The following is a 57,671-nucleotide window of genomic DNA, read 5'->3' as shown; positions in this document are numbered from 1 at the left end:
GGTGAGCAAATAGTTTTGCTCGGGTTCTGCAATAAAATCATTACACTGATCGATAATCTGTGCGGCAACTTCATCAGACATAAAAAGCCCTATGTCGGATTTTCTCTTTTCGAAACTAAGGATAGAGCTGTAATAGTCGTCCATTTTGGTGAGAAGGGTTAGGTAGTCAATGACGTCTTGCTCGGAGTGAAAGCTGTATTCCGCTAAAAGAATCGGAAGCTGCGCCTGCGTGCCTGTGGTGGGACTCAGAACTTCAGAATAGTAGGTTAAGTCCCAATTTTCTAAGGTGCTGGAGTAATAGTCATACAATAGATCATAGGTGAGCTGCTGATTCTTGCTCAGCTCATTGTAGGGAAAGGTTTGCAGCTCTTTTATGTACTCCTCTAGGGACGCCTCATTTTCCAAAAGGCTCTGCTCTGAAAAATCTCCGAAGGTAATCGGGTATTCTTCAATGGCATAATTTTCGGGATTTTGGAGGGTATAATGGAGAGACAAGGTATTTTCCGTCACTTCGGTCTGAAACAGCCTTGTCGTAAATTCCTGAAAAGAGGCTTGTGTGGACTCCATACTGGCGGTTTGATGAATTACATTTTGCAGAGAGGCAAAATAAAGAGCGACGGCGACGCCAAAGAGCGCGCAGCAGAAAAGCCCAAGATATTTTTTACATTTATGTAGCATGATGACTCCGGTTATTATCGTTATTATAATATATAAAGGAATGGGATGAGATATGCCTAACAGTTAGGCCATGCAGAAATATTTAAATAGTTGCATTTGATGGTGAGCCGCACAGGTAATCGGAAGAGGAAGATATCCTTGAAAACCATGCTAAAATAGAGTATTATATAATGGTTAGTTATGGCTAACTGTTATGTTGACTAGGAGGTGTAAAGTCATGGATATACAGAAACTGTCTAATTTTTATAATCATTCTGCTGTTGTTGTCAACAACGTGTATCGAGTGCAGCATGAGCCTGGTTTTCGTTATGCCGGTCCTACAATTGAAGAAGACTATGGTTTGGTATTTACTTTATCCGGTGAAGGAAAAATGCAATTTAACGATGCCAAAGGAATAGCATCAAATAATACAGTATTTCATGGAGGACCTGACTGCTGGCATGATTATGCTACTGTGGGTGAAAATAAATGGGATATTATCATTATAGCTTACGATATTATTGGCTCACACAGTAATGATATGCCGGGTGGATATTACTTAAATACTTATCAAACGCCGGCGATAAAGAAATTACTTGTCCAATTGTACAGGACACAAGAAATAGATAAAAATATACGTCGGTTACGGGCAAATAGTACATTTTATAATATACTCTCTGAAATGCTTTCTAATTCAATGGATGATCAGAATATTGAAGCGTGCGACTTGTATAGCCGGGTTTCTGCATATATCGAGGACCACTGCACACAGGATTTAGATATTCTTTCTATTGCAAGGCAGTTTGGTATTAAGGAGAACAGACTTTATTATGTGTTTCGTAAGTTCTCTGATGTGGGACCGGCAGGTCATTTGAATAATTGCAGGATGAAGCAGGCAGCAGAACTTTTAAAGACCGGCGGATTAACCGTAGAAGATGTTGCACTGACGGTGGGATACTCCGATGGATTTAGTTTCAGTAAACAGTTTAAGAAAAAATACGGTATTGCGCCAAGCTTTTTTCAAAAAATGTGCGATTCACGTAATGGATATGTAGTTTAATGATTTGAACATTCAAATATGCATATAGTTTTGCTAAACTAACACACGGTTAGACAAAACAAACTACATGGAGGTTTTTATTATGAAAAAAGCGATTGCTTTATTGTTTTCACTTATAATGATTACCGGCATACTCGCCGGTTGTTCCACTTCTGATTCTCAATCAGAAAATACAGAAGCCGCGGCTACAAAAGAGTATACCGATTTGGCGGGCAGAACGGTAGAAATTCCGGTTCAGCCTCAACGGATTGTTGCTGTTAATATGGCGGGTGAGTTGATTGCGTTGGGAATCAAACCGCTGGGAGTGGCGGATGGCTGGCTTCAATATTTGGACGATGAGCAGAAAGAGGGAATCGAATCCATAGGTGCGGTAGGCAGCCTTAATCTAGAAAAGATTATCGAACTCAATCCGGACTTGATTATTACACCTCAAAAGGTGACCGATGATGAGACGCTGGCAGCTCTGGAAAAAATCGCACCGACAGTTGTAGGTCCTTTTTTTGGCGACGCATTGGAAAACATACAGACAATAGGAGAGATTACAGGCAGGACGGACGAAGCGCAGGCATGGCTTGAAGAGTTTGACAACAAGCTGGCTGGGATTAAGGAATCTCTTAGCAATGTGGTGAAAGAAGGGGAGACAGCCATGGTGATTCAGTTCTCTCAAAAAAACATGTATACTTATCCTTCCAGCACCTTTCCTACAGTATATCAATATCTTGGATTAAGCGTTCCTTCTGAGGATATCTCTAATTTAACAAGTGCTATGCAGTTATCCCTTGAAATTCTGCCGGAATATGACCCGGATTACATATTTGTTATCAAACAAACCGAAGAGGATGATGCATTTGTGCAGGAAACCTTTGAGAACTCAGTGTGGAAGCAATTATCAGCCGTAAAAAATGAAAATGTTTACGTGCTCGGTTCTCGTTTATCATCGGGTGATGTTTTGTCCATAGAATGGTCTTTGGATGAGATTCAAAGTCTTATGGGAGCAGTATCTAAATGAACGAATATTCGGTTCAAATAAAGGAAAAAAGCCGCATTTGGGCAGCGTGGCTGATTATAGCCGGAGGGTCCGGTCTTCTTGTTCTGTTGATGGCATTTTCTATTACCAAGGGTGCAGCGGAAATACCGCTGCCCGTGGTATGGAATGCCTTATTCCATTTTAATGCAGACAACACACAGCATCTCATTGTGGTAGATTTAAGACTGCCCCGTGTGCTTGCCAGCGCCCTTGTGGGTGCGGCATTTGCTGTGTCAGGAGCTATTATGCAGGGGATGACCCGCAATCCAATGGCGGATTCGGGTTTGATGGGCCTCAATGCCGGAGCGGGATTTATGCTGTCAATCTGTTTTGCATTTTTTCCCGGCATGAGTTATATGCAGATTATCCTATTTTCTTTTTTAGGTGCGGCATTGGGTGCAGGATTAGTCAATAGTATTGCTTCTTTCCGACGTGACGGTGCTGCACCTATGCGGCTGGTTCTGGCGGGTGCTGCGGTCAGCGCATTTTTAATGGCACTCAGCCAGGGCATCGCCCTGTACTTTAATGTGGCACAGGATATCATGTTTTGGACAGCCGGCGGTGTGGCAGGATCTAACTGGCAGCAGGTCAAAATTATGACGCCGTGGATTGCGGGAGCACTTTTGGGGTCGATCTTTCTTTCACGCTCCATCTCCCTCTTAAGTCTGGGTGAAGAGGTGGCAAAAGGTTTGGGATTGAATACGGCGTTAATCAATGTGTTATGCTCTGTCATCGTACTGGTTCTGGCAGGAGCATCCGTATCCGTTGTGGGCGCAGTAGGCTTTGTGGGTCTGGTTGTTCCGCACCTTGCGCGTTTTCTTGTAGGAGTGGACTATCGTTGGATTATCCCGGTCTCCGCCGTACTGGGAGCGCTTCTGGTGGTGGTGGCGGATATGGGAGCAAGAACACTGAACCCGCCTTTTGAAACTCCAATCGGCGCTTTGATTGCTCTTGTGGGTATTCCTTTTTTCCTTTATTTAGCACGCAAGCAAAGGAGGGCACTGTGATGACAATCCAACAGCAGAAAAATGAAGAATATAAACAAAAAATTGTACTGCGCAACACGGCTGTAATAATCAGTTGCGCCGTGCTGCTTCTCATTTCGTTTATCATCAGCATGAATACCGGCTATACAAAGCTTTCTCCCCAAGATACGCTGCGCACGCTTTTTGGCGGCGGAAGTGTAAAAGAAAATCTAATTTTATTTGAACTCAGGCTTCCCCGTATTGTAGTTTCCCTTCTTGTGGGAGCAGGACTTTCCCTTTCCGGATGCATCATTCAGGGTGTATCCCAAAATGCTCTGGCAGACCCGGGATTGCTTGGTATCAACGCAGGCGCGGGAATGATGGTCATATTATATGTGTTATTCTTTGGAACACAGTCCTTTCTTTCTATTTTTACCCTGCCGTTTTTGGCTCTTTCCGGCGCAGGAGTGACAGCAGTTATTATCTATGCAATTTCCCACAAAAAAAGTGAGGGTATTGCACCCATGCGCCTAATTCTCACAGGCATTGCGATACAGGCGGGGATTTCCGCGCTGACCACTGTGCTGGTCGTAAAGCTGGACGAAACACAGTACAACTTTGTCGCTTCGTGGCAGGCAGGGAGTATTTGGGGGAGTAACTGGAACTTTGTGCTTGCGTTGCTGCCATGGTTGCTAATATTGATTCCTTATGTGCTGGCAAAATCCCGTGTGCTGGATGTGCTGAACCTTGGGGATGATGTGGCGTGCAGCCTAGGTGCCTCGGTGGAGCGTGAACGGCGCAGCTTGCTGGCTGTGGCTGTTGCACTGGCTGCCTGTTGCGTGGCAGTAAGCGGCAGTATCAGCTTTGTCGGGCTAATTGCACCCCATATGGCAAGGAAGTTAGTGGGACCGAAACATACTATTTTAGTCCCTGTCTGTGGGCTGACAGGCGCTGTATTGGTTTTGGCTGCTGATACCATTGCCCGGGTGATAGTACAGCCTTTGGAAATCCCCACCGGCATCATGGTGAGTATTATAGGGGCTCCGTACTTCTTCTTCCTGCTGGCAAAGAGCAGGAGGTAACGAAAGGATGATAAAGATGAACAGCATTACAACAGAAAACTTATCCATTGCCTACGAGAATTATCTTGTGGTCGATGATTTAGATATGCAAATTCCTCAAGGCAAAATAACGACCATCATTGGCCCCAACGGCTGTGGAAAATCTACGGTACTCAAGGCAATTGGGCGTATATTGAAACCGAAAAATGGAATGGTGTACTTAAACGGAGATGATATTTATAATTTACCTACCAAGGAGGTGGCGCGAAGGATGGCGGTATTGCCTCAGTCTCCGCAGGCTCCCTCCGGGCTGACGGTGAATGAGTTGGTAGCCTATGGGAGATTTCCCCACCAGCACGGCTTTGGAAAGCTGAAAAATGAGGATAAAAAAATCATAAGTTGGGCATTGGAGGTCACAAAACTTACAGAGCTTGAAACCAAGGCGATTGATAATCTGTCCGGCGGTCAGCGCCAGCGGGTGTGGATTGCCATGGCATTGGCTCAGCAGACAGACTTGATTCTCTTGGACGAGCCGACCACTTATCTCGATTTATCCTATCAGTTGGAAGTACTGGAGTTATTATACCGTTTGAACAGAGAGCAGGGGCACACTATTGTGATGGTACTCCACGATCTGAATCTTGCCACACGTTTTGCCGATTATATGATTGCCGTCCGCGCTGGGAAAATCGTTAAGCACGGCACGCCTGAGGAGGTTATGACCCCTCAGGTACTCCGCCAAACCTTCCACATTGATGCAGAGATTGTGAGAGAGCCCCGCACAGGCCGTCCGGTCTGTATTTCCTATGATCTTATATAAGTGCGGACCTGAGTAAATAAAATGAAGATTAATACATAGTTCAAACGAGTGGAATTCAACTCGCTCGGGAGCAAAGTGTGAGCAACGCTCACACTTTTTTTAAATTCCTTGTAATTGTAGTATAATAGGAATATCATGGTTGAAAATACCCATTGACAAACGAGAAAAGTAAGGGTATGATAGTCAAAAAAGTAATTCATATATGAATAGTATGAAAATAAAGGCGGTGTAAAAATGAGCGAGAAAATAAACGATTATCAAGTAAATATAGAAAGGCTGACAGAACAATTTAAAAAGCTGGTAAGTATTGATTCGGTATCCTTTCAGGAACGGGAAATGGCAGATTATTTAAGGGAGCAGTTTGAGCAGTTGGGCTTTGAGGTCATGGAGGATGAGGCAGGAAAGCATTACCAATCCGACACAGGTAATCTTTTTGCTTTTAAAAAGGGAAATATAGAGGGAGCACCTATTTTATTTTCCTCACATATGGACACGGTCATGCCGGGCTTCCATAAAAAGGCAATCATACAGGAGGACGGTACCATCACCAGCGATGGAACAACAGTGCTCGGAGCGGATGATGTATCGGGAATTGCCGCGATTTTGGAGGCGGTCCGCATACTTGAGGAAAACAATGCACGACACCGCGATATCGAAGTATTTCTTCCGATTGCCGAGGAGGTATACTTGAAGGGAAGCGAGGTATTTGACCCAAGTATCATTAAGGCAAAAGAAGCTTATGTGCTTGATTTGTGCGGTCCGATCGGAACGGCGGCATTGCAGGCGCCAACCTTGATTGCGTTTACCCTTGAAGTAATCGGAAAGGCTTCTCACGCGGGCTTTGCACCGGAAGAGGGAATTAATGCGATTCGGGCAGCAGCTCAGGTGATTGGCCAGGTAAATCAAGGGCAGGTGGATTCTGAGACAACAGTAAATCTTGGAACCATTGAAGGAGGAACCGCTACCAATATTGTTTCCGATTATTGCAAAATAAGAGGAGAAATCAGAAGCTACCGCCATGAGAAGGCTAAGGAGCAGCTAAACGAAATAGAGCAGATTGCAGCTAAGGTGACGAAAGAGATGGGAGCTTCCTATCGCTTAGAAAAAAGAATAGAATGCTATGCCTATGAGACGGATAAGGAGAGTCTTGTCGTGAGAAGATATCAGAAGGCTTGTGAAGAGCTTGAGATTCCGGTAACTTTGACAAAAACTTTTGGTGGAAGTGACAACAATAATCTGGTAAAATACGGAATGAACGGAATTGTGATTGCCTGCGGTATGGAGCAGGTACATTCCTGCAAGGAATATACAACGGTTGATGCCTTGGTAAAGAGCACCAACGTTATACGAAAGCTGATGGAAAGCGAGGAATAGGAAATGAAAAATCCTCTTAGTTATCAATCAACAGAATATGATTGCGGGCCGACCACAATCTTAAACGGCATAAATTATTTATTTCCTAGGGAGGAAATATACCCGGATGTGGTAAAGACAATTATGCAATATTGCTTAGACAGCTACAATGACAAGGGAGAGGCCTACAAAAACGGCACGACCGGTATGGCGATGATGTTTCTGTCAAGTTGGTTGAACCATTTTGGGGAGGTAAAGAGCTGGCCGATTCTCTGTGAGATGGTGACAGGAAGGGAGGTTTACCTCGGACAAAACAGCCGCATTGCAGAGTGTTTGCAGCAGGGAGGCGTTGTAGTTGTAAGAGTGATGCTTGGCTGCTGGCACTACATGCTTTTGACCGGTATGGATGACAAGTATGTATATGCCTTTGATCCTTATTATCGGAAAAATCCCTTTAAGGAAAAGGGAATTAAGATGGTGACGGATTCCCCTAAGAAAATGAATCGTAAAATTTTGCATTCGATTTTAAACGGTGAAGGTGATGGAAATTATGAGCTTGGTAAGCTGCATCAAAGAGAATGTGTATTAATGTATAAGACACAGACCAGAAAGACGGTTGATGATATTGAGTATGTGATTTAAGTGCGTAAAGGAAAGCCATGAAAAGTTTGCAAATTAAACTTTCCATGGCTTTCATAATTAATAGTTGTTTCATTTCGACAAAAACATTAAACCCCTTGACATCTTAATTTTACTGTGATAACTTAAAAGATACAAAGAAAACACTGTGACGAAGAGAGTAAATTTGTAATTCATTTTACAGAGAAATCCCAATACGCTGAGAGGGATACTTGAATGCATTTTGAAGATGGCTTCTGAGTGGCGTACCGAGCGGCTTTGCCGTTAGGCTGCGACAGGGATTCGCCTGTTATAGCGAAAGAGTATAAGGGATTCCCTAGTACTTAATGAGGTCTGTTTTGCGAGAAACAGATAAAGAGAAGTGGTAACGCGATGAATAGTCGTCTTCTGTGTAAATACATGAAGACGGCTTTTTTTATTTCATAGGAAAGTTCTTCGAACTTCCTATAAGATAAAAAATTATTTATGTGCTGTGCACATTCTCTATCAAAGAAAGCGAGGAAATAAAATGGATAAGAAAAAATATTACATGACAACGGCGATTGCCTACACATCGGGTAAGCCTCATATCGGCAACACATACGAAATCGTATTGGCGGACAGCATTGCGCGCTTCAAACGCTTCGAGGGTTATGATGTGTTTTTCCAGACCGGTACCGATGAGCATGGACAGAAAATTGAAGCAAAGGCACAGGAGGCAGGCGTTACCCCACAGGAATTCGTGGATGGCGTGGCTGATCAGATTAAGGGAATCTGGGATTTGATGAATACTTCCTATGATAAATTTGTGAGAACAACCGACGAATATCATGAAAAACAAGTGCAGAAAATGTTCAAAAAATTATACGAGCAGGGCGATATTTACAAGGGACATTATGAAGGAATGTACTGTACACCTTGTGAATCATTCTTTACAGCGTCCCAGCTTACAGACGGAAAATGTCCGGACTGCGGCAGCGAGTGCAAGCCTGCCAAGGAGGAGGCATACTTCCTGAAATTGAGCAATTATACCGACCGTTTGATTGAGCATATCAACACCCATCCTGAATTTATTCAGCCGGAATCACGAAAAAATGAGATGATGAACAATTTCCTAATTCCGGGACTTCAGGACTTATGTGTATCCAGAACATCCTTTAAGTGGGGAATACCGGTGGATTTTGATGATAAGCATGTGGTATATGTATGGCTTGATGCGTTAAGCAACTATGTTACCGGAATCGGCTATGATGCGGATGGAAACCATGACGAGCGTTTCGTAAAAAATTGGCCTGCCGAGCTGCATCTGATTGGAAAAGATATTCTTCGTTTCCACACAATTTACTGGCCGATTATGCTGATGGCACTCGATTTGCCGCTTCCGAAGCAGATATTCGGTCACCCTTGGCTGTTGCAGGGAGAAGGTAAAATGAGTAAATCCAAAGGAAATGTTATCTATGCTGACAATCTGGTTAAAATATTCGGTGTGGATGCCGTGAGATATTTTGTACTCCATGAAATGCCGTTTGAAAACGACGGAATTATGTCATGGGAGCTGCTTGTGGAGAGAATCAATTCTGATCTTGCAAACACTCTTGGAAACTTAGTAAACAGAACCATTTCTATGTCAAATAAATACTTTGACGGAACGGTAAACAACTCAGGTGTGACAGAACCAGTTGACGAAGAATTAAAGGCACTTGCGCTGGAGACATCGAAGAAGGTTCAGGCAAAAATGGAGAAGCTTAGAGTGGCGGATGCCATTTCTGAGATATTTACACTGTTTAAACGATGTAACAAATATATTGATGAGACAATTCCTTGGGCGCTGGCAAAGGATGAAGAGAAAAAGGCTCGTCTGGAAACCGTACTTTACAACCTGATTGAAGGCATCACAATCGGAGCTTCCCTTCTGGCATCCTTTATGCCGGAAACAGCGGAAAAGATTTTGGCGCAGTTAAATACGAAGGCAAGAACGATTGAGGAGCTTGAAAGCTATGGCTTATATCCGTCAGGAAACAAGGTGACAGATAAACCGGAAATCCTGTTTGCAAGACTTGATTTGGAGGAAGTTCTGGCAAAGGCAGAGGAACAAAGGCAAGCTGAGGCAACACCGGAAGAGGCAGACAGCGAAGGCATTGATATCGAGGCAAAGCCGGAGATTACTTATGATGATTTTGCAAAGCTGCAATTTCAGGTTGGTGAGATTATTGCCTGTGAAGAGGTAAAGAAATCCAAGAAATTACTTTGCTCCCAGGTAAAGGTAGGAAGCCAAGTAAGACAGATTGTATCAGGAATTAAGGCAAATTATACACCGGAGCAGATGGTAGGAAAGAAGGTTATGGTGGTAACAAACCTAAAGCCTGCAAAGCTTGCGGGAATTCTTTCAGAAGGAATGCTCTTGTGTGCTGAGGATGCAGAAGGAAACTTAAGCCTCATGGTACCGGAAAAGGATATGCCGGCAGGAGCAGAAATCTGCTAATGGAGGAAGTTATGATATTTGAGAGTCATGCTCATTATGATGATGATGCATTTGATCAAGATAGGGAGGAGCTTATACGCTCCTTACAGGAAAATGAAATAGAATATGTGGTAAATGTGGGGGCGAGTCTTGCCTCCACAAAATCCACACTTGAGCTTACGAAAAAATATCCCTTTTTTTACGGTGCGGTGGGTGTCCATCCAAGCGAGACAGAGGAATTGAACGAGGAAAACTTCAAGTGGCTGAAACAATGCTGTAAGGAGGACAAGGTTGTCGCAGTAGGAGAGATTGGGCTCGATTATTACTGGCCGGAACCGGGAAAAGAGATTCAGATAAAATGGTTTCAAAGGCAGCTCGCACTGGCGAAGGAAGAGAAGCTTCCCATTATCATTCACAGCAGAGACGCTGCGAAGGATACACTGGATGTGATGAAAGCGGAAAAGGCAGAGGAGTTAGAAGGTGTAATTCACTGCTTTTCTTATTCCAAGGAGACAGCCAGGGAATTTTTGAATATGGGCTATTATCTTGGCATCGGAGGTGTACTGACCTTTAAAAATGCCAAGAAACTAAAAGAGGTAGTGGAATATGCCCCGATTGATCGTATTTTACTGGAGACGGATGCGCCTTATCTTGCACCTGAGCCAAACAGGGGAAAGCGGAATTCTTCACTGAATCTGCCCTATGTTGCAAAAGAGATTGCGGCAATCAAAAATATAAGTTATGATGATGTAGTAAGAGCTACCCGTGACAATGCACGGAAATTATTTCGAATAGAAAGCAGGTAAGAATGGCGACATTAGGACATCCAAAAGAAACAATTGAAATACTAAATAAATATAAGTTTGTGTTTCAGAAGAAGTTTGGGCAAAACTTTCTCATAGATACGCACGTTCTCGATAAAATTATCCGCTCTGCCGATATTACGAAGGAAGATTTCGTTCTGGAAATCGGACCGGGTATCGGAACAATGACACAGTATCTTGCGGAGAATGCAAGAAAAGTGGTTGCGGTGGAAATTGACAAAATGCTGATTCCGATTTTGGAGGATACCCTGAGAGAGTATGACAATGTGGCCGTTATCAATCAGGATGTTTTGAAGCTTAATTTAAATGAACTTGTTGAGAAAGAGAATGAAGGAAAGCCGATCAAGGTTGTCGCGAACCTGCCTTATTATATTACAACGCCGATTATCATGGGATTATTTGAAAACCATGTGCCGATAGAGAGTATTACGATTATGGTGCAAAAAGAGGTCGCAGAGAGAATGCAGGCACTGCCCGGAAGTAAAAATTACGGGGCACTTTCCCTTGCGGTTCAGTACTATTGCGAACCGTATATTGTGGCAAATGTGCCGCCTAACTGTTTTATGCCAAGGCCAAACGTTGGCTCTGCCGTTATCCGGCTTACGAGTCATAAGGAGGCGCCGGTTCAGGTGAAGGATGAAAATCTAATGTTTGGGTTAATCAGAGCTTCCTTCAATCAGAGGCGTAAAACGTTGGTAAACGGGCTTAACAACGCACCGAATATCAATTATAGTAAAGAGGAGATTACTTCCTGTTTGGAGGGAATGGGATTATCTTCGAACATTCGCGGGGAGGCACTCACGCTTTCACAGTTTGCTGAATTGGCAGATAGTCTTAAAAATCTGTAAAAAGTATAAACTAAATGGTAAAAAGTTGAAAAATGCAATATTTTATACTATACTAAGTTATAATACGAAATAAGAGTTATAAGCCAATTACGAAGTGATTTTTTATGTCATAGAAAATGTCTTCGAGTTTCCTATGAGATAAAAACAATTAAGCGCACTTCGCGGAGAGGAAGTAGTTGATTTGCAACCCGCTCGGGCGCGAAGTGTGAGAAGAGCTTACGCTTTCTTATGTTAACCAGCGAGGGGTAGGGCGAATGATGAAAATAATAAAAGTAAGAGATTTGAAGCCAAATATGATAGTGGCAAAAGATGTTTACACACCGTTTGATGAACTCATTGTTTCAGCAAATACGGTACTCACGGCTCGTGGTATCAGACTGCTGGAATCTTACCATATCAGAGAGATATATATCAAAACGGCGGCGAAAGCGACAGAGGAAGTGCCGGAAGAAATTGAGGAAGGTTCTGCTCCTACGGCATCAGAAAAGATGAAGCAATCGGAAAGCTTCAAGGAATTTTACAAGGCATTCAATGATTCACTTAAAGTAACAGAAAAAATGATGGACGACATTGCATTTCGGGCGGAAGAAATCAACAGTGCTCTGGTTGACTCTATGATAGACCGGGTTGCAAAGGTAAGTAATAACGGAATCTTTATTTTTGATATGCTCCACTGTATGAGAGAGTTGGACGATTTGACCTATGCTCATTCTATGAGTGTCGCTCTTATTTGCAAGGTGTTTGGCGAATGGCTTAAAATGCCGCAAAGTGATGTGGATGCACTTAAAATGGCAGGCTTTTTCCACGATATCGGAAAAGTGAAGATACCGAAGGAAATCATATGTAAAAAAGGAAAACTTACCCCGGATGAGTATGAGATAGTGAAGAAGCATGCGGAGTTTGGTTATGAAATCCTAAAAGGAAAAAATTTAGACCAAAGAGCTATTATGGCGGCATTGATGCACCATGAAAAATGTGATGGTTCCGGCTATCCGAACAAGCTTAAGGGTGATCAGATAGAAGAGTTTGCTAAAATTGTTTCAATTGCGGATGCGTATGAGGCAATGACAGCAAGCCGCTGTTATCGGGAAGCAATCTGCCCGTTCACAGTAATCGGAGAATTTGAAAACAATGCCTTGCAGCATTATGAGCCAAAGTATATTCTTCCTCTCATGGAGATGATAGCGCAATCTTACATAGGTAATAATGTTCTTTTGAACAATGGTGTGGTTGGAAGTGTTATTATGTTAAATAAAAACTCTTTATCAAGGCCGTTTGTAAAAACAGAAAACGATTTTATCGATTTATCGAAAGATAAATCACTGAGCATTGTGAAGGTAATATAAAATAAAATACAGACTTTAAAAATGAAGTGCTCCTTGACGTAAACAAGGAGCACTTTCAATATTTTCTACGCCCTGAATTCATGAAACAATAGTCGGTTTTTCGTTTCATTCATTTTTGACAAGCACTTAGAATATAATACCTATATAATGAAATTAGGAGGGCAAGTCCGTGGCGGAATACCAACGATTTGTATCATACATATATTTATATGATAGGGGTGTCAAAGTAAAAAACTCAGGATTTGCAAAAATAGAGTGCAGAAATAATGTTCTCAGGATAAAAATGAATTTAAAAGGAATATTTAATACTTATTATGAGAAGTGGACAGTTTATCTGCTTGTAGAGGAAGGAAAAGAGCTGCTTGGTCTGTACGCAGGGGAGCTGAAAGGAAAGGGTACAAATGCAGATTTTCAAATGACAGGACATTCGGAGAATATCAATCATACATCAAAGTGCTTTACAGATGTAAAGGGCCTAGCCGTTATATCCTCGGGTAATAAAAAATATGCAACGTTTTGGAAGGATACGACTGCTACAATTGAGAGTTTTCAGGAATATCAGGAGGAAAAGGCTCATAAGCCTAGCAATGTCATAAACTTCTTTGCCGACAGAAGGAATCAGGAAGAACAGCTGGAAGCAATGTCTATGGAGGAAAAGGAAGAGCCGTCTCTGGTTAAACAGGAGGCACAGAGAAAACAACTGGTTGTCGAGCCGAAAGTAGAAAAAGGTGCTTCGTTTCTTCCAGTAGAGGAGAAGCCTTACAAAAAGGATTGGGAAAAAGAGAATCCAGAAGCAAACCCAGAAACAAAACCGGAGCCGGAATCAGAACCAATGGAAGAGCCGGAAAGTAATCTAAGTGAAAACTGGAACAGGTTAGTATCGGAATATAAAAATATCAGCCCGTTCCCGGAGCGGGATATACAGTGCATTAGAATTGAATTAAAGGATTTGAGAATTCTTCCAAAGCAACAGTGGATATTGAGCAGCAACAGTTTTGTGCTTCATGGATTTTACAATTACCAGTATCTGATATTGGGAAAAGTAAAAGATCGCTTTATCATTGGTGTGCCCGGAATTTTCTGCAACAAAGAAAAGTTGGTTGCCGGACTGTTTGGATTTAATGATTTCAAACCGGCACAGGTATCCGAATATAAAACAGGAAGATTTGGTTATTGGTATAAATATATAACGGATTAGTACTTATAAATCCTCATGTAAGAGGGAATATTGCTCGTGATCCTCCCAGCTGTTTTGTATGTAGATGTTTTTTCGGGCAATTCCCTCAAAGGAAAAGCCGGCGCGCTCAATCAGTGCCTTGGAGGCAAGATTGCTAGGTAATATATAAGCATTGATGCGATGAAGTTCACATTCCTCAAAAATAATTTTAATCAATTTTTGCAAGGCTTCAAGCGCAAATCCCTGATGGTGATATTCCTTATCAAACTTATAGCCGATGTTGCAGCTTGAATAAATATAGGACTGAATATTAGAAAAAGATACGGTTCCGATAATTTTATCGGGATCTTCTTTTTTGAAAACCCAGAACCGCACGCTCTGCATTTTTGCCATAGAACTGTATTCTGCAGACAAAAGTGCTTTTTGATAAGCTTTTGTATAAAAATGTTCAGGTCTGATAGGCTCGTAAGGCTCAAAGATTTCCATATTTTTTGCATAGAAATCTAAAACCTGCTGGGCGTAACCAGTGTTTAGTATTCTTAAAATAAGTCTGTCTGTTTCATGATAAGTTAACATAAGATTTCCCCTTTAATCTATACCTCTGATTTGAACCTGCTTTATATAGCGAGATAAATATTCTTGGAAGACAAGCAATTCGTCCTTGGAAAAGCCCGAGTAAATCGGATTGATTACATGCTCATTTTCCCTGTAATTTTGAAGATAAAGCTGGTCGCAGCCTTTAAGCCACTGTCCGATTGCTTCGATATCCTTCAGAGAGTGAAGCTCTTTTACCAAGGTCGTTCGAAACTCATAAGAAATGGCTGTATTCCTAATAATATGTATGGACTCCTCAATTTTATTCATGTCAATTGTCTCTAATCCTGCAAGAAGTGCATAGTGCTGAGGTGAGGATTTGATATCCATTGCAATATAGTCTAGCAGCCCTTCGTCTGTAAGCTTTCGAAGAACATTAGGGCGGTAGCCATTGGTATCCAATTTAACAAGAAGACCGATTTCCTTTATCTGACGGATAAAATATTCCAAATCAGAAGATAATGTTGGTTCTCCGCCGGTAATGCAGACGCCCTCCAAAATATTTTTCCGTTTTGCAAGATAGCTTAAAACATACTCGGTAGGAATAAGAGGTTCGTTGTCGGGCGCTAAAACAAGCCCCTTATTATGGCAAAACGGGCAGCGAAAATTACAGTTTCCTAAAAAGATTGTACAGGCAAGATGCCCCGGATAATCTAATAAAGTTGTTTTATTAAAACCATGTATTTGCACAATGTCTCCTTCGTATGTTAGAATTGTATCATGATACCAAGGTCAAAAGGTCATGTTTTTCATGCTAGCATGAAAAAACATGACTTTGGGACCTGCAAAACATGAGAAAGTAGCCCGAACAGGGCGGATTTCTCATGTTTTTAGGATTGTGGGAGCACAAAGTGCGTAACAATCCGTAAGTATCAGGAGTCAAAATACTATTTGACTCCAACATCATAATTATAACGCAAATAAAATAAGAAAAGAATAGTAAACACAAAATTTTGTGAAGGCGAACGGTATTTGGAGGAAGCAATGACGGATAGTGAAAAATATATGAAGGAAGCTTTAAAACAGGCGAAGAAAGCCTATGCGATAGATGAGGTACCGATTGGCTGTGTGATAACTTATCAGGATAAAATTATAGCGAGAGGGTACAATAAAAGAAATACAAACAAAAATACTCTTGCCCACGCAGAGCTGACGGCGATTCATAAGGCAAGCAAAAAGCTTGGGGACTGGCGGCTTGAGGGCTGTACACTCTATGTAACACTGGAGCCGTGTCAAATGTGTGCGGGAGCGATTGTACAGTCTAGAATTGACAAGGTAGTAATCGGGAGCATGAATGCCAAAGCGGGTTGTGCCGGTTCTATTCTTAATTTGCTGCAAATGCAGGAATTCAACCATCAGGTGGAAATTGAGTATGATGTGCTTCAGGAGGAATGCAGTCAGATTCTGAAGGAGTTTTTTGGTAAACTCAGGAGGAAGAAAAAGGAGAAAGCACTGCAGCCTGATGATACGGCACATTGCAGTCCGGATTGCAACGAGGAAGCTTCTGTGTCTAAGCAATGAAACTTCGCCAAAAACATTGACAATCACTGAAAAGAACGATATAATTAAACCCTTGGAACCAATTAAATATGTTATAAAGTTTCCACGCAGCTGGGGAGTTAGCGGTGCCCTGTACCTGCAATCCGCTATAGCAGGAGTGATGTTTTGCCTAGGGTATTCTACTGCAGAGCTGCCCTATATAAGTGATGTTGACGTTTGGGTCTTGCGCAACAGGAATCTATGAAATGTGTCAGGTCAGGAATGGAGCAGCACTAAGTAGAACCTTCTGTGTGCCGCAAGGTCGCCTGAGCCGAGTTAACTGTATAGGTAACGTTTGTGGTAGGTATTCGAAGCAAGACGCGTGGATTAAAATAAATTTGAATAATAAAAAAAGGGCCGTTGCGAAAGCAACGGCTTTATTTTTGTATCATAGGAAATTCTTTCGAATTTCCTATGATACAAAAGGCACTTCGTGCCAATATGCGCACAAATGCAGATGGAAGATGTCACTACGTGACTGCATTTGGCGCAACAAAACAAACAAGCCTCTCCTGAGTGAGAGACTTGTTTGCTTTGTTTTAAATACTATATAACATTTCCCCTTAGGATAACAGAGACAACATTAAGATCTTTATCCAATAAGACTAAGTTAGCATATTTTCCGGTGGTTATACTTCCCACTTTATCATAGATTTTTGTTTGCTTTGCGGGATTTATGGTGGCACAGGTAACGGCATCCTCAAGAGGAATACCAAAGGACACTGCTTTTTTCATGCAATCCATAAGATTTGTTGCGGAGCCGGCAATGGTACCGTCATGTAAGGTTGCTTTATTGTCTTTTACGGTAACAGCCAAATCACCCAGTGTATATTCACCGTTTTCCAACCCTGTGGCACGCATGCTGTCGCTGATTAGGACAATACGGTCCCTGCCAAACATTTTAAAGGTGGCACGTATTACAGGGGGAGATACATGGATTCCGTCGCTGATTAATTCCACCTTGGAGTCAGGCGTATCAAAGGCAGCGCCGACCAGACCGGGTTCTCTGTGGGAAAAAGGAAGCATGGCATTGTATAAATGCGTTACATGGCTTGCACCTTTTTGGAAGGCTTCCATTGCCAGCTCATATCCGGCGGTAGTGTGGGCTAAAGAAAGTACGACTTTAGACTTTAATTCCTCAATGGCATCCAAAGCACCATCCAGTTCAGGTGCCAGAGATAAGATTTTAATCATGTTTCCTGACTTTTCATTTAAGGAGTTAAAATGAGTGACAAAAGGTGTCTTTAAATAAGCTTCATTGTGGGCTCCTTTTTTAGCGGGAGCAAGGTAAGGTCCCTCCATATGGATACCCATCAGCATGGCACCGCTTTCGTTATTGTAGTTATGTGCATTTTCAAAGATTTTCTCTAAGTTTTCATCATTCAGGGCAAGACTTGCGGGGATAATGGAGGTAATGCCGCATTTTGCCTCATACTCAGCAATGTTTTTTAATGCCTCTGAGGTCCCGTCACAAAAGTCATAGCCTACGCAGCCATGAAAGTGAATGTCGATAAGACCCGGAATAACATAAAGTCCGGAGGCATCTATTTCTTTACCATCCGTAGAAACATCTGCCAATAATTCTTCGTTTATGGCGATATCAGTTTTCTGAAAAGTGGAGTTTTCTTGAAATACAAAACCATTTTTTATAAGCATAGTGTTTCCTCCAGTCTGATTTTACTCTAAAGCGGATAAAGCAGCTTCGTCCGCAACAATTGTAACGTCATGGTGAAATTGAAGAATGGTGGCAGGTATGAAAGGTGTTACCGGTCCGGTTAAAACCTCTTTTAATATCTGAGCCTTATTTTCTCCGCTTACAGCCATTAATATTTTCTTTGCATTCATAATGTGACCAACACCCATGGTATAAGCCTGTGTTGGAACCTCTTCCATAGAACTGAAAAAACGTGAATTTGCGTTTATGGTCTCCTGAGAAAGAGTTATTTGGTGGGTGCTCGGAATAAAGGTATCATTGGGTTCATTAAATCCGATATGCCCGTTGGTGCCAATCCCAAGAAGCTGCATATCGATACCACCCATATCTTCTATAATTTGATTATAGCGGGTACATTCCTTGTTAGCATCCGCTTCCATGCCGTTTGGAAAATTGGTATTTTTCAAATCAATATTTACATGATAAAACAAATGATGATTCATAAAATAATAATAGCTTTGATCATTGTCCTTAGACAGACCGCAGTATTCATCGAGATTTACAGTACGAACCTGCGAAAAATCTAAATCACCCTTCTTATACCAATCCACAAGCTTGTTGTATATACCAATTGGGGTAGACCCGGTGGCAAGACCTAAAACCGAATCCGGTTTTAAAATAACCTGAGCAGATAAAATATTGGCTGCCTTTCTGCTAATATCGTCATAATCGCGTGCTTTAATAAGTTTAATCACAATAGTACACTCTCCTTTATTTTTGTTGAAGTTAATGTTTATCTTTATTATATATAATAATATACCAAGTGTAAATATATATTTTAAATTTTTATTATACCATTTAATAAATTGGTATATGTTTTATAAAACAAACAATCCTATAATAGGTACAATATATCGAATAAAAAGGAAAAAGTAAAAATAATATAGTAAAAATACTTGAGATTATATAAAGGATAAAGTATAATCATAAAAAAATGGTATACACCATATAGTTGTTTCAAGCATTTGAATTGCGTTTTGTTATAATTTAGCCTTTGGGTTTTATTGCAGCAATTAATACACAGAAGTATGGGAAAAGCGTTATTGAATATTTTTGACAGAGAGAGTAAAATAAGAGTCAATAAGAAATCCAATGAAAGGAATGACAACGATTGAATAAGGTTTTAAAGGAAAATGGATTTCCGCTATATTATCAAATAAAAGACAGTATACTGAATATGATAGAAAACGAGCAATTAAAACCGGGGGATGCCATTCCGCCGGAACGAGAAATCTGTAAAATTCAGGGAGTAAGCAGAATGACCGTGAATAAAGCAATCATGGAATTGGTCAATGACGGTATTTTATACAGGGAGCAGGGCAGAGGTACTTTTGTTGCCAGGCCAAAGCAGTATAAGAAGTTATCTCAGTTGATAGGTTTTTCGGAGGAGATGGAAAGCAAGGGGCATGTTACCAGCTCTAAGATAATTTCCTTTGATATAAAAAAAGCGACACATCAAATTAAAGAAATTCTTGACCTGCCAGAGGATAAGGAATATGTCATTACAATAAAGCGGTTAAGGCTCATTGACAATGAACCCATTGCCATAGAAACCGTTTGGCTTGCCAGACACCGGTTCGTGGATATGTCGGTCGAGACAATTTTTGGACAGTCCCTTTATAAAATATTTCGAGAAAAATATGGATATGAACTAAGCAGTGCGAAGGAAACCATAGAGCCTAAAATATTGAATGAATTTGAGACGGAGCTTTTGAATCAACCGGAAAGTCAGTTGGCATTAAAGTTTAAAAAAATTGCCTATATAGGCGATCAGGTACCGATTGAATATACAGAGGCTATCTATCGAAGTGATAAATATAAGTATGAAATTCAGATATTATAAAAAAATCAAACATGGAAATAAAAGTACAAAAATTTCCTTGTTTGATTTTTTATGCCTACAGATGCAAGTGGAAGATGATTTCTGCATTCTTACTGCTTCGTGCTCTTGGGTAATACAACGGTAAAAACACTACCTTCATTTTCTACACTTTCAACAAAAATGCTGCCGCCATGCGCATGAACAATCGATCTTGCAATGGTAAGACCGATTCCGGCGCCTCCGGTCTTTCGATTACGTGATTTATCGGTCCGGTAAAAGCGTTCAAAGATAAGAGCGGTATCCTCTTTTGAGATACCAATTCCGGTATCCTTCACACTAAGGCTGCCGCTGGTTTCGCTATCCTTGACCTTTAGGCTCACGCGACCGCCTTCAGGCGTATATTTAATCGCATTGGACAATAGGTTCGTAATAACCTGACTGATTCTGTCCTTGTCTGCGTATACAATGGAGGGTGTGCCTTCAATAGTCAGCGTAATTCCTTTTTTTTCTGCCTCCGCCGAGAAATTGCCGGCGATAATTTTTACTGCTTCCAAAATATCCATATCAGATTGCTTTAAATTTAAATTATCGCCTTCCACCTTTGCAAGCCGCTCCAAATCTGCAACGAGACTGCTTAATCTTGTTACCTCCTCCAGACAGCCGGTAAGTCTTTCCGGAGTTGTTTCCCAGATTCCCTCTATCATTGCCTCGAGGTGAGAGCGAATTGCGGTGAGAGGAGTACGAAGCTCATGTGCAACGTTGGTCGTTAGCTGTTTTCGCAGATTTTCCTGTGCTTCAAGGTCTGTGGCAAGACAGTTTATTGTGGAAACAAGATGACTTAACTCTTTGGCTTTTGTGTTGCCTTCAAAGCGTATATTGTAATTTCCTTCCGCGATATGCTCGGCAATCTCCGCAGTTTTAACAATAGGGCGGGAAATCCGGCTTGCGAGAAGCCAGCCGACAATGAGGGAAAAAATACAAGAGATAATGCCTATGATAATTAAAACCGTATTAAAGGTGTTAATAAATTCAAAGTCATTCTCACTGTAAAAATAAGGTCCGTAATATTTCACAGAGACCAAGCCTACCCTTTCATTGTTTTGCGTCAGGTCATAAGTATGAGCTGTAAAGCCGCCTTGACTTTTTCGGTGGCTCATTCGCTCTGTGATTTCATCCATAATTTGATGACATAATGTCATATCATGGCTTTCCGCATCCCAGATGGCGGTACCAGAATTGTCATAGACGGTCAGCAAATATCCGTCATAGAGGGAGTACATGCCGATGGTGTGAAGGTAATTGCTGTCCCATGTTTGGGTATCGGTATTATACTGACTGCTTAAATCATGGACAATGTATTCACTTCTTGTCTGCTTTTGATTTGTAATATATTCTTCGAACTGTCTGTTGACTGTAATATTAGAGAGAAGACTAATCAGTACCACAGTGACGAGAACGACGAGCATAATGGAGAGGGATAGTTGGGAACGAAGTGTTTTCATCTGCTATTCACCTCCAAATTTATAGCCCAGACCATGAACGGTTATGACATAAGCCGGATTTCGAGGATCGTCCTCCAGCTTTTGCCGGATATTTTTAATATGGCTGTCGATGGCTCTGTCGTAGCCCTCAAAATCACTGCCAAGAGCAATCTCAATCAGCTCTTCGCGTGTAAACACCTTGCCCGGATATTTTACAAGCGCAGAGAGAATTTTCCACTCACTGGGAGTGAGCGTAAGGGAGATTCCCTTTTTTTGCAGCATATTTTTCTCGAAATCAATAATTAAATCTCCGCTTCCCCAAGAGTTTTTAGCGGTGAGGGGAATCAAATCATCCCCCGTTCTTCTAAGAACTGCTTCCACTCTGGCATACAGCTCCTTGAGACCGAAGGGCTTTGTGATATAGTCATCGGCTCCAAGCCCAAGACCATTTACAATATGTTCCTCATCCGCCTTGGCGGTGAGCATAATAATCGGAATACGCGATTTCTTGCGGATTGCCTGACATACTGTTTCACCGGATATGTCAGGAAGCATTAAATCCAAAAGCACAAGGGAGATGTTTTCTGCGTCAAACATCTCCAAGGCTTTTTTGCCTGTTTCCGCAGGCAGGGCGTGATGCCCTTTACTCTCCAAAAGGGAGCATACAACATCTAAAATTTTTGGCTCGTCATCTACGACGAGAATATTTTTGCTGCTTTTATTCATGCTTTTAGACTACATCATAGCCCTGATCTTCAATCTCAGCCTTAATTTGCTCTAAGGAGCTTTGAGCGGCATCATATTCTACGGTAACCGTCTTAGAGTCCAAGTCTACTGAAACGTTCTGAACACCTGCTAATGCGCTAACGGCACCATTTACAGCCTTTACACAATGTTCACATGACATTCCTTCTACATTAATAATTGATTTTTCCATTATAAATTCCTCCATATTCTTTGTATATTTAAAATTGTTTATTTAAAATGCCGCTTGGCAGCAGTTTTATAAAATTACTGTAAATCAAAAGGCTTCAAAAATTTGTATACGTCTGTTGCCTTGCCGTTAATTTCTACACTGACTGTCGCATAAGACCAGCCCTCTACCTGTTCAGGGGCAACACCGGCAGCGATCAAAGGTTCGGGATTTAACACAAAAACAATATCCTTATCCTGCGTTTCTTTTGTAACGGAGCTTGTATCCATATCCTTTGCCCATTCGAACATATTGCCATCACCAAGACTTACATTATAATGGTCCATTGCTGTGTGATACCCAACTGATTTCCCGTAGTTGGTTACAATCTGTTCATAGGAGGCAATAGGGGTGGCAGCATCTTTATAAACTAACTTATCATCCCCTAATTTTGTTCCGACTATCAGCTTATTATCAGAAAAGATATAGTTATCCGGCAGCTTTTCGGGGTCTAGTCCTGCATTTAAAAAGGGTTCTGCATCAACCTCAAGCATAATGTCGAAGGACGGGCTTTGGCTGTAATCCTGACTCCACAGAAAACGTACGCTGTTGTCCGGTGCAGATAATGACCAGCCACCGATTGCTTCATCAGCGGTAACGGAATCTGGAATGGCGCTTAATACTTTGTCAAATGAAGAAACAGAATCTTGGCTGACAACATCAAGAGAGGAGCAGCCAGTAAAAAATACTGCCAAAGTAGTGAGCATCGTTATAAGAGTTGTTCTTTTTATTAATTTCTTCATTATTATATACCTGCCTTTTCATAGCTGACAGGTTTGAATTTTTTTAACCTGAGAGCATTTGTTAATACGGAAACAGAGCTTAGGCTCATGGCTGCAGCGGCAAAAATAGGGTTCAAGAGTGGTCCGCCAAATAAATGCAGAACACCTGCCGCAATCGGAATACCGATTACATTATATCCAAACGCCCAGAATAAATTCTGTTTGATATTTCGAATTGTATTTTTACTTAGCTGAATGGCAGTCGGAACATCCATCAAATCAGAATGCATCAATACGATATCTGCGGATTCCATAGCCACATCAGTACCGGAGCCAATCGCAATACCGATATCTGCCTGCGCGAGTGCCGGGGCATCGTTGATACCGTCACCTACCATGGCAACTTTCAAGCCTTCTGCCTGAAGCTTTTTCACCTCATTTGACTTATCCTGCGGCAATACCTCTGCCAGAACCTTGTCGATTCCGACCTGTTTTGCGATAGCGGCAGCAGTCTTTTTGTTATCACCGGTAATCATAGCAACTTGAATGCCCATTTTGTGAAGACTTTCTATTGCTGCTTTACTGCTTGGCTTTACAACGTCTGCCACAGCTACAATCCCTGCAAGCTTATCGTCAATGGAAATATACATAGGTGTTTTACCATCCAAAGCAAGCTTATCACTTTCTGCCTCTAACTCAGTGAGAGAAATAGTTCTCTCTTCCATCAGCTTTTTATTTCCTGCCAATACAGTCAAGCCGTTTATCTTTGCCTCGATACCGCGTCCGGTCAGTGACTGGAAGCTCTCAACAGCAAAAAGCTCAAGATTTTTCTCTTTCGCACCCAAGACAATTGCCTGTCCAAGAGGGTGCTCGGAGCCTTTTTCGGCGGAAGCTGTCAGTTGAAGCAGATAGCTGCTTTCCATGCCGTCAGTTGTCAAAACATCCGTTACGGTTGGTTTTCCTTCTGTTATGGTTCCTGTTTTATCAAAAACAATTGTGTTAATTTTATGAGCGGTTTCAAGTGCTTCTCCTCCCTTGATTAAAATACCATTTTCAGCACCTTTTCCGGTTCCGACCATAATGGCGGTAGGAGTGGCAAGGCCGAGGGCACAAGGGCAAGCGATAACAAGCACGGAAATAAATATGGTCAGTGCAAATTCTAAGTCTCCTCCTGTTCCGAAGAACCATGCGATACCTGCCAGCAATGCGATAACGCATACAACCGGAACAAAGTAGCCGGATACAATATCTGCCATTTGAGCAATCGGAGCCTTTGAGCCCTGTGCATCCTCCACAAGCTTGATAATCTGTGCCAAAGCAGTGTCACTTCCGACCTTTTCTGCCTTAAATTGAATGGTTCCTGTTGTATTGAGGGAAGCCGTATAAACCGGATCACCTGCTTTTTTATCTACGGGCATGCTCTCACCGGTCAGCATGGATTCATCAATTGCGGTGTGTCCTTCGAGAACCGTACCGTCCACAGGAATTTTGGCACCCGGCTTTACGATAAGAATATCGCCGATTTCCACTTCATCAATCGAAATCTCTTTTTCCTGTCCGTTTTGCAGAATAAATGCTGTCTTTGGTGCAAGCCCCATAAGCTTTTTGATTGCTTCTCCGGTACGCCCCTTGGAAACTGCCTCCAAGGACTTACCAAGCAAGATTAACGTAATGATAACACCGGCTGATTCGAAATACAAGGCTTCCACCGCGTGAAAATCACCGTTGGCAATCAACACGGTATTATAAATACTGTAAAGCACTGCGGCACTTGTGCCGATGGCAATCAGGGAGTCCATGTTAGGGCTTTTCTGCCATAATGCCTTGAAGCCGATTGTATAAAATTTATGCCCGACAATGATGACCGGAATGACTAACAAAACCTCAACCAATGCATAGATAAGAGGATATCGCATCGGGTCAAGCGCTGCCGGGAAAGGAAGGCGTATAAACTGTATCATTGGCGCCATCGCAATGTAGAGCAGCGGAACCGAGAAAATAGCGGAAACAATAAATTTAGTCCAGAGAAGCTTAATTTCCTTCTGCTTTCTGGCGCGATCCTCAGCAGCGGCATCCGCTTTGTCAATCTCCAATACCTGGTAGCCGATTTTTTCAATGGTTTCCTTAATAGAAGAAAGTCGGATTTGCTGTGGATCATAGGAGACAGCTGCTTTTTCAGTGGCAAGGTTAACGGATGCATTCTCAACACCTTCTAGTTTTTTAAGACTTTTTTCTATACGCTGTGCACATGCGGCACAGGTCATGCCGCCGATTGGGATGGTGACATTGCTGTTTTTCGTCTTTTCCTCCACCTCGTAGCCGATTTTTGTAACAGCCGCTTTGATGGTATCCAGCGGAAGAACCGCTTCATCATATTCCACAAAAAGCTTTTCACTGGCAAGATTCACATTTGCCTGCTCAATGCCGGAAAGCTTTCGGACTGTTTTTTCTATTCGCTGGGCACAAGCTGCACAGGTCATGCCTCTAATATTTAATACCTGACTATTCATAAATGGTCACCTCACTGACTTATTTCGCAACCCGATAGGGTGCAGAACGTGAGCACAGCTCACACTTTCTTGTTACAATGCTATTGTATCAACAATTATTATCTTTTTGCAAGTATGCACTTTTCGGTAAAATACTATACAAAAGTATAGTGTCCGGAATAGTGCCAAAAGTTTGCTATTGACAGAAGGGAAAATGAATGATACCGTTTAAGAAAGTAATAAACTAAATTGATTGTATAAATAAAAAGGAAAAATAATATAAAAAATATATCAAAGGAGAGTACAGAATATGAAAAATAACCGTCCTGAATATAATTGCCCCGTTGACACAACAATAAACTTAATCGGCGGAAAGTATAAATCCCTTATTTTATGGCATCTTGTCAATAGTACGCTGCGGTTTGGTGAGTTGAGCAAGCTGATTTCCCAAGCCACTCCGAAAATGCTGACACAGCAGCTTCGTGAGTTGGAGGAAGATAACTTGGTAATACGTACGGTTTACCCGGTTGTGCCTCCGAAGGTGGAGTACAAATTGTCCGATTTGGGAAACAGCATCCGGCCGATTTTGGAAGCGATGTATAGCTGGGGAGCAGATTATTTAAAGGAAAACAATCGTGAAATAACCTGTTCCATGACCTTTAAGGAAGACTAGATTATTCTTTGTCCTCTGATTGCTTATCGGATTTTCCGCGCAGAAGAAATGCAGCAGCAATTAAACCTGCTACGGGTAAAATACAATGCCAATGATTTAAGAGAAATGTCATTTTTCTCACTCCTTTCTAATTTGTTTAATAACAACAAGAACCGCCGGTAGAAGGCACAGCAATTTCAGGGAACTCATTAAGGTCTTCCTCCTGATTTGAAGCGTCTTCCACCGGTGTTTCTATATCACCGGTTTGCCCTGTCACCGTGATAGAGCTTCGAATCATTCCCATCCAACAACTGTAAGGAACGGTTCCGGTCTTGTCAGGAGTGAATTCAATCACATTGTCACCCGTTTGAAATTCATAGGAAATATCATATTCTGGTATATATATCTTATAATTGCAGCCGTTGATACTTCCGGTTGGTGCGTTGATGGTCCATTTTACCGGAATACCGGCTTGAACGGTGATGGCTGGGTAGCGTCCGGAGGAGAGTGTGCTTGATACAAGCTGTACACCATCCTCAATGACAACCTCGTCACTGCTTTGAACGTCACTTGAGCTAGAATTACCCATCATCAGAGAGGAAAGGGAAAAACCGGATAGGTTAAGCCCTTGCGTCAGCATGGATAGTCCAAGCACAACAACCAAGACGGAGCCTGCTGTTATAATTTTCCGAGTAAATTTCTTTCCGAGCATGGTGCCGAGTGCGCCAAGTCCAAACATTAACGGTACAGTTCCGAGGCTGAACAAGAACATGGAAAATGCACCGGCAAGCGGATTGCCTGTGGAAAGAGCATATAGCTGCATCGCCTGAAGCGGTCCGCAAGGCATAAGTCCGTTTAGCAATCCAATCAAAAAAGGGCTGCCGGCTGTTGCCTTTTGGCGGTTAATTTTACCGGCAAATATTTTGGGCATTCTTGGAGTCAGTTTGCGAAGCGCGGGAAAAACTCCAAGCATGTTAATTCCCATAATAATCATAAAAATTCCGGCTATGAGCTTTAATAATCCTTGTGTTGTATTGGAAAAAGAAAAAACCATACCCAGTGCCCCTACGATAAATCCGACAATGGTATAGGAGGCAACACGGCCTAAGTTATAGAAAAAAGCGGGTTTTAAAGTGGAAATACGGCTTTTATCTCCCAATGTTTCCTCTTTTGGAAGACACTGAGAGAGATTGATGCCACCGCACATTGCGACACAGTGAACAGAGGTAATCAAGCCGATGAGAAAAAGCATGCCGTACCCCATGTTCGTCTGTGCTAGCTGGCTTGGGACAAGCAGATTTAGAATGCCGAACCGTTGCAGCAATATATAGAGAGAAATAATAATAATAAGCAGACCGATGGTTTGGTTTGTGTCAGGTGTATTTCCTGCTTTGTCAGGTAAAACGTCATAGTCTAGCTTTTCGATTATAGTAATAATATCTTTTAAGGAAATAATATCCGTATCAAACGTGATGTCCGCAGTTCCCTCGCGAAAACTCACGGTCGCGCTTTGAATACCTGCTGTGCTGCGAAGCCTTTTTTCGATTTTATTCTGACAGCTCACACAGGTCATATTGCCAATTCTAAGCTTTTTTGTTTTGATTTGGGCTTTCATTTTGTTTTCCTCCTGCCAAATGATACAGATAGGATAACAAGAAAATTTGTAAAAGTTATGTGGATAGGAAAAAAATTGTTTACCTCCTAGAATTCCTCATAACTGCTTGGATCTTGATTGTTGATTCGTCCGTCTGGTCTGCTCAGCTTATTGATTGCCGCAATCTCCTCAGACGTCAGCTCAAAATCAAAAATATCCAGATTTTCTATCTGATGCTCTTTTGAAAATGCTTTCGGTATCGGTAAAGCACCTCTGTCTATATGCCAGCGAAGGACAACCTGAGTAGGTGTCTTTTTATAGATATTTGCGATATCCAAAATAACACTTTCGGAGAGAAGATTTCTTCCGCGTTCCAACGGACTCCAAGATTCCGTGGCAATTTGATGCTCCTTGTTCCATTGAAGCTGTTTTTCCTGATTAAAATAAGGATGAAGCTCAATCTGATTGATAGAAGGGGCTATGCCTGTCTCATTTATAAGGCGTTCCAGATGTTCCGGCAAAAAGTTGCATACGCCGATGGAGCGGACGTAGCCTCTCTTTTTAGCCTCAATAAGTGCCTGCCAAGCCTCTACATACCTGTCTGTAATCGGATTTGGCCAGTGTATCAAATATAAGTCATAATAGTCCAAATCGGCACGATACAAGGATTCCTCTATTGTTGTAAGGGCTTCTTCATACTTATGATGACGTCCGGGCAGCTTTGAGGTTACAATTAAATCACCTCGCGGAACACTGCATTGTTTGATTGCTTTACCGACCGCGCCTTCGTTTTCATAATTGAAGGCAGAATCAATCAGACGGTATCCGATATCAATTGCCTGTTTCATGGATTCTGCACCCCTTGCACCGTTTAAACTGTAGGTTCCGAAGCCGATGGAAGGCAGCTTTAATCCGTCATTTAAGGTTATTACAAAATTACTGTTTGACATAATGTATACCTCCTTTAAAATACGATGTAATAATTATATACTCTTTTTTATATAAAATCCATGTATATAACAATAAAATATGAAGCTGTAGTCATTGTTACAATTTGACGCATGGCTGAACCGTAACAATCTATAAAAGTGAGATACGGCTTCCTTTTCTATCCTTTTGAATCACGATCTGTCTGTCAATGCGTTCCTTCAATTCGCTTACATGGGAGATGATTCCCACAAGGCGGCTGCCCGAAGCGAGACCGGACAAAATCTGAATCGCCTGTTCCAAAGATTCGGCATCTAATGCCCCAAAGCCCTCATCAATAAACAGGGTATTAATCTCCACCCCTCCGGCGTAGCTCTGAATGACATCGGAAAGTCCGAGTGCCAGAGAAAGAGAGGCTTTGAAGGCTTCTCCACCGGAAAGTGACTTAACAGAGCGGATTCTGCCGGTATAGTAATCTAGTACGTTGATTTCAAGTCCGGTCTGGGAGCGCAGGTTGCTTGCCTCGTTTCCGCGAAGCAGCTCGAAACGGCTGTTTGTCATTATTTTAAGCCGCTTATTTGCTTCGATTAAAATACGGTCAAAATAGGATGCCTGCACATACTGTTCAAAGGCAAGTTTTTGCTTTCCAGTGAGTTCCCCATTAGCAGTTCTGGAAAGATTGCGGATTACAAGGTACTTTTGCTGCTTGGCAGCAGAGCTTGAAATCGCTTTGTCCAGATTTTTGGCAATTGGGGTATTGGTGCTTAGGCGGGAGGCAATAGCCTGAATGGACAGCTCTAGCTGCTGTTTTTCCTGCTCTAACTCTTGGCGTTTGCTCTCCAGCAGAGAAATATCCTGCTTTTCCTTTTCGCTGGTTTCTGCTGTGAGGCGTAAAATATCCTGCTCCACGGAGCTTGTCTCGGATTCATACTGCTCCAAGGAAGCTTTGAGAGTGGCTATATCCTGTTCGGATTTAAGAGAATTATGGTAAACCTCTTCACCTTCAAATCCGCATTCAGCAAGCCTCTCCCTGTAAGCAGTAAAGGCAGATTGTTTGTCCTTGGCAGTTTGACTCAGTCGTTCCTTATTATTTTCAAGTAAGGTCTTATTTGAACTTAGACTATTTTTTAGGTCATTGTATAAGACTTGTGCATCCATTAGGCTTTTCTTTAAGGTGTTTAATTTCTCCTGCCAAGTATCTAGAATAGCAGTGGCATGGTTTTTATCCTCGTATTCAAAGGAAGAAGTTAAGACTTTTAGCTCCCCGGTCTTAGAGGAAAATAAAGATATCAGCTGATTTTTCCTGCTTTCCGTTTTCTCTTTTTCTATCTCTGTCTGCTCTAGCTCTTTTTCCAGCAATTCCAGCTTCTTTTTATAGTCTTCCTTCTGAATACTCTGAATCTCCAATGCTGACGCTAACGCATGGTTTTCAGCTTTTTGCTGTTTTAATTCATCAAGCCCTGCTTGTATCCCCTGTGGCAGAGAAATTATGGAAGGTTCGCTGTCGCTGAAATAAAACTTTGCATTTTCCAGAAGCTGTTCTTGTTTTAATTTAATTTCATTTATTTTAGCTTCGGAAGCACTGCCTGCGGTCTGCAATGTCTCTCTTGCCTGTTCAACTGCTTGTTTTAGCTGTTCCAGCTCTTCTTTGCTTGGAGCTTCGCCTAAAACAGAAGCCTTTTTAGGATGGGCGGTTGAGCCGCAGACAGGGCAAGGTTCCCCATCTTGTAGATTCTCTGCTAAAATCCCTGCCTGCTCTCTGAAAAAGGCAAGCTCTTTTTTTATATAATCGTCCTGCACAGCTTGAAAAGCAGTTTCCGCAATGTGGTACTGGGATTTTAGGCGGCTCTCGTCGCCAAGCAGTGTATTTAAGCTATTCAATGCAGTGAGTAGACCCGTCAGTTTCTTTTCCTTGTCAGAAAGTTCTTGGGCAGTTTGTTTACATAACTCGATATTCACATCCAGCTTGGACAGTTCCTCAAGCTTGTTATTTAAGGTAAGCCTTTGCTCTTGATTAGCAGTTCGTTTTTCCAAAATAAAGTTGTATTTGGCGGTAATTTCAGACTGTTCTTTCTCAATGGCTTGTAACTCTTTGGAAAGACTATCTGCTGTGTCGTAGCTTGGAAGCAGCTTTGAAAGCCGATCGATGGAAGCTGCAAGCTGTTCGCGCTCGCCCTCCTTTTGAACCTCGGCTTCATAAAGGATTTTAGCGGCTTCGAAATCTTTTTCCTGCGATAACAGTTGGGAGGTTAAAGTTTCACAGCTTAGAGACAGTGTATTCTCCTCCTTTTGAATTCTTATCAACTCTGATTCTAAGGGATAAACCTTATACAAGGCTTTCTCGGCATTTTGAAAGGCGGTTTTTCTTTGATTGTGTAATTCCAAATCTTGTGCAAGCCTGTTCTTGCGCTGAACTGCTTTCTCAAGAGCTTCAAAATTCTGATTCACATAATGCGCACTTGTAATAACAGATATTTGGGCAGCAATTGCCTGACCAATCTGTTCCGCTTGAACCGAAAGTGCTTCACGCCCGGTGGTATCCTCTGTTAAAACAGTATTTAATGCTGATAAAAGCTCTCCGGCATTGTGAATGGTGGCGGTATTTATAAGGCTTTGCAGCAGGCTCCCCGATTCTGTGTCAGGGCAGGAAAGATAGGAGACGGAGGATAAGATGCTTTGCTCTAAGGCATCACATTCCTTTTTTGCTTCTTTTTCCTGATCCTTTAGAAGAAGCTGAACATTCTGGTAAAGCGCGGTATTGAAAACACGGCGGAAAATCTCTCCCCGCTCTGTGCTGTTTGCAAGTAAAAGGTCTAAAAATTCTCCCTGTGCAATCATTGCAATCTGCTTAAACTGTCCGTAGGTAATACCTAAAAGGTCAATAATTTTGGCATCTACTTCCCGGTAACCGGTGACAACCTCACCGCTTGGAAGCTGTAAAACTGCATCAGCATTTTCTGTTGTGAGCCCTTCCCCGTTCTTTTTGGGACGTTCGTACTTGGGAGTTCTTGTTATCGTATATATTTTTTTGCGGTGCAAAAACGTAAGCTCCACAAAGGTCTTAACATCAGGAGCTGCAAAATCGCTTCGAAGGGTGTCTGCGGTTCTGGTAGTGCCGCTCGTCTTGCCAAAAAGAGCAAAAGCGATGGCATCAAATATTGTGGTCTTTCCTGCACCGGTGTCTCCTGTGATAAGAAAAAGACCGGAGCCGCCGAACTTGTCTAAGTTAAGCTCTGTTTTCTCCGCATAAGGGCCGAAGGCACTCATAATGATTTTTAATGGTTTCATAGATTGTCCTCCCCTGTCTGTTTAAAAACTCCTTCCAGTATGCTCTGTTGGTCATCAGTGAGTTCAATGTTATTTTGAAGCTGGTAAAATTCTGCAAATAAATCAATCGGACTTTTCAAATCCACAGAGGCAGCAGTTATCTCCTGATAATGGGAGGGCAGTGTCCTGCTGTTTTCAAAATCAAGCGCCATCAGGTTTGGATAGACCTCCCGAAGCTGTCCGACAGCATCATAAATTTCCTCCTCATCGGTGAGGGTGGCATGGATGTAATCCAAAGAATGTTCCGCGTCCTCACGCCCGATTTTAAGCAGATTGTCAATTGGACCCTTGATTTCTCGGAGGTCATGAAGCGGGGTGAGAGGAAGGAGCTCAAGAGTTATGTCACCCTTGGCTTTCAGCTCTATTTTCACAACGGACTTCTTGTGAAGTGCCTCAGAAAATGAATATTTGAGAGGGGAACCGGAGTAGCGGATGGTATCGCGGCCGATTTTTTGCGGACCGTGTATATGTCCTAGAGCAACATAGTCAAAATCATCAAAGGCAGATGCCTCCACATGGTCGAGCCCTCCGACCGAAATATTTTCGGAATCGGAACGCTCAGGCTGCTGTCCCTTATTTATGACAAATTGGTGAGAAACCAAAACATTTCGCTCTGCGGTATTTACTTTGGCAGCAGAGAGAACGAGGCGAAGAGCCTCATCATAAGTATCTGGGTTTTGTTCGAAATAAGGTTTCAGCATGGCGGGCTTTATAAAGGGAAGGAGGTGAATATTTATAGTTCCATATTCGTCCTCCAAGGAAATACGTTGTAAACCTCCGTCAAAAACGCCTGCGATATAAAGACCGTTATTTTGAAGAAGCTTGTTTCCGAAGCCGAGACGTTCGGGCGAATCATGGTTTCCGCTTATGATAAAAACAGATTGTGAAATGCTTGTCAATTTTGTCAGGAAATCGTCCAGTAAGACAACCGCTTCGCCGGAGGGCTGACTCTTGTCATAGACATCCCCTGCGATTAAAACGCCGTCAGGCTTTTCGGCTTTTACGATATCGAGAATCTGATTCAGAATATAGCCCTGATCTTCTATCATATTAAATTCATTTACGCGTTTTCCGATATGCAGGTCTGCAAGATGCAGTAGTTTCATTGGTAATCCTCCGTTCGTGCTTGATTTTCTTCCGATCTTCTTTGTCAGAAGCAAAAAGCGCTTCAGACAAAACTCGAAAACGATGTTTTCTCGTTAACATATCGGGTAAAATCAAATACTCGCTTCGCTCGTGCTTGATTTTCTTCCGATATGTTACATTATAACATGAACTGTTGGTTTGTACATTTTATAAGTTTGGCTAGATAATTTCTTTAGGGTATTGACATTAAAAAAGGAATCTGATATTCTATGCCTATATTTATAGTGAAGTGGATTGTGACTGGTCATGCAGGCAAGACTATCTTATAGGGAGTTTTTCCGTATGAGGTGGTTTTTTTTAATTATAGGAACTATTCACATTTTTCTGTTTCATGAGGTGGGAGAATTTTTAATGTATAAGATTACCAAGGTTATAAACAATAATATTGTTTATTCTCAAGACGGGTCGGGTGAGGAAATCTTGCTGCGTGGTCTTGGAATTGGGTTTCAGAAAAAGAAAAACGATATTGTGGTGGAAGATAAGATTGAGAAGGTTTACCGCATTGCGAATCCTTCGACAGCAGGAAAGCTTCAAGAGCTGCTGGGAGAGATACCGCCGGAATATTTTGCTGTCTCGACCGAGATTATTGATTATGCAAAGACAATGCTGAAGAAGACTTTGAATGAGAATGTCTATCTGACGCTGACAGACCATATTAACTTTTCAATCGAAAGAAAAAAGCAGGGACTTGAGTATCGAAATGCTCTCTTGACGGAGATTAAGCGGTTTTACTCTGTTGAGTATGAAATTGGAAAGCATGCACTGGAACTTATACGCGAGAAGCTGAATGTGGACCTTATCAATGACGAGGCGGGGTTTATCGCACTGCATATTGTCAATGCAGAACTGGATATGGAGATGAGCCATACGTTTGAGATTACCCAGCTTATTCAAGAGGTGCTGGGGATTGTCAGCAGTTACTATGAACGGGAATTGGATGAGGAATCCATGCACTATGACCGGTTTGTGACTCACTTGAAATATTTTGGGCAGAGGCTGTTTAATAATAAGGTGACGAAGGATGATGACGTTGTGTTTCAAAAGATGATTAAGGAGCGTTATCCTCTTGACTATGAATGTGCGGAGCAGATTGCGATGCATGTACACAATACATTGAAGAGAGATATTTCGAATGAAGAGAAGGTATTTCTCACGGTGCATTTAAGAAGAATGAACCTGCCGGAATAGGCAAGGTTTTATTATAACAATAAAATAGCGTGGATTGTGACTGGTAAAGCAGGCAAGACTAAGGTAAGAATACATGGGAAACGTGTATTTATACTTTGGTCTTTTTTTATATCATAGCAAGTTAATGCGGACTTATCCGCTTTTTAATAGATTAAAATTTTTAGGAGGATTAAAAAATGAAAGAAAAAATTTTTGGTGTGTTGCAAAGAATCGGACGTTCCTTTATGTTGCCGATTGCAGTACTGCCGGTAGCAGGATTGCTTTTGGGCTTGGGAAGCTCTTTTACTAACACGACAACTTTAGAAACTTATGGACTCATGGGGATTATGGGACCGGGGACCCCGCTGTATGTGGTGCTCTCTGTTATGAATGCCTGCGGAAGCGTTATATTTGGGAACCTTCCTCTTATATTTGCAATTGGTGTTGCGCTAGGAATGGCTAAAAAAGAAAAAGAGGTTGCGGCACTTTCAGCCGGAATTGCATTTCTTGTAATGCACTCTGCCATCGGAAACATGATTAACCTGCATGGTGGCGCAGAAGCTATGATGAGCGGAGCGACTACCTCCGTACTTGGAATCACATCCATGCAGATGGGAGCCTTTGGAGGTATTATCGTAGGTATCGGTGTAGCAATGCTTCACAACAGATTTTATAAAATTGAACTTCCACAGGCATTGTCCTTCTTTGGAGGAACAAGATTTGTTCCGATTATCAGTACCGTTGTGTATGTGTTTGTAGGAATTCTTATGTTCTATATCTGGCAGCCGGTACAGAGCGGAATCTATGCTCTGGGAAATCTGGTAATGGCTTCCGGATATGCGGGAACACTTGCTTATGGATTAATTAAGAGACTTTTGATACCGTTTGGTTTGCACCATGTATTTTACCTTCCATTCTGGCAGACAGCAGTGGGCGGCTCTATGGAAGTGGCTGGAAAAGTTGTGGAAGGTGCGCAGAATATTTTCTTTGCACAGCTTGCAGACCCGACAACAACACATTTTTCATCCTCAGCGACAAGATTTTTCTCCGGTGAGTTTGTGGTAATGATTTTCGGTCTTCCGGGTGCAGCTCTCGCTATGTATAGAAATGCAACAACAGCTAAGAAAAAAGGAGTAGGAGGACTTTTACTGTCCGCAGCTTTAACGTCTATGCTGACAGGTATTACGGAACCGTTAGAATTTTCCTTCTTGTTTGTTGCTCCGCTGCTGTTTGGTGTACATGCGGTTTTGACCGGTGCGGCATATATGTTCATGCATATGCTTGATGTAGGTGTAGGTCTGACTTTCTCAGGCGGATTTATTGATTTGTTCCTGTTTGGTATCCTTCAAGGCAATTCAAAGACAAGTTGGCTTTGGATACCGGTAGTCGGTGCGATTTATTTTGTGGTGTATTACTTTGTATTTAGCTTCCTGATTCAGAAATTAAATCTGAAAACACCGGGAAGAGAAGCAGATGATGAGGAAACAAAGCTGTATACAAAAGCAGATTATAATGCAAAACAGGCAGGCGGTTCATCTTCTTCCAATACCGTTGGGATGTCAGAGGAGGATGCTCTGTCAGCAACGATCACGACCGGATTAGGAGGAAAAGCAAATATCTCTGATGTAGATTGCTGCGCGACAAGACTTCGAGTTACTGTAATGGATTCGTCCAAAGTATCGGAGGCTGTTCTGAAATCCACAGGGGCAGCGGGTGTTGTGAGAAAAGGAAACGGAATTCAGGTTATTTATGGACCAAAGGTAAATATTATCAAGAGCCATTTGGAGGATTTTTTGGCAGGACCGATGTCTGATGAGGCAGAGTCTGTTGAAGCAAATGCGGCTCATGCGGATGCAAAAGAAAATAAGACAGAAGTAATTTACGCACCGTTGGAAGGAGAAGCAATTCCTTTGGCGGAGGTAAACGACGGCGTATTCTCCGAAAAAATGGTTGGTGACGGTGTTGCAATTGAGCCGACAAAGGGAATTGTGACAGCTCCATTTGCAGGAACTGTATCTATGATATTTGATACAAAACATGCTTTGGGTCTTTTATCAGACGGCGGAGTGGATTTGCTGATTCACATCGGTATTGATACCGTGCAGCTGAATGGTAAGTATTTTGATATTAAAGTGAAAAGCGGAGACAAAATCAAGCAGGGAGATGTGCTTGCAGAGTTTGATATGGAAGGCATCAAGGCAGAAGGATATCGTCTTGTAACACCTGTTCTTGTGACAAATATTGATTCCTATGCAGGAATTGAGCAGCAGGCATCAGGTGAAGTGAAAGCCGGCGAAAAGCTGTACGAAGTAAAATAAAAGCATAAATAGGTGTCCTTGATATGTAATGTTATTTCCTATATAATAATTAGGAAGCTATAATATTTTTATGAAAAGAGGTGCCGGTATGTTTAGAGAAATGCGTCGAAAAAGACAAGAATTAAGTTTTGAGGACTGTATAGATGTTTTAAAGAAAGGAACGTCAGGAGTGCTTGCGGTGGCGGGAGATGATGATTTTCCCTATGCGGTTCCTCTAAGCTATGTATATGAGGATTCTAAAATTATTTTTCATTGTGCTAAAACAGGGCACAAGCTGGATGCAATTGCCCGTAATAATAAAGTGTCCTTTTGTGTAATTGACAAGGATGATGTAGTGCCAAAGGAATACACATCTTATTTTAGAAGTGTTATTGCATTTGGTAAGGCTCGCATTTTGGATGAGGAAACGGAGAAAAGAACTGCGCTTGAAAAACTGGCAGAGCGATATTCACCGGAAGAGGTGGAAGGACGTATGCAGGAAATTGAGAAACAGTTCAAGCATGTGTGTATGGTAGAAGTAACAATTGAGCATATGACCGGTAAAGAAGCGATTGAGCTTGTTCGAATGAAAGAGTAACAGATAGAATAAAAAAATCCCACAGAAAATTTTTCTGTGGGATTTTTTTATAGCATAGGAACTTTTGCTGTTGGCGCTTGTGCTGCTAAATGCTACATATTCATGTTGTGCTTAAATTGTTTTTTATGTATTCAATAAATTGATGATGACAGGGAGCTAAATAATGTTCATCCCAGATTACAATAAACTTGATGAGGATATCTTCTTTTATGGGAATAAATTTCAATTGATTTATCGAATTTGGCAAAAACTCCGTAGCAAGAAAGCAGATTCCGAGATTAGAACGGACCATATTTAGTGCATCAATAATGTCATTGCTGGCGACCATCTTTTTATGTTGTAAATTAATTTTTTTTGAGTATTGAATAATGTATTCATAACTATAAGGCGCATATTCTGGTTCAGTACTAATAACGGTTTCGTTGGCTAGCTGCTTAAATGTCAGACTTTTCTTACCAGATAAAGGATGGGCAGGTGGCAGGACCGCATAAACGGACGATGTAATTAATTCTTCATAACTAAGATTTTCAAAAGACTTCTCTCTGGTATCGTCATAAAAAGACAGCATAAAACCGATATCAAATGTATGATTTTTGACGCCTTCAAATATTTCAACGCTGCTGGTATTGGTAATGCTGTAGCTAAATGAAGGATTTTCCTGCTTATAAGTGACGAGTAAATCCGGAATGTTTCGATAAATATTTCCAGTCATAAAACCGAGACGCAGGTCTGATTCCTGAGATTTAGATAATGCCTGAATTTCATTGATAATATTTTGCTGATGAATTAAAAGTTCTTTTGCACGGATTAAGAAAAGTTCACCGGCTGGCGTCAGTTCTACATTTCTATGTTTTCTAATAAACAATTGAGTTTTTAATTCGGTTTCTAGCTGCTTGATGTGGCTACTGAGCGCTGGTTGACTAACATATAGTTTTTGTGCAGCCTTTGTTACATTTTTTGTTGTAGCGATTGCTATAAAATATTGTAATTGTTTATGCGTCATAAAACCCTCCTATAAGAAAAAACTTATACTATTATAAATTTTAAAGTATTTCTCAAAAAAGTCAATCAAAGATATAATGACGACATAACAGCAAGCCAAAAACAATGGAGGAAAGAAAATGAATAGAGTACCGATTAGTGAAGAAGAGAGAATGTCACCATATTATAAATATTTTATTAGAGATATGGCGCCAATACCGAAAGAAAAATTGGAAATGCTGAAGAACAATCCACTGACGCCGGAAACTGCCTTAAATCCAGAAAACATAAATAATTTATTTAAAGACGGTTATCTTCCGGGAGAGTTTGGATGGACGCGTATGAAGGATGGGACCTTAACGGCGGCAAATATAACAAATATGCCGGGAGTTACGGTGGAAATGTTTGACTGGTTCTTTGCATGGCACGGACTTGAACCAATGCGATACAAAATATGGGATCCGGAAGAACATTATTATTGTTTGACACAACATCCTGAAAAAGCAAAGAATTCAAAATTATCAATGAAGGAACGGTATTGGGATACCATTCACGATGTCATTGAAGATATTGGAAGTGGAAAAGAAAAAATAGAAATTAATTTTGGAAATCCAAAAGATATTGGTTTTGACGAAACGGAGCTAAAAAAGTTTAAGGGTACAATTATTTGTGGCGGCAATGAGAAAAACCCGGTAATTATGTTACACTTCCTGCGTCCAACGGAAAATGGATGTGAATTAAGAACTCGCTTCTGGATGGGCTATTGTGTAAAAGACGGAAAGCCCCAAAAAACGATGTTTCCCCCGGCAAAGCTGATACCTGAATCAGTTGCTATGAAATTACTGGAGCATAATGTTAAGGAGTATACTAATTTAAGAGCGATTTTACCGGAACTTTATGAGGAATTTAAGGATGAAATGAAATAAATTTTTTCTAATTAAGATTAATGTGTATCAACGGAAATGACAGTTAAATTTAAATTCATCTGTTTTTAATGTATTCAAAATCAAAAATCCACCATTTTTATGCAAGGATTTTCATAGAAATGGTGGGTTTTTTGATAGAATAGGGAACTCCATCGAAACAAAAATATATACAGCTTATAGGTACTTAGCAATGATTTGAACTAAACGGGTCGGAAGCTGTTCTAAATTAGTTATATCTATAAATCGCTCCTGCCCATAAATATCGCAAATCGTTTCCTTATCCTGTCCAATGGCAGCAGCCAGAAAAAGTACGCCTTTTCTGCTGTAATCACGGATTACCTGTTTCATGTCGTCCATAGCACCATCGCCTGTATAGTCCGGTATCGCTTTGGGCTGTCCGTCACTTAGACTGATTAACAGCTTGGTCGTTTGGGGAGTATTTACCAGTTTTTCTGCTAAAATCCGAAGCGCCATTCCATCGCGATTGTTGCTGATACTCTGAATTGCCATGAGAGAATATTTGTCGTTAAGCCTTGGCTCCTCCCAGTCAATGTAAGAGTATAGAGACATTTTTTCCTTTGGCGAGCGGTCAGCGGTATCGCCGTAAATCAGCACCGGAATACCGCAGCTTGCACAAAACTCATAGACCGCCACAGCAGCTTGCTTTGCAGCCTCCAGACGTCCAAATGCGTTCATGGAGGCGGATTGGTCAATACGCAGTGCAACGGCCAACGAGGGTTCTTTTTCCGGCGGGCGCTTTTTGGAAAAATAACGAAAGTCCGGTGACGCTATTTGTTCAGCATGAAACTTTGTTCCAAAAACCCGATTGTTTGCAAATTCTACAGAAAGTTCATGCTCCAAAAGTGGCTCGGTCTTTCGTGTTAATTCCCGGATAACCGGCATGAGCGTGGAAGCAATTTGACAATACTCTTGTCGATGGGCAGGTGTGGACTCTGGTTGGTGGACAATCATACCTATTTTTTCGTGGGAGGAACCTTTGACTGCCTCCCGCGCCTGCTGGTTAAGGTGCTTGCGGTAGGCACTTTTTTCTTCTGCCAGCTTTTCCTGCTCTTTCGGCTGTAACTCATGATACATGGGAGAGCCATCATCGCAGGTGTCCAAACCTTGTGTATTTATAGTATTTTCTGAGGAGCCGCTGGACTTGCCCTCACTGTCAGGGGATTTTCGAAGTGCCACCCCAGGGACGGATTCTTTATCGGGCGTGTGGGACAGTACCTCAAAATCCCCGTCTGCCCGAAGTTCCAAAACTTCGCCGTTGGTTTTTCTGTGCTGAAAAACAACCTCTTCCAGTGCTTCCAACATCCCATGCCGGGACATTGCCTGTTCTAATAGAGCAATTTCATCTGGATCGGTAGTAATTTTGTAAATAACCTTATAATACAGAGACTTCTCTGCATCATTGCCATGCAAAACCGCGTCCACCCAAAAGAAGTAAGACCGCATACCGGACACGCCTTTTATCGCATTGGCCTTGGCTGTTTGGTCGAGAATAACAATAACCTGAGCAAAAGTACGCAGCAGCTCGGCATCGCAGCAGCCTGTTTTAGCTGCCGCTCGTTCAACCATAATCTCGATTGGCGGCAAATCCATTTTTTCTGCATGCTGCACCCGATCACGAAGAGCCTCATTTAGCGGACGACAGCCGTTGTATCCACGGTTTGTTGTAATAACTGCAATAAAATCCGGGTGACGATGGACGATACGATTTGGCAGATTAATACTGCCGTCCGGCTCCAATGCGGAGTTGAGCGCCATCAATACCGCTGCGTCCCGGATAACCGTAGGCTCCTGAATTTCTAAAAGCCAGCCATTTTCATATGCCCGCACGATTTCGGACGGATAGTATTTATACTCTATGCTTCCATCCCCCTGCTCTGATTGCAATACCGGCAAAATGGCTCCCAGTATATCGGATTTATCCATATCTGCAAAGCAGGTTACTTTGGTGTAAGGCAAACCAAAATCAGCAGATAATGCTTTAGCCAGTTGGGTTTTACCGGAGCCGGCATCTCCCTCAAGCAAGACATTAGTAATTTTCAGTTCCGACCGCTCCCAGTTATGCTTGACTGACTCGCAAATGCGCTGCTCCGCATCGCTTTCAATATGAGAAGCGGGTTTTTCCCAGACAAGAGATTTTTCTTCTTCTGTCAACTGTCTGTTCGGTGACAGAATCCATTTGTTTTCCATTGCTAATAGCACTCCAATTCTTCCATAATGCGGGTGAGCGTCCTAAGCCGTTCACCTGTCAGTTCCCCCAAATCATTTAAGGCTTGGGAAAAGTTTTGTATGTCACGGTTGATGTCGGGATTTTGGGTGCAAACTGTTATCGGGAGCACTCCGCCCTGTACACCAAGACGCTCTATCGTTGGATTGTCTGGGTCATAGAGCAATGGCATCCTATAGGCTTCCTTGAAGTATAGCAGGGTGCGGCTCAGAAAAATCATCAGGTCAAATATCTGATGAATGGGAAGTTCAACGTGTATTTCTGACGTTCCATCCTCGTTTTCTTTCCAAAGTTGTACCGCAATTTGCATGTTTTTATTTTCTTCCGTTCTTGGTGTGCCTAAAGTAAGACGCTTAATATTTGAGTGGTAGGCGTTTCGTCCGTCAATTCGGTCATAGCCATCTGCGGATATTACAATATTTTTATTCATCTCTAAATTCACCTCGCATTCATTTTATAGGAACAAGTCTACAAAAACAATCCACGCTCCGTAGACTAAACAAAATGTTAATAAAAGGGTGGGTTTTAGGATTTCTGGACAAAAAAGAAAAACACCCTGCTTTTTCATAAAAAGCAGGGTGTTTCTATAAATTGGGATTTATCATACACAATCTAAAAAGATTGGTTCAATGTGTTTTCTAATAAGCTCTATTCTATCGGTTGCATTTTGTACAAAAAGAGAAGCAATAGAAACGACGATTTGTTTCTCTGCATTGAAGTAAATCACATTCCCGCCGTCTCCCATAGCTGCACAGGCATGCTCTTTTTTATCAATAATCCACCATAGATAACCATATGGAAGGTTAATTTTTTTCCATCGGCTATGCTCCTTTGTACTCTCGTTTATCCATCCAGTCGATACGATTTGTTTACCATTCCACATTCCGCCATCCAAGTATAATTGACCTATCTTTGCCATATCCGCAGGGGAGAGAGTAAGACCCCACCCTCCTGCGTTTATTCCGGTTGAGTCAACAACCCATCCACTGATACTTTTAGATTTATTAAATGCACTTTGCTCTTTTGCACTATGGAGAACCACATTACCTTCTACCGTAATGCCCAATGGCGAGAATAGATTTTCTGTTGCGAAATCAAATACAGATTGCCCGGTTGCTTTTGCAAGAATGCCCGACAAAATATCCGGACCAACGAGAGGGGTGTATCTAAACTCCCCAATCTGCCCTTTGCCTCCCAATAAATTAAGTGTAAAGTTTACCCAGTCATCACTCATGAAATATTTTAGGTAAGTGTAAGGCCCAAATTTATATTTATATGGAACTGTCATTGTGAGTAAATCCTTAAGTGTAACATTCTGTATTGTTTTTTCTTTCCGTTTAACCGGGTAATCCGGGAAAAAGTCCAATACCTTCTGGTTAATACTTTCGATGTATCCCTTGTCCATGGCAATCCCAATCAATAGGGAAATAATACTTTTTGATACTGAATAAACATGGATTCGGCTGGCAGCAGTGCATCCGTTAAAGTAATTTTCATATTGTGTTCTACCATCTTTTAATACAACGATACCTGCAATGTTGCCATATGCATCGTTTATTTTGGTTTCAAGCTCTTTTATTTTTTCCTGATTCATGTAATACAATTTCCTCCTTTAAGTTTTGAAGGATATCCTTAGATAAAGGATAAGTCCATTAAAAATCAAATGCAAGAAATTTTTTAAAATTAATGAATACAGGATGATTTTTTGTTACAGAACTTGAAGCACGTCGCATATCGCATGATGTATCCCATTACTATCGTTATCGAGTGTAACATATCTTGCCTTTTCTTTCACATGAGCCTCGGCATTTCCCATTGCAAAGCTATATTGATATGCTGATAACATCTCAATATCATTTACATCGTCGCCAAAAACTGCAATTTCATTTTTCTCCAAGCCTATTATAGAGCGTATTTTCTCTATGCTCTCAAATTTATTTATAGAATTGCCCATAATTTGTACAGCTTTTCCTCCATCAGTTAAATAAAGCTGCGCTTTATTTTGACATAAGGATTTTAGAGAAGCAATAAGCGTATCGTCTATCGGCGTAACAGAATCAATTAAATTTGCAAAAAATATAAGAATTTTAACAGTTTTTAGATTGTGTATATCTCCCAAGGCAAGGGATTCTTCGAGAGTAACACCCCAGCTTTTATATCCGTTATCATCAAGTGGATAACGAAATGCATGTTTTTCATCTTCTAATTGTAATGCAATGTTTAGTTTTTCATATTCACAAACAAGCTTAACAACATTTTCCACAATCTCATCAGTGATAGGCTGATATTCTTTTTGATTGCCTATTTTAATACAACCGCCGTTGTAATAGGAACCGCCGTCAAACAATGACAACATGTTTTCATCCCAAGACAGCATTTTGTCTAAAAGAGGAGGACGTGCCGTGGCAATAAAAAGCTTAACACCTTTTTCTTTACATTTCTCTAATGTCAGTCTTGTTTTTCCTGAGATTGTTTTCTCGCGGTTTAGTAATGTGCCGTCTAAATCAAAGAAAATCGCTTTAACCATACTATGACCCTCCTATGTGTTATTTTTAAATATTTATTTTATCATATAAATGTGAAGAAGTCGCTTCCTGAGAATCGACTTTTCAGAATATTTTTTACTATTTCCGGTAAACTATAACCGTTAGGAGGTGTTCAGAGTGAGTATGGACTTTGATGCGGTGTATTATGAGCCGGCTGCGCTTGATTATGATCTAGGACAGATGCTGCAGCGCAAATATGCAAATCTGCCATGGAGGCAGATAGAAAATCACAATCGTATAACGGAAATGACATCGGCGGACAATCGGGACTTTCCAAAGCTAAAAAAACATCTGATTATCGGGATCAGAAAGACACACCGATATGTGCCGAATCATAAGGTTTCTGACTGGCTGGTACCCTACACATCATCAGGCTGCAGGGCGATGTGCCTATACTGCTATCTGGTATGTAATTACAATAAATGTGCCTATCTGCGCCTATTTGTCAATCGTGAGCAAATGTTGGACAGGCTGCTTAAAAAGGATGCTGCAGCTCTCGTACCGCAAACATTTGAGATTGGAAGTAACAGTGATTTGCTGTTGGAAAATACAATAACGGATAATTTGCTCTATACAATCGAGCGTTTTGCTCATGAAGGCCACGGTAGCCTGACGTTTCCTACAAAATTTGATATGGTAACTCCGTTGCTTAACCTTGACCACCGCGGGAAAACCATATTTCGCATGAGCGTAAACCCGCAGGAAATAATAAATCGCATAGAGCTGGGAACTTCCCGACTACCTGCAAGAATCCGTGCACTAAACGACATGGCAGAGGCGGGATATCCGGTGGGGATGTTGATTGCACCCGTGATTCTCCTTCCAAACTGGAAGAGTCTGTACGGGGAACTCATAGAGTACCTGGCAGAAGAGCTGAGCGACAAGGTTATGCAAAATGGCTTTATAGAAATTATACTAATGACGTACAGTTTCGTACAAAATGCTATTAACACAGATGCTTTCCCAAATGCCATACAGCTTTTCGACCGGGAAACCATGACCGGACGTGGGCGTGGCAAATACTCCTATCGAAACGATATCCGTGCAGAGGCCGAGTCGTTTTTACGAGAAAAGATTATGCAGCAGTTAGGGACCATGCCGATACTGTATATTTCATAATACTTTTTTCCGGTATTAATTTTTTAATAAAATTAAGCAGATACTAAGAGTGCTTCAAATATCATTTTTTAAGAAGGATGAGAAAATTGGAAAAGAAAAAATGGAATTTTAATAACAGCTATACGAAGCTGCCAAATATTTTCTACACGAAACAATATCCAATCCCTGTGCAAAACCCCAAGCTTATTATTTTTAATAATTCACTAGCGGCTTCTATTGGGGCATCTCTGCAATTGGAGGTCTTTGCTGGAAATGAAATTCCAAAGGGGGCTGAGCCCTTGGCGCAGGCATATGCAGGACATCAGTTTGGGCATTTTACCATGTTAGGAGACGGACGCGCCATCCTTCTTGGCGAGCAAATAACAGATTCTGGAGAGCGTTTTGATATTCAACTAAAAGGCTCTGGACGAACTCCATACTCCCGGGGTGGTGACGGGCGAGCCGCTTTGGGCCCCATGCTGCGGGAATATATTATTAGTGAGGCAATGCATGCATTAGGAATTCCAACAACAAGGAGTTTAGCAGTTGTAATAACAGGAGAAACTGTGAAACGCGAGAGAAATCTTCTTGGAGCAGTCTTAACACGTGTTGCAGCAAGCCATATTCGTGTAGGAACATTTGAATATGCTTCATACTTTGGAACAAAAGAGGATGTTCGCAGGTTAGCTGATTATACCATAATACGCCATTTTCCAGGCATTGCCACATTTGAAAACAAATATCTGCTACTGTTAAGAGAAGTGATAAAGCGGCAGGCATCTCTGATTTCCAAATGGCAATTGGTTGGATTTATTCATGGTGTAATGAATACAGATAATATGGCCATTAGCGGTGAAACCATTGATTATGGTCCCTGCGCATTTATGGATGTTTATCATCCGGCTACTGTTTTTAGTTCTATTGATATACATGGCCGGTACGCTTATGAAAATCAACCTAATATGGCTGTCTGGAATTTGGCACGTTTTGCTGAAACCTTGCTTCCCCTTTTACATAATGATGAGAAGCAGGCTGTAACGCTTGCACAAGAAGAGCTCTCAAGGTTTTGGGATTTATATCAGAAACATTGGTTAACTGGAATGAGTGCAAAGCTAGGCTTGTATAATGACAAAGCAGAAGATCAATCATTGATTAAAGATTTTTTGCAACTTATGCAAAAACACCAAGCAGATTATACGAAGACATTCCAATCCCTAACATTTGATAAGAGCGATGGTCAGACTCTGTTTTCCAGCCCGGATTATCATCATTGGCATAATCGATGGCAAGCACGTCTTAACGCGCAATCAAAATCAAAAGATGAAAGCAAGATGCTTATGAAAAGGCATAACCCTGCTATTATTCCAAGAAACCACCGAGTGGAAGAAGCGCTGAATGCTGCTGAAGAGGGAGATTTAAACAAAATGCACCAGCTTCTCGATGCATTGGATAATCCTTATGAATATACACCTGAACAAGAAGAGTTTTCAAAGCTGCCCTCACCTGAGTTTTGCCATTATAAAACATTTTGTGGAACTTGAGGGGTCTTTAGCACTAATGCGATTCCTTGACTACGGTATTCACTATTGATATATACATTCATTAAATGTGTACTTCTGCCTGTTGGGCGTGAGAATGTGAGCATCATTTCAATGTAACAAAGTGTTGTGCATCCAATTATATCTTTATCAATAGCCAAAACTGTTGTTTGACTATCACTATTAAAAATATTCTCTACTGCTATATATTAATTTTTTACTAAACTCATAATCGCAAGGCAACTGATTTACTACTTTCAACATTTCTAATCTACTTTGCATCGATAATTCCATATCATCCTTCGACGCAACAACATATATATCACGCCATACCATACAATAAAATTTGTGTCATTCGGTCAAAATAGATACAACTATTTCGTTCTTATTATGCTTATTATAAGAAGCTGGAAATCTTGTAAATTTAGAATTTTCATCTTTTATGTCAGCGCATAAAATTCTGCTCTAGTAATGGAATACACGCATGTTTTTGTGTTTTTCTCATCCCAATATTCCTTACGTAATAACATACCAATTTTTTCAGCCACTTTTTTTGAGGGTATATTTGTCCATCTTTGATAACAAAATATTTCATTAAGGTCCGTGTTTTCATAAGCATATCTTAAACAGGCTTTCGCTGCCTGTGAAGCATACCCTTTACACCAAAAACGCTTATCAACATGGTAGCCTATTTCAGGGAACAAATTCCCATCACCATAAATATTCTGCATGGTGATTCCGCAATCTCCAATGAATTGATTGGTGTCCTTTAAAATAATAGCCCATAAACCAAAGCCGTATCTTTTATAGTTATCAAGATTCCAGTCAATCCAACCTCTTGTTTTGTCCATATCGAATACTCTTGGGTAATATTGCATTGTTTCTTGATCTGATAATATTTGATACCATAGCATAAAATCATTCATAGTTAATTCTCTTAATGCGAGCTCTTTTGTTTCTATTACATAATTCCCCACTTGTACCCTCCAATAAATTCACAAGCATCTGCATGTCATATCAATAATACGAAATTCAACTCTCGTTATTTCGTATAACACAAAAAGTTAGGCTAAAATAGATATAATCCTGCATCCATTTTAGCCCGACAACGTTGTGTCATTGGGTCAAAATAGATGCAGACATTTCGTTCTCAGTATGCTCGTTTTGCGAACAAAGCATTTAGTCGTTCTATATATTTTTCTGTATATATCAAGCTAAGTTCTCCATGCTTCATTCCTTGTGCGATATAGAGTTGGTTCCTCTTGATCTTGCTGTGCAACAGCTCGGCGGATTTTTTCATAATACGTATTTCCTTTGAGCCTACAATAATCAGCACTTTCGCACTTGTGTTTGTGATAGAATCCTTCAGCTCATAATTTCCATTGCTGAGTGTTATATTGATAAGTGTTTGCCGGGACATTCTCAGGCTGTCATGATAATAGCGCTCAAAATCGTATTCCGGTACACAGAGAGATTTGGCTTGAATTCTTGAAAACCAACGTCGCTTAATTAGCCCATAAAGCAATTTGTATGTTGGAACTGTCAGCATAGTCGTTCCTTTAATTGGGCAAACGAGTGCACTTTCAAGGATAGCAAACTCGGTAATATCATTTCGTATAGACAAAACTTCGGCAGTAATTTGCGCGCCAATAGAGAGCCCGCCGATGGCAAAAACCTTTCCGCCAAGCTTTTCATCAATATACCAAATCACTTTTTTTGCAGATTCCTCAATACTGGTAAATTCTGTATATCCATCGTCTCCGTGACCGTCAATAACCGGCATGACAATATGATACTTGGATTTTAGTATTTCGGCAACTTTATCCCAAGACCAGTCAGATAATCCGCCACCATGCAGAAGAATAATGGTCGGCAGGTTAAAATCTCCTGTTTCTCTGAAAAGCATAAAAATCTCCTTTGGAAATTATATAAATAATCTGAAACTCAATATATTTACAAGTATAACATAAAAAATCAAGTTGAAATAAATGCGATTTCGCATCCATTTCAACCTGGATACCATGTGTCATTAGGCCAAAATAGATGCAGTCTACGAATTTGGTGCAGCGTCACGCTACTGGTGGAGGCATGGCCTCACTGGTCAAACACATTAGTTGCCACTATCTTTTTCATATTTCCATTTTAGCATTTCTCTGGAAGGCCAATCATCTTCATTTTCTGGATGTTCAATGTATGTAGCTTTAATCGTAATATCTTCAACCGAAGAAATAATCTCTCCATCAGGATTAATCTTTAATGTTCCTCTATCAAATGCTATTTCGTGATTTGCACATAAACATATGCCGTTACAAGGTTCTTCTATTCCTCCATTAGCTGCATCTTTTATATGTGCGGCTCGTAAAACATCAACATTATTATTGCCACATACAGCACATCGGTTATTATATAAGGTTAAAATATTTTTCCTAAAAGATGGCTTTCTATATGGCTTTTTGTAAACTTTTTCAGTATACTCTTTTCCATCGTATGGCATTTTTTCTCTAATACCAGCCTCATCCAATAACGAGTATTCCCCATCGCTACTTCCAATAGCAACAGGTATCGTTTCGTATCTCTCTGTTGACATATCTAAAAATGCATATGCTCCTTTATCATCGAAAATAACCATAGTACGGACTTCATGTACGGTATTGTGCATCATAATAAATTTTACTGGGTAGTATTTTTCTGGCAAAGCTTCTAAATAATCTTCACGAATATTACGATTGCGTTTTTCTCTAATTGAAGCCATGTTAAATTCAATAAGTAACTGCTTTGTTAAATACCGTATTTCATCATTATACAAAAAATTATCCTCCATTCACCGAAGCTGTATTTAATTCTACATATAACATAAACCCATAAGAGAAAACATAAATGTTTCCCTCACGGGCTCGTACAGTGATAACTTTAACGGAAGCGGTGGGATTCGAACCCACGTGCCGATTGCTCGACAACCTGATTTCGAGTCAGGCTCGTTATGACCACTTCGATACGCTTCCATATATAAAATATAAATATAATGCTTCGGTTTTCCAAAGCAAGTAACCTGATTTGGAGAGCGATACATTAACTCTAACATCTCTCCGTATTAGGAACACCGCCTTATTATAATACAGATTGTGAAATTTAGTCAATAGAATAAATTGTTGTGGTAATAATAAAAGTATAATATAATGAATACATCACGATTACCACATTTTAATACTTTCAGAGAAGTAAGAATGGAGGCAAAACATGTTAAGAATAGGTATGTTAACGAGCGGAGGAGACTGTCAGGCGTTAAATGCAGCCATGAGAGGTGTTGTAAAGGGTGTTACAAATAATATAAAGGAAGTAGAGATTTATGGCTTTTCGGAAGGCTATAAAGGATTGATATATGAAAAATATACGATGTTGGTGGCAAGTGATTTTTCGGGTATATTAACAAGAGGCGGTACGATTCTTGGGACATCGAGGCAACCGTTTAAGCAGATGCGTGTCCCGGACGAAAACGGGCTTGATAAGGTGGAAGCAATGAAGGCGACTTACCATAAATTAAAGTTGGACTGCCTTGTTGTGCTCGGAGGAAACGGAACGCACAAAACAGCCAATATGCTCAGAGAGGAAGGATTAAATGTCATCACCCTTCCAAAGACAATTGATAACGATATCTGGGGAACGGACATGACCTTTGGCTTCCAGAGCGCGGTAGATATTGCGAGTCATGCAATCGACTGCATCCATACGACTGCGGCATCTCACGGAAGGGTGTTTATCGTGGAGGTTATGGGCCATAAGGTAGGCTGGCTTACACTTCATGCAGGACTTGCCGGAGGCGCGGACATTATTTTAATACCGGAGATTCCTTATGATATTGACAAGGTAATTGAAGCGATTGAGAAGAGAAAGCGAATGGGGAAAGGCTTTACCATTCTTGCGGTGGCAGAGGGTGCCATTTCTAAGGAAAATGCCAAGCTTTCCAAAAAAGAATTAAAGGAAAAAATGAAGAAAAGTCCTTACCCATCTGTTTCTTATGAGATAGCAGCGCAGGTTCAGGAAAAAACAGGACAAGAAATAAGAATAACCGTGCCGGGGCACATGCAAAGAGGAGGAAGTCCCTGTCCTTATGACAGAGTGCTTTCTACAAGACTTGGAATTGCGGCGGCACAATTGATATTAGATAAAGATTACGGGAACATGGTTTCCGTTGTCGACGGAGAAATTAGCAAAGTACCATTGGAAGAAGTGGCTGGAAAGCTTAAAATGGTATTACCAGATTCAAGTATTATCAAAGAAGCAAAGCTTGGAGGCATAAGCTTTGGAGACTAAAGAACTCTGGTACGAAAGGAGTCAGCATGTCTTATACAGCACTATATCGTAAATTCAGACCCTTGGAGTTCGAGGACGTAAAAGGTCAGGAGCATATAGTTACGACATTAAAAAATCAGATTAAATTTGATCGAATCGGACACGCCTATCTGTTTTGCGGAACGAGAGGAACCGGAAAGACTACAGTGGCAAAAATTTTTGCTAAGGCAGTCAACTGTGAGCATCCGATTGACGGAAGCCCTTGCAACGAATGTGAAACATGCAAGGCAATCAACACAGGTTCTTCCTTAAACGTAATTGAGATAGATGCAGCGTCCAACAACGGTGTAGACAACATCAGAGAGATTCGGGATGAGGTTTCCTACTCTCCGACTTCCGGAAAATATAAAGTATACATTATTGACGAGGTTCATATGCTTTCCATAGGAGCGTTTAATGCACTTTTGAAGACCTTGGAGGAACCGCCATCCTATGTTATCTTTATCTTGGCAACGACGGAGGCGCACAAAATACCGATTACAATCCTATCCAGATGCCAGCGGTATGATTTTAAAAGAATCGCGATTGAGGCAATCTACGGACGGTTGAAGGAATTAAGCGATAAGGAGCAGGTAGAGGTGGAGGAGAAAGCACTCCGCTACATTGCGAAGATGGGAGACGGCTCTCTTCGAGATGCACTAAGTCTCTTAGACCAATGTATTGCTTTTTACCTTGGAAAGAAGCTTACCTATGAAAATGCCTTGGAGGTGCTAGGGGCGGTTGATACGGAAGTATTCAGCAGGATGCTTCGAAGCACCGTCAACAAGGATGTGCTTGCGGCTATTTCCCAGATTGATGAGCTGATTATGCAGGGAAGGGAGCTTTCCCAGTTTGTATCGGAATTCACTTGGTATTTAAGGAACTTGATGTTGGTGAAGACTTCTGATAATATAGAAGAGGTTTTGGATGTATCAAGCGAAAGTTTAAGCCGGCTGAAAGAAGAGTCAAATATGCTGGAGCTTGATGTAATTATGCGGTACATCCGTATTTTTTCCGAACTATCCAATCAAGTCAAATATTCGACACAAAAGAGGGTTATAATAGAGATTACTTTTATAAAATTATGTAAACCGGCAATGGAGATAAATCTGGATTCTCTTGTGGATCGAATCAGCAGCATTGAAAAGCAGCTCGAAAACGGTGTGAGCCTAAGCCCTGTCGTGCAGATGCAGCAGGAGCCACAAAGAGAGCAGGCAAAGCCCGTGCAAAAGAGCAACGTGCCACTTCCGAAGGCAATTTCGGAGGATGTCAGAAATGTTGTGAAGCAATGGAGAGGCATTGTCGAGGGTGTTTCAGGTTTGGTAAAGCCGTATTTGAAGAGTGCAAAACTCAGTGTTGGAAATGATGACAGACTGATTATTGTTTTCAGTGATTTGATGGCGGACGGTATCGTAAATACACCGGAGCGCAAGACGGAACTGGAGGAATGTATTGCCAGAAATATCGGAAAGACCGTGGAGGTCGATATGAGAATGCTGGAAAGCGGCAGTTCCTTTGAAGAAAATTATGTTGATATACAACAAGTGATCAATATGGATATTGTAATTGAAGATTAAGGAGGATTTAAAACAATGGCAAAACGTGGAGGATTTCAGGGAGGAATGCCTGGAAATATGAATAATCTGATGAAGCAGGCTCAGAAAATGCAAAAGCAGATGGAAGAGACAACAAAGGCTCTGGAAGAAAAAGAGATTACTGCATCAGCAGGCGGTGGAGCAGTTCAGGTTACCATGACAGGTAAGAAGGAAATCACAAAAGTGAAATTATCGGAGGAAGTAGTGGATCCGGATGATATCGAGATGCTTGAGGATTTGATTATGGCTGCAACGAATGAGGCGATCAGACAGATTGAAGAGCTGTCATCCTCATCAATGGCTAAAATTACAGGCGGCTTAGGAGGTCTGGGCGGAGGATTTCCGTTCTAATGGACCTTTACAGCAGACAGATTAGTAAATTGATAGAGGAATTGTCAGGGCTTCCGGGTATAGGAAGTAAATCGGCGCAAAGGCTTGCCTTTCATATTTTAAATATGCCGCTTGAAAGGGTAGAAGGATTATCAAATTCCATCATTGAGGCAAAGCGGAATGTAAAATATTGTAAGCAATGCTATACTTTGACCGATTCTGACCTTTGCCCGATATGCAGCAACCCTAAGAGAGACAGTAAGACCATCATGGTACTGGAAAACACAAGGGATTTGGCGGCATATGAGAAAACCGGTAAATTTGAGGGCGTTTATCATGTTCTTCATGGTGCAATCTCTCCTATGCTTGGTATCGGCCCTAATGATATAAAGCTGAAGGAATTAATGCAGAGGCTTCAGGAGGATATAGATGAAGTTATCATTGCCACAAATTCCAGTCTTGAGGGAGAAACGACGGCTATGTACATCAGCAAATTGATAAAGCCAACGGGAATCAAGGTGAGCAGAATTGCAAGCGGCGTACCGGTGGGAGGAGATTTAGAGTACATAGATGAGGTGACGCTTCTTCGTGCATTGGAAGGGCGAATAGAGATATAGGGGTGCTGTTATTTGAAGAAAAAGAAAGAAAAACGCCAGGATATAAAAAAGAGAAAGCTATATCAGGAATTTTATGAAGAGATTAAGGATTTAGCGGAACATCCAGTGGTTTTGGAGATGAAGAAATATCCCCACCACTGTACCACGAGCTGCTACCAGCATTGCCTTAATGTAGCTTACTATAATTATAAAGTGTGTAAGTCATTAGGGCTTGATGCTAGGGCAGCAGCCAGGGCAGGAATGGTGCATGATTTATTTTTATATGATTGGAGAACCCATGCGAAGGAAACAAACGAGCACTTCCACGCAATGACGCACCCACGGGTAGCATTAAACAATGCAGAGAAACATTTTGAGCTAAACAAGCTGGAGCAGGAAATCATATTGAAGCATATGTGGCCGCTCACGGTTGTCCCACCTAAGAGTTGGGAAGCATTTATCATTGGAATGACGGACAAGTATTGTGGCTTTTTTGAAATAGCAGATTACTATTTCGATCATTTTACGCCTAACTGGTTACATTTACCGTTCGGTAAAATACATGTGAAATAATCGTTTCTCTCCGCCAGACGAATTCCTAGCGAAATACAGTCGGCAAGGTTCATAACTGTGTCAAGTCTGGTTGTCTGAAGAACAAGATTGTCAAGTACACCGGAAACATTTACGATTCCGGTAATAAATATATCGCCGACAGGCAACAAGGTCTTCTTTACTCCCGAACCGGGGGTGAGAGGGCCTTTTCCTAATGTAATATATCCCAAGTGGCTGGATGTTCCAAGAGAAGCATCAATTGCAATAATAAACGGATTGGAATATTTATCATATATTTCCCTGGTCGTTTCGGCCAGATTAAGTGCGTGGACGGGACTTTGAAGCGTTCCGTACACCTTGACATTTTGCAGACGACTCTTTGACAATTTATAACCGACGAGAGGACCTAAGCTGTCACCAGTGACGCGGTCCGTGCCAATGCACAGCACGATGATGGTCTCATAAATAAGCTTGTGGTCAAGCAGCAGCTGGGATAAGCGTTCCGCAAGCTGAAAGCCGGCAAGCTTATCTTTCGAATTAAAGTAACAAATAGAATTATCTATAATGAAAGCCCTCCTTTTATGCAACATGATATAAGATAATTTTAGACTTATCCGGTAAAATATATTCCTTTTTGAGGCAAAAACTTAATGACAAAATAATCCAGACTACAAATTTCACTAAAAAACAGGGAGGAATAAAAACACATTAAGTCAGTTTCTTGCACAAAAACATAAGGCATGTCGCAATTTTGTTAAAATGAAGTGACACATATTGATAAATTTGCCGCTCGGACCGTGATAAAATCTAATGTGTCAAAAGCACCCAAGGTGTAATTGGCACATTAATTCTATTGACATGGAGGGGAGTAGACGTGATAGAAATTGTTTACAGTAAGGAAAATGATAAAAAAGACGAGTACATACGCCTGCCAAAAAATATCAGGCAAATCGGGATACCTGATGAGACAAGGAAGATTTATATCGAAGACTATGCCATCACATTTATCAACCAGTTCGCGTTTAAGAGTATGGAGGAACCGCGGGCTGCCGTTTTGGTCGGATACACAACCTATCACAATTCCTGTGAGTATATTTTTGTCAGTGGTGTCGTGGAAGCGGAGGATGTAAAGATTGGCAGGGATAACATAGAATTTTCCGAACAGACATGGACAGGCATTTACGGCAAAATAAAAAAATATTTTCCAAATCAGGACATCGTAGGCTGGTTTTTGTCCTCGCAGGCATTTCATAGAGAATCAGGCGATGCAATTATCAAGGCGCATATCGATAACTTTGCCGGTAACGACAAGGTATTTATGAAAATAGACCAGCTCGAAAATGAAGAAATCTTTTATGTATTTCAAAGCGGACACTTTGTACGGCAGATGGGCTATTACATCTACTATGAAAAAAATGAAGAGATGCAGGAATACATGGTCCAGGGAAAAGAGCGGGAAAAAAAGCAGGAAGAGCGTTCCATGGAGCAAGTGGAGGACAATGCCGCCAAGAGCTTTCGGAGTATTATTCAGGAGAGGAAGGATGAGAAGCATCAGAAAAAGATGGCTACCTTTATGTACTCGGTGAGCACTCTTTTGGTTATGATTGTCGTTGTGATAGGAATCACGATGATAAATAATTATGACAAGATGAAAAATATGGAACAAACCCTAAATTCTATTTCCCAAGCGGTAAACAGCGAGAAGATAGCCGAAGAGTGGTTTGCAGATAAAAATGACTCGAATGAACTGACAGCCTCCGCTTCAAATGCAGATGATGCCAAGATTGCCGAGGATACGCAGGCAGCGATGAGTCAGTCTGCCATTCCGGTTGAGAATGTAAGCGGGGATGTGGAGAAAAAAGAGGAGCAGGCAGCAGAGGAGACAGATAGTGCCGCAACCGAGCAGACTGATACGCAGCAGCAGACTTCAGGAGTTGTAACCGAGGTTAACTCGACGGAGGAAGAAATGCAAAAAACTTTGGAGGAAAGCAGTCAGGACCAAAGTGCTTCCACGGAAACCGCGGAGGAGACCAAGACAGAAGAGCCTCAGTACTACACGATACAAAAGGGAGATACTCTGGCAAAAATCAGTATGAAGATCTATAATACGCAGGATATGGTAGCACAAATTTGTGAATTAAATAACATTAAAAATGATAATAAGATACAGGCAGGGCAGAAGATTTTGCTCCCTTAATGAAAAAAAGAACTACTTATGCTACCCAAAAGAATGAAAATACGTTATAATCGAAAAAGAAAGAAAAAGCATAAAAGGGTGGGGAGAAATGCCAAACATAAGAGAATATCTAAAGAACAAAAAGGATAACGATGACCGCTCCTTCATGAAAAAGTTGTTTATACACAGGGTGGCGGTTTTTTATAGAATCATTATTATTCTGGTGGTATTGATTGCCATCGGAGTTGGATCTTACCTGTATTTTCAAAATAAGGTATATACAAACTATAATGTTATTTCAACGGTGGAAAGAACAGATACGACAACAACAACCTATTATGAATATGCGGGAGGCATTTTGAAATGCAGCAACGATGGCGCCTCTTATACGGACTATACCGATAAGGTATTATGGAATCAGACCTTTGAGATGATTAATCCGATGGTGGATATTTGTAATGAATATGTAGCAGTTGCTGACCGAGAGGGAAATAAAATCTATGTTTTCAATACGAAGGGGCTGCAAGCGGAAATTAGTATTAACCAGCCAATTGAAAAGCTTCAGGTTGCCAGTCAAGGAGTTGTTTACACGGTGCTTGATGACGGAAACAACTCCTTGATACAGGTGTTTGATAAAGAAGGAAATGAACTGGTAACAAGTAAGCAGCCGATGACAAAGAGCGGTTATCCAATGGATATAGCCGTTTCGGATGATGGAGAAAAACTGGCGGTTTCCTATTTATATGCTGACAGCGGAATTATGAAGACAAATATTGCTTTTTACAATTTTGGCTCTGTCGGACAGAACGAGATTGATCATTTGGTGAGTGCCTATACCTATGACAGCAGTGTATTTCCTAGCATCCAATATGCAAACGAGACAACGGCGGTTGCCTTTGGCGATAGAAAGGTCGGAATTTATAAAGGAAAACAAAGACCGGAAATGATAAAAGAGATAGAGGTCGAAGAGGAGATAGAAAGTGTATTCTGCTCGAAAACTTATTTCGGACTGGTTTTTGAAAATTCGGATACAAGCGAAAAGTATAGATTAGAGTTGTATGATTTGGAAGGAAACAAGGTGAAAACATTGAATTTCAGCCAGGATTATACAAATATTGTAATAAGTGAAAAAGAAGTGATTATTGTCAGTGAGATGGAGTTTAGTGTTTATAAAATGTCGGGGCTTAAAAAGTTCCAATATACAGCTCAGAAGGCATTGTTAAACGTAATACCGGATGCTTCCTTCAATAAATACATTGTTATTGATGCAGGCAGCACGCAGGTCATCAATCTGAAGTTAAATTAGGTTTAAAGAACGAGAGATAAAATCGGAGGATAAAATGAATTGGTTAGTAATTGTAGTTTCTGTTTTCCTAATCCTATGTGCCCTGAATGGATATCGATTAGGATTCGTTAAAAAATTGTTTACGACGTTGTCATTTATTATTACAATTGTTGCTGCATCAGCCTTAACCCCTTATGTCAGCAATTTTTTGACTG

At 41.2% G+C, this 57,671-nt stretch carries 52 protein-coding genes, 1 tRNA gene and 1 other RNA gene (2 of these 54 cut by a window edge); 30 read left to right on the top strand and 24 right to left on the bottom strand.

Annotated elements, in window-relative coordinates; all coding sequences use genetic code 11:
* Positions 1–678 carry the 5' portion of a DUF885 domain-containing protein gene (locus CTY48_RS05400; protein WP_099467476.1) on the bottom strand. Its footprint begins 1,098 nt before the window's first position, so only the first 678 of its 1,776 coding nucleotides appear in the window; it begins with the start codon at positions 676–678; its stop codon lies off the left edge, out of view.
* A 217-nt stretch (positions 679–895) separates the two neighbouring features.
* Here CTY48_RS05400 and CTY48_RS05395 point away from each other — a divergent pair, with 217 nt between their 5' ends.
* The 12 genes from CTY48_RS05395 (at position 896) to CTY48_RS05340 (ending at position 14,238) form a co-directional block, all read left to right on the top strand.
* Positions 896–1,717, top strand: coding sequence for an AraC family transcriptional regulator (locus CTY48_RS05395; protein ID WP_180272642.1), 822 nt, complete (start codon positions 896–898; stop codon positions 1,715–1,717).
* Between the two features lie 82 nt (positions 1,718–1,799).
* Positions 1,800–2,726 (top strand): ABC transporter substrate-binding protein, encoded by a 927-nt coding sequence (locus CTY48_RS05390; RefSeq protein ID WP_180272641.1) that lies wholly within the window; start codon positions 1,800–1,802, stop codon positions 2,724–2,726.
* Complete coding sequence (locus CTY48_RS05385) at positions 2,723–3,751, top strand: FecCD family ABC transporter permease (RefSeq protein WP_099467473.1); 1,029 nt, start codon at positions 2,723–2,725, stop codon at positions 3,749–3,751. The genes CTY48_RS05390 and CTY48_RS05385 overlap by 4 nt, the downstream gene beginning before the upstream one ends.
* Positions 3,751–4,791: a FecCD family ABC transporter permease gene (locus CTY48_RS05380; RefSeq protein ID WP_099467472.1), complete on the top strand. Its 1,041-nt coding sequence runs from the start codon at positions 3,751–3,753 to the stop codon at positions 4,789–4,791. The genes CTY48_RS05385 and CTY48_RS05380 overlap by 1 nt, the downstream gene beginning before the upstream one ends.
* A gap of 7 nt (positions 4,792–4,798) precedes the next feature.
* Positions 4,799–5,590 (top strand): ABC transporter ATP-binding protein, encoded by a 792-nt coding sequence (locus CTY48_RS05375; protein WP_331463142.1) that lies wholly within the window; start codon positions 4,799–4,801, stop codon positions 5,588–5,590.
* Positions 5,591–5,824: 234 nt separating this feature from the next.
* Positions 5,825–6,964: a M20/M25/M40 family metallo-hydrolase gene (locus CTY48_RS05370; protein WP_099467471.1), complete on the top strand. Its 1,140-nt coding sequence runs from the start codon at positions 5,825–5,827 to the stop codon at positions 6,962–6,964.
* A gap of 3 nt (positions 6,965–6,967) precedes the next feature.
* Positions 6,968–7,585 (top strand): peptidase C39, encoded by a 618-nt coding sequence (locus CTY48_RS05365; protein ID WP_099467470.1) that lies wholly within the window; start codon positions 6,968–6,970, stop codon positions 7,583–7,585.
* Positions 7,586–8,054: 469 nt separating this feature from the next.
* Positions 8,055–10,043 carry a methionine--tRNA ligase gene (gene metG / locus CTY48_RS05360; RefSeq protein WP_268876704.1) on the top strand — a complete coding sequence of 663 codons (1,989 nt, stop codon included), beginning with the start codon at positions 8,055–8,057 and terminating at the stop codon, positions 10,041–10,043.
* An 11-nt stretch (positions 10,044–10,054) separates the two neighbouring features.
* The gene (locus CTY48_RS05355; RefSeq protein ID WP_099467526.1) at positions 10,055–10,828 is read left to right on the top strand and encodes a TatD family hydrolase; all 774 of its coding nucleotides are present in this window, start codon (positions 10,055–10,057) and stop codon (positions 10,826–10,828) included.
* A gap of 2 nt (positions 10,829–10,830) precedes the next feature.
* Positions 10,831–11,694: a 16S rRNA (adenine(1518)-N(6)/adenine(1519)-N(6))-dimethyltransferase RsmA gene (gene rsmA / locus CTY48_RS05350; RefSeq protein WP_099467468.1), complete on the top strand. Its 864-nt coding sequence runs from the start codon at positions 10,831–10,833 to the stop codon at positions 11,692–11,694.
* A 254-nt stretch (positions 11,695–11,948) separates the two neighbouring features.
* A complete protein-coding gene (locus CTY48_RS05345) occupies positions 11,949–13,040 on the top strand; it encodes an HD-GYP domain-containing protein (RefSeq protein WP_099467467.1) in 1,092 nt (363 codons plus the stop codon).
* Positions 13,041–13,323: 283 nt separating this feature from the next.
* Positions 13,324–14,238, top strand: coding sequence for a DUF6128 domain-containing protein (locus CTY48_RS05340; RefSeq protein WP_143452693.1), 915 nt, complete (start codon positions 13,324–13,326; stop codon positions 14,236–14,238).
* A gap of 3 nt (positions 14,239–14,241) precedes the next feature.
* Here the strand turns inward: CTY48_RS05340 and CTY48_RS05335 are convergent, their stop codons facing one another.
* Positions 14,242–14,793, bottom strand: coding sequence for a GNAT family N-acetyltransferase (locus tag CTY48_RS05335; protein WP_099467465.1), 552 nt, complete (start codon positions 14,791–14,793; stop codon positions 14,242–14,244).
* A gap of 12 nt (positions 14,794–14,805) precedes the next feature.
* Positions 14,806–15,501 carry an anaerobic ribonucleoside-triphosphate reductase activating protein gene (locus tag CTY48_RS05330; RefSeq protein ID WP_099467464.1) on the bottom strand — a complete coding sequence of 232 codons (696 nt, stop codon included), beginning with the start codon at positions 15,499–15,501 and terminating at the stop codon, positions 14,806–14,808.
* Between the two features lie 294 nt (positions 15,502–15,795).
* Here CTY48_RS05330 and tadA point away from each other — a divergent pair, with 294 nt between their 5' ends.
* Both tadA and ffs read left to right on the top strand, forming a co-directional pair.
* Positions 15,796–16,332, top strand: a complete 537-nt coding sequence (gene tadA, locus CTY48_RS05325; RefSeq protein ID WP_099467463.1) for a tRNA adenosine(34) deaminase TadA — start codon at positions 15,796–15,798, stop codon at positions 16,330–16,332.
* A gap of 82 nt (positions 16,333–16,414) precedes the next feature.
* Positions 16,415–16,676, top strand: an RNA gene (gene ffs, locus CTY48_RS05320) — signal recognition particle sRNA large type.
* Positions 16,677–16,896: 220 nt separating this feature from the next.
* On the opposite strand, the gene nagA is transcribed toward ffs, so the two are convergent.
* Together nagA and nagB are read right to left on the bottom strand one after the other, a co-directional pair.
* Positions 16,897–18,006 carry an N-acetylglucosamine-6-phosphate deacetylase gene (gene nagA / locus CTY48_RS05315; protein ID WP_099467462.1) on the bottom strand — a complete coding sequence of 370 codons (1,110 nt, stop codon included), beginning with the start codon at positions 18,004–18,006 and terminating at the stop codon, positions 16,897–16,899.
* A 21-nt stretch (positions 18,007–18,027) separates the two neighbouring features.
* Positions 18,028–18,756, bottom strand: a complete 729-nt coding sequence (gene nagB / locus CTY48_RS05310) for a glucosamine-6-phosphate deaminase (protein WP_099467525.1) — start codon at positions 18,754–18,756, stop codon at positions 18,028–18,030.
* A 419-nt stretch (positions 18,757–19,175) separates the two neighbouring features.
* On the opposite strand from nagB, the gene CTY48_RS05305 reads away from it, so the two are divergent.
* On the top strand, positions 19,176–19,907 hold the full coding sequence (locus tag CTY48_RS05305) for a GntR family transcriptional regulator (protein WP_099467461.1): 732 nt from the start codon (positions 19,176–19,178) through the stop codon (positions 19,905–19,907).
* An 89-nt stretch (positions 19,908–19,996) separates the two neighbouring features.
* Here the strand turns inward: CTY48_RS05305 and CTY48_RS05300 are convergent, their stop codons facing one another.
* The 5 genes from CTY48_RS05300 to CTY48_RS05280 form a co-directional block, all read right to left on the bottom strand.
* Entirely contained in the window at positions 19,997–21,388 is a 1,392-nt protein-coding gene (locus CTY48_RS05300) for a HAMP domain-containing sensor histidine kinase (protein ID WP_099467460.1), read from the bottom strand.
* 3 nt (positions 21,389–21,391) lie between these two features.
* Positions 21,392–22,093, bottom strand: a complete 702-nt coding sequence (locus tag CTY48_RS05295) for a response regulator transcription factor (RefSeq protein WP_099467459.1) — start codon at positions 22,091–22,093, stop codon at positions 21,392–21,394.
* Positions 22,094–22,097: 4 nt separating this feature from the next.
* Entirely contained in the window at positions 22,098–22,304 is a 207-nt protein-coding gene (gene copZ / locus CTY48_RS05290; protein WP_099467458.1) for a copper chaperone CopZ, read from the bottom strand.
* Positions 22,305–22,378: 74 nt separating this feature from the next.
* On the bottom strand, positions 22,379–23,083 hold the full coding sequence (locus tag CTY48_RS05285) for a hypothetical protein (protein WP_236354736.1): 705 nt from the start codon (positions 23,081–23,083) through the stop codon (positions 22,379–22,381).
* A 2-nt stretch (positions 23,084–23,085) separates the two neighbouring features.
* Positions 23,086–25,572: a heavy metal translocating P-type ATPase gene (locus CTY48_RS05280; protein WP_099467457.1), complete on the bottom strand. Its 2,487-nt coding sequence runs from the start codon at positions 25,570–25,572 to the stop codon at positions 23,086–23,088.
* 289 nt (positions 25,573–25,861) lie between these two features.
* Between CTY48_RS05280 and CTY48_RS05275 the strand changes: the two genes are divergently transcribed.
* Entirely contained in the window at positions 25,862–26,224 is a 363-nt protein-coding gene (locus tag CTY48_RS05275) for a winged helix-turn-helix transcriptional regulator (protein WP_099467456.1), read from the top strand.
* A 136-nt stretch (positions 26,225–26,360) separates the two neighbouring features.
* Here CTY48_RS05275 and CTY48_RS05270 read toward each other — a convergent pair whose 3' ends face one another.
* The 4 genes from CTY48_RS05270 to CTY48_RS05255 form a co-directional block, all read right to left on the bottom strand.
* Complete coding sequence (locus tag CTY48_RS05270) at positions 26,361–27,818, bottom strand: urease accessory protein UreH domain-containing protein (protein ID WP_099467455.1); 1,458 nt, start codon at positions 27,816–27,818, stop codon at positions 26,361–26,363.
* Positions 27,819–27,904: 86 nt separating this feature from the next.
* Entirely contained in the window at positions 27,905–28,747 is an 843-nt protein-coding gene (locus CTY48_RS05265) for an aldo/keto reductase (protein WP_099467454.1), read from the bottom strand.
* Between the two features lie 130 nt (positions 28,748–28,877).
* Complete coding sequence (locus CTY48_RS05260) at positions 28,878–32,012, bottom strand: AAA family ATPase (protein ID WP_099467453.1); 3,135 nt, start codon at positions 32,010–32,012, stop codon at positions 28,878–28,880.
* Entirely contained in the window at positions 32,009–33,157 is a 1,149-nt protein-coding gene (locus CTY48_RS05255) for an exonuclease SbcCD subunit D (protein ID WP_099467452.1), read from the bottom strand. The genes CTY48_RS05260 and CTY48_RS05255 overlap by 4 nt, the downstream gene beginning before the upstream one ends.
* A 391-nt stretch (positions 33,158–33,548) precedes the next feature.
* Between CTY48_RS05255 and licT the strand changes: the two genes are divergently transcribed.
* From licT to CTY48_RS05240, 3 genes are all read left to right on the top strand, one after another.
* Positions 33,549–34,385 carry a BglG family transcription antiterminator LicT gene (gene licT, locus CTY48_RS05250; protein WP_236354735.1) on the top strand — a complete coding sequence of 279 codons (837 nt, stop codon included), beginning with the start codon at positions 33,549–33,551 and terminating at the stop codon, positions 34,383–34,385.
* Between the two features lie 176 nt (positions 34,386–34,561).
* Entirely contained in the window at positions 34,562–36,682 is a 2,121-nt protein-coding gene (locus CTY48_RS05245) for a PTS transporter subunit IIABC (protein WP_099467451.1), read from the top strand.
* Between the two features lie 88 nt (positions 36,683–36,770).
* Entirely contained in the window at positions 36,771–37,259 is a 489-nt protein-coding gene (locus CTY48_RS05240) for a pyridoxamine 5'-phosphate oxidase family protein (protein ID WP_099467522.1), read from the top strand.
* 100 nt (positions 37,260–37,359) lie between these two features.
* On the opposite strand, the gene CTY48_RS05235 is transcribed toward CTY48_RS05240, so the two are convergent.
* Positions 37,360–38,262 (bottom strand): LysR family transcriptional regulator, encoded by a 903-nt coding sequence (locus CTY48_RS05235; RefSeq protein WP_099467450.1) that lies wholly within the window; start codon positions 38,260–38,262, stop codon positions 37,360–37,362.
* Positions 38,263–38,380: 118 nt separating this feature from the next.
* On the opposite strand from CTY48_RS05235, the gene CTY48_RS05230 reads away from it, so the two are divergent.
* A complete protein-coding gene (locus tag CTY48_RS05230; RefSeq protein WP_099467449.1) occupies positions 38,381–39,166 on the top strand; it encodes a DAPG hydrolase family protein in 786 nt (261 codons plus the stop codon).
* A gap of 174 nt (positions 39,167–39,340) precedes the next feature.
* Here CTY48_RS05230 and CTY48_RS05225 read toward each other — a convergent pair whose 3' ends face one another.
* From CTY48_RS05225 to CTY48_RS05210, 4 genes are all read right to left on the bottom strand, one after another.
* Complete coding sequence (locus tag CTY48_RS05225; protein WP_099467448.1) at positions 39,341–41,374, bottom strand: AAA family ATPase; 2,034 nt, start codon at positions 41,372–41,374, stop codon at positions 39,341–39,343.
* Between the two features lie 2 nt (positions 41,375–41,376).
* Positions 41,377–41,841, bottom strand: a complete 465-nt coding sequence (locus CTY48_RS05220; protein ID WP_099467447.1) for a DUF6530 family protein — start codon at positions 41,839–41,841, stop codon at positions 41,377–41,379.
* Positions 41,842–42,012: 171 nt separating this feature from the next.
* A complete protein-coding gene (locus CTY48_RS05215; RefSeq protein WP_099467446.1) occupies positions 42,013–43,005 on the bottom strand; it encodes a serine hydrolase domain-containing protein in 993 nt (330 codons plus the stop codon).
* 114 nt (positions 43,006–43,119) lie between these two features.
* The gene (locus CTY48_RS05210; RefSeq protein ID WP_099467445.1) at positions 43,120–43,938 is read right to left on the bottom strand and encodes an HAD-IIB family hydrolase; all 819 of its coding nucleotides are present in this window, start codon (positions 43,936–43,938) and stop codon (positions 43,120–43,122) included.
* 142 nt (positions 43,939–44,080) lie between these two features.
* Between CTY48_RS05210 and CTY48_RS05205 the strand changes: the two genes are divergently transcribed.
* The gene (locus CTY48_RS05205; protein WP_099467521.1) at positions 44,081–45,076 is read left to right on the top strand and encodes an SPL family radical SAM protein; all 996 of its coding nucleotides are present in this window, start codon (positions 44,081–44,083) and stop codon (positions 45,074–45,076) included.
* A gap of 86 nt (positions 45,077–45,162) precedes the next feature.
* Entirely contained in the window at positions 45,163–46,596 is a 1,434-nt protein-coding gene (locus tag CTY48_RS05200) for a protein adenylyltransferase SelO (RefSeq protein WP_331463140.1), read from the top strand.
* A gap of 437 nt (positions 46,597–47,033) precedes the next feature.
* Here CTY48_RS05200 and CTY48_RS05195 read toward each other — a convergent pair whose 3' ends face one another.
* The 4 genes from CTY48_RS05195 to CTY48_RS05180 all read right to left on the bottom strand — a co-directional run bounded on the left by CTY48_RS05195 (position 47,034) and on the right by CTY48_RS05180 (position 49,595).
* On the bottom strand, positions 47,034–47,570 hold the full coding sequence (locus tag CTY48_RS05195) for a GNAT family N-acetyltransferase (protein ID WP_236354734.1): 537 nt from the start codon (positions 47,568–47,570) through the stop codon (positions 47,034–47,036).
* A 173-nt stretch (positions 47,571–47,743) separates the two neighbouring features.
* Positions 47,744–48,499 (bottom strand): alpha/beta fold hydrolase, encoded by a 756-nt coding sequence (locus CTY48_RS05190; RefSeq protein ID WP_099467443.1) that lies wholly within the window; start codon positions 48,497–48,499, stop codon positions 47,744–47,746.
* A gap of 204 nt (positions 48,500–48,703) precedes the next feature.
* On the bottom strand, positions 48,704–49,399 hold the full coding sequence (locus tag CTY48_RS05185) for an HNH endonuclease (protein WP_236354733.1): 696 nt from the start codon (positions 49,397–49,399) through the stop codon (positions 48,704–48,706).
* Between the two features lie 108 nt (positions 49,400–49,507).
* A tRNA-Ser gene (locus CTY48_RS05180) sits at positions 49,508–49,595 on the bottom strand.
* Positions 49,596–49,830: 235 nt separating this feature from the next.
* Here CTY48_RS05180 and CTY48_RS05175 point away from each other — a divergent pair.
* Genes CTY48_RS05175 through CTY48_RS05155 form a run of 5 tightly spaced genes read left to right on the top strand, consistent with a single transcriptional unit; the run spans position 49,831 to position 54,016 of the window.
* Positions 49,831–50,904: a 6-phosphofructokinase gene (locus CTY48_RS05175; RefSeq protein ID WP_099467441.1), complete on the top strand. Its 1,074-nt coding sequence runs from the start codon at positions 49,831–49,833 to the stop codon at positions 50,902–50,904.
* A 26-nt stretch (positions 50,905–50,930) separates the two neighbouring features.
* Positions 50,931–52,499 carry a DNA polymerase III subunit gamma/tau gene (gene dnaX, locus CTY48_RS05170; protein WP_099467440.1) on the top strand — a complete coding sequence of 523 codons (1,569 nt, stop codon included), beginning with the start codon at positions 50,931–50,933 and terminating at the stop codon, positions 52,497–52,499.
* Positions 52,500–52,514: 15 nt separating this feature from the next.
* Positions 52,515–52,868, top strand: coding sequence for a YbaB/EbfC family nucleoid-associated protein (locus CTY48_RS05165; RefSeq protein ID WP_099467439.1), 354 nt, complete (start codon positions 52,515–52,517; stop codon positions 52,866–52,868).
* Positions 52,868–53,464, top strand: a complete 597-nt coding sequence (gene recR, locus CTY48_RS05160; protein WP_099467438.1) for a recombination mediator RecR — start codon at positions 52,868–52,870, stop codon at positions 53,462–53,464. Before CTY48_RS05165 ends, recR begins: the two co-directional genes overlap by 1 nt.
* Positions 53,465–53,476: 12 nt before the next feature.
* On the top strand, positions 53,477–54,016 hold the full coding sequence (locus CTY48_RS05155) for an HD domain-containing protein (RefSeq protein ID WP_236354732.1): 540 nt from the start codon (positions 53,477–53,479) through the stop codon (positions 54,014–54,016).
* Here CTY48_RS05155 and yyaC read toward each other — a convergent pair.
* Entirely contained in the window at positions 53,962–54,585 is a 624-nt protein-coding gene (gene yyaC, locus CTY48_RS05150; protein WP_099467437.1) for a spore protease YyaC, read from the bottom strand. The two genes, CTY48_RS05155 and yyaC, sit on opposite strands and share 55 nt — an antisense overlap.
* A 284-nt stretch (positions 54,586–54,869) precedes the next feature.
* Here yyaC and CTY48_RS05145 point away from each other — a divergent pair, with 284 nt between their 5' ends.
* From CTY48_RS05145 to CTY48_RS05135, 3 genes are all read left to right on the top strand, one after another.
* A complete protein-coding gene (locus tag CTY48_RS05145; RefSeq protein ID WP_099467436.1) occupies positions 54,870–56,192 on the top strand; it encodes a LysM peptidoglycan-binding domain-containing protein in 1,323 nt (440 codons plus the stop codon).
* A gap of 88 nt (positions 56,193–56,280) precedes the next feature.
* Positions 56,281–57,477 carry a DUF5711 family protein gene (locus CTY48_RS05140; protein WP_099467435.1) on the top strand — a complete coding sequence of 399 codons (1,197 nt, stop codon included), beginning with the start codon at positions 56,281–56,283 and terminating at the stop codon, positions 57,475–57,477.
* Between the two features lie 34 nt (positions 57,478–57,511).
* Positions 57,512–57,671, top strand: partial view of a CvpA family protein gene (locus CTY48_RS05135; RefSeq protein ID WP_099467434.1) — the start only. It continues 491 nt past the right edge of the window; only the first 160 of its 651 coding nucleotides appear in the window; the start codon lies at positions 57,512–57,514; its stop codon lies beyond the right edge, outside the window.

Source organism: Konateibacter massiliensis (assembly GCF_900184995.1).
In the GTDB taxonomy this organism is placed as follows: domain Bacteria; phylum Bacillota; class Clostridia; order Lachnospirales; family Lachnospiraceae; genus Lachnotalea; species Lachnotalea massiliensis.
This window is presented reverse-complemented; position numbering and strand designations above follow the sequence as displayed.

Coding starts and splice junctions, on each gene's coding strand:
- CTY48_RS05395 (WP_180272642.1), top strand. CDS start 896: ATGGATATACAGAAACTGTCTAATTTTTATAATCATTCTGCTGTTGTT.
- CTY48_RS05390 (WP_180272641.1), top strand. CDS start 1,800: ATGAAAAAAGCGATTGCTTTATTGTTTTCACTTATAATGATTACCGGC.
- CTY48_RS05385 (WP_099467473.1), top strand. CDS start 2,723: ATGAACGAATATTCGGTTCAAATAAAGGAAAAAAGCCGCATTTGGGCA.
- CTY48_RS05380 (WP_099467472.1), top strand. CDS start 3,751: ATGACAATCCAACAGCAGAAAAATGAAGAATATAAACAAAAAATTGTA.
- CTY48_RS05375 (WP_331463142.1), top strand. CDS start 4,799: ATGATAAAGATGAACAGCATTACAACAGAAAACTTATCCATTGCCTAC.
- CTY48_RS05370 (WP_099467471.1), top strand. CDS start 5,825: ATGAGCGAGAAAATAAACGATTATCAAGTAAATATAGAAAGGCTGACA.
- CTY48_RS05365 (WP_099467470.1), top strand. CDS start 6,968: ATGAAAAATCCTCTTAGTTATCAATCAACAGAATATGATTGCGGGCCG.
- CTY48_RS05355 (WP_099467526.1), top strand. CDS start 10,055: ATGATATTTGAGAGTCATGCTCATTATGATGATGATGCATTTGATCAA.
- rsmA (WP_099467468.1), top strand. CDS start 10,831: ATGGCGACATTAGGACATCCAAAAGAAACAATTGAAATACTAAATAAA.
- CTY48_RS05345 (WP_099467467.1), top strand. CDS start 11,949: ATGATGAAAATAATAAAAGTAAGAGATTTGAAGCCAAATATGATAGTG.
- CTY48_RS05340 (WP_143452693.1), top strand. CDS start 13,324: ATGAATTTAAAAGGAATATTTAATACTTATTATGAGAAGTGGACAGTT.
- CTY48_RS05335 (WP_099467465.1), bottom strand. CDS start 14,793: ATGTTAACTTATCATGAAACAGACAGACTTATTTTAAGAATACTAAAC.
- tadA (WP_099467463.1), top strand. CDS start 15,796: ATGACGGATAGTGAAAAATATATGAAGGAAGCTTTAAAACAGGCGAAG.
- nagA (WP_099467462.1), bottom strand. CDS start 18,006: ATGCTTATAAAAAATGGTTTTGTATTTCAAGAAAACTCCACTTTTCAG.
- CTY48_RS05300 (WP_099467460.1), bottom strand. CDS start 21,388: ATGAAAACACTTCGTTCCCAACTATCCCTCTCCATTATGCTCGTCGTT.
- CTY48_RS05295 (WP_099467459.1), bottom strand. CDS start 22,093: ATGAATAAAAGCAGCAAAAATATTCTCGTCGTAGATGACGAGCCAAAA.
- copZ (WP_099467458.1), bottom strand. CDS start 22,304: ATGGAAAAATCAATTATTAATGTAGAAGGAATGTCATGTGAACATTGT.
- CTY48_RS05285 (WP_236354736.1), bottom strand. CDS start 23,083: ATGAAGAAATTAATAAAAAGAACAACTCTTATAACGATGCTCACTACT.
- CTY48_RS05280 (WP_099467457.1), bottom strand. CDS start 25,572: ATGAATAGTCAGGTATTAAATATTAGAGGCATGACCTGTGCAGCTTGT.
- CTY48_RS05275 (WP_099467456.1), top strand. CDS start 25,862: ATGAAAAATAACCGTCCTGAATATAATTGCCCCGTTGACACAACAATA.
- CTY48_RS05270 (WP_099467455.1), bottom strand. CDS start 27,818: ATGAAAGCCCAAATCAAAACAAAAAAGCTTAGAATTGGCAATATGACC.
- CTY48_RS05265 (WP_099467454.1), bottom strand. CDS start 28,747: ATGTCAAACAGTAATTTTGTAATAACCTTAAATGACGGATTAAAGCTG.
- CTY48_RS05260 (WP_099467453.1), bottom strand. CDS start 32,012: ATGAAACCATTAAAAATCATTATGAGTGCCTTCGGCCCTTATGCGGAG.
- CTY48_RS05255 (WP_099467452.1), bottom strand. CDS start 33,157: ATGAAACTACTGCATCTTGCAGACCTGCATATCGGAAAACGCGTAAAT.
- licT (WP_236354735.1), top strand. CDS start 33,549: ATGTATAAGATTACCAAGGTTATAAACAATAATATTGTTTATTCTCAA.
- CTY48_RS05245 (WP_099467451.1), top strand. CDS start 34,562: ATGAAAGAAAAAATTTTTGGTGTGTTGCAAAGAATCGGACGTTCCTTT.
- CTY48_RS05240 (WP_099467522.1), top strand. CDS start 36,771: ATGTTTAGAGAAATGCGTCGAAAAAGACAAGAATTAAGTTTTGAGGAC.
- CTY48_RS05235 (WP_099467450.1), bottom strand. CDS start 38,262: ATGACGCATAAACAATTACAATATTTTATAGCAATCGCTACAACAAAA.
- CTY48_RS05230 (WP_099467449.1), top strand. CDS start 38,381: ATGAATAGAGTACCGATTAGTGAAGAAGAGAGAATGTCACCATATTAT.
- CTY48_RS05225 (WP_099467448.1), bottom strand. CDS start 41,374: ATGGAAAACAAATGGATTCTGTCACCGAACAGACAGTTGACAGAAGAA.
- CTY48_RS05220 (WP_099467447.1), bottom strand. CDS start 41,841: ATGAATAAAAATATTGTAATATCCGCAGATGGCTATGACCGAATTGAC.
- CTY48_RS05215 (WP_099467446.1), bottom strand. CDS start 43,005: ATGAATCAGGAAAAAATAAAAGAGCTTGAAACCAAAATAAACGATGCA.
- CTY48_RS05210 (WP_099467445.1), bottom strand. CDS start 43,938: ATGGTTAAAGCGATTTTCTTTGATTTAGACGGCACATTACTAAACCGC.
- CTY48_RS05205 (WP_099467521.1), top strand. CDS start 44,081: ATGGACTTTGATGCGGTGTATTATGAGCCGGCTGCGCTTGATTATGAT.
- CTY48_RS05190 (WP_099467443.1), bottom strand. CDS start 48,499: ATGCTTTTCAGAGAAACAGGAGATTTTAACCTGCCGACCATTATTCTT.
- CTY48_RS05175 (WP_099467441.1), top strand. CDS start 49,831: ATGTTAAGAATAGGTATGTTAACGAGCGGAGGAGACTGTCAGGCGTTA.
- dnaX (WP_099467440.1), top strand. CDS start 50,931: ATGTCTTATACAGCACTATATCGTAAATTCAGACCCTTGGAGTTCGAG.
- CTY48_RS05165 (WP_099467439.1), top strand. CDS start 52,515: ATGGCAAAACGTGGAGGATTTCAGGGAGGAATGCCTGGAAATATGAAT.
- recR (WP_099467438.1), top strand. CDS start 52,868: ATGGACCTTTACAGCAGACAGATTAGTAAATTGATAGAGGAATTGTCA.
- yyaC (WP_099467437.1), bottom strand. CDS start 54,585: ATGTTGCATAAAAGGAGGGCTTTCATTATAGATAATTCTATTTGTTAC.
- CTY48_RS05140 (WP_099467435.1), top strand. CDS start 56,281: ATGCCAAACATAAGAGAATATCTAAAGAACAAAAAGGATAACGATGAC.